The organism is Neotamlana sedimentorum (assembly GCF_000943565.1).
In the GTDB taxonomy this organism is placed as follows: Bacteria; Bacteroidota; Bacteroidia; order Flavobacteriales; family Flavobacteriaceae; genus Neotamlana; species Neotamlana sedimentorum.
The window spans coordinates 346,029-403,699 of sequence record NZ_JTDW01000001.1; the positions used below are offsets into that span (position 1 = coordinate 346,029).

Consider the following 57,671-nt stretch of genomic DNA (forward strand, 5'->3'; position numbering starts at 1 on the left):
TACGGCTAACATGTCGGTTTACGAAAAGTATATGTTCGAAAACTACACTGGTTTAGGGCCAACTGGTTTCGAAGGTAGAAAAATTAATAACGATATAGATTTAATTTTCGATACTTCAGATTATCCAGATGAATATTATGCAGAGGTTATGGATACGATGTATTTGCCTTTAGAAGAATCCTATAACGGACAACGTACTTGGGATGTTAAGAAATTTAAATTTCAATACAGTTATATGGATATTCAAGAAGCTGCAAGAAAACGAGGTATTAAACGTAAAGAAGCAATTAAAAAAGAAGAAATTGAAATTTATCCAGATACTACGGTTTGGATTAGAGATTTTGCATACTCTTATAACGAACCAATGCATAACGATTATTTTTGGCACGACGCTTATGGTGAATATCCTGTAGTTGGTGTAACTTGGATGCAAGCGAAGGCTTTTTGCGAATGGAGAACTATTAACAAAAATTCTTATCAAAAATCAAAAGGTGCTGCTTTTGTAAACTCATTTAGACTACCATCGGAAGCCGAATGGGAATATGCTGCACGTGGTGGCTTGCAAGCGGCAACTTATCCTTGGGGCGGTCCTTACACAAAAAGTGATAGAGGTTGCTTTATGGCAAATTTTAAACCTGTAAGAGGGGATTATGCTGCCGATCAAGCTTTGTATACAGTTGAAGCAAAATCATACGAGCCAAATGATTATAATTTATATAACATGGCAGGTAATGTATCAGAATGGATAAATGCTTCTTATGATGCCTCAGCATACCAGTATACATCAACGATTAACCCGAGTGTAAACGATAAAAATAATAAGCGTAAAATTGTTCGAGGTGGTTCATGGAAAGATGTTGCTTACTTTTTACAAGTTAGCTCTCGAGATTATGAATATCAAGATTCAGCAAGAAGCTATATAGGCTTTAGAACCGTTCAAGATTATATGGGGACAAACGTAACACAGTAACGGTTTATAACAAAAAACTTTTTAATCAATTCAATAATTATTTAACTATTAACCTACTAAGTATTAACCTACTTAAACATTAAAATTCGAAAATTATGGCAAAGTCAAAAGCAAGCAAAAAGTTCATGAATATGGCTTACGGATTGGGAGCAGCAGTTGTAATCCTAGGTGCATTATTCAAAATTACTCACATTGAGTTCGGACCTTTAACAGGGAATGTACTGTTAACTATCGGTTTAGTTTCGGAGGCCATTATCTTTGCCTTATCGGCATTTGAACCGGTTGATGATGAGTTAGATTGGTCTTTAGTTTATCCAGAATTAGCTGGCGGTAAAAAAACTGAAAGCGAAAATAATGATGCTCAAGGTATTTTATCTAAAAAGTTAGACGATTTATTAAAAGAAGCTAAAATTGATGGTGAATTAATTGCTAGTCTTGGAGACAGTATTAAAAATTTTGAAGGAGCAGCTAAAAACATGGGGTCTACTGTAGATTCTGTTGCGGCAACTAAAAAATATGGTGAAGAATTATCATTAGCTGCTGCTCAAATGGAGTCGTTAAATAGTCTTTACAAAGTACAATTAGAAAGCATTAATAAACAAGCTGCAATTAACGAAGAATCTGTTGAAAATGCGGCTAAAGTAAAAGAACAAATGCAATCTTTGGCATCAAACTTATCATCGTTAAACGGTGTTTATGGTGGTATGCTTTCTGCTATGAACAAAAGTTAATTAGGAACGTTAATTTTTTTAATCCCAAATCACTTTATTAATTAACCAAAAAACCTAATTTAAAATGGCAGGAGGAAATTTAACCCCAAGACAGAAAATGATTAACTTGATGTATTTAATCTTCATTGCGATGTTAGCATTAAATATGTCTAAAGAAGTACTTTCAGCTTTCGGATTAATGAACGAAAAGCTAGTAGAATCTAATGAAGCTACCGAGGCCAGAAATGCTAACTTTGTTGCTAGTTTGGAGCAAAAAGCTTCAGAACAACCAGACAAATACCAACCTTTAAAGGCTAAAGCTGATCAGATTGATGAGTTGGCTCATAAATTTGATGGTTATTTAACAGACCTAAAAAGCAAAATGGTTGCCACTGTAGATAATCCAACGGATTACGAAGTAATGGATAAAGGTGATTATTTAGATCAACATTTATTTAAAGGAGATAAACTTACCGAAGAAGGTACAGCATTTTTAAATCATATTAATAACTTTAGAGAAGGAGTTATTGAAGTCTTAAAGTCAGAACCTGGTATGGAATCTGTAATTAAAGATGTTGAAAAGAAATTTAACACCGACCAAGTTACTAATAGAGATAATATTAAAATCGATTGGCTAGATTATCATTATAAAGGTTTTCCACTTGTAGCATCCTTAACTAAGATGACACAATTACAATCTGATATAAAAACTACCGAGAGTGAAGTATTATCTAGTATGTTACAAGGTACTTTAGCTAGTGAGGTTTCTATGACTAACTATACAACTTTAATGGAAACATCGAAATCGGCTTATTTTAATGGAGAGCAGTTTGATGGTCAAATTGTATTAGGTCGTAAAGATGCTTCTACGAAACCGAATAAGGTTGAATTAACTTTAGATGGTAGACCATTAAACGAAAACCAATATGCAATTGAAGATGGTAAAGTAAAATTAAAAATAGGAACTGGAAGTGTTGGAGAACACAAAATTGAAGGTAAACTTATTTTTGGAGAAGGTGGAGAAGAAATAGAAGTTCCTGTAAACTCTTCCTTCGCAACTGTAGCTAAACCTAATGCAGCAACTATTTCAGCTGATAAAATGAATGTGGTTTATCGTGGTGTAAAAAATCCAATGACTATTTCATTCGCTGGTGTTCCAGCTAATAAAGTATCGGTTAATGCACCAGGATTATCCTCGGTTGGTAACGGTAAATATATAATGGATGTAACTAAAGTTAAAGGACGTGAAGTTACTATTAACGTAAACGGTGTTTTACCAGATGGTTCTAAAGTAAATGATAATGCTACGTTTAGAATTAAAAATATTCCAAAACCAACAGGTACATTAATTGGTAAACCTGGAAATACTGGTAGTTTAAAATTACCAAGACGTAATGTTGAAATTGGAGTTGTAGGCGCTTTATTAGAAGATTTTGATTTTGATTTGCCAATTGAAGTAAAATCATTTAGTGTAAAAGTTCCAGGGCAACCAACGGTTACCGTTAGTGGTCAAAAATTTAATGCTGCAGCTAAATCGGCTCTTAAAAAAGCAAAACGAGGAGATGTAGTGCAAATACTTGATATTAAAGCAAGAATTAAGGGGAATTCAACTTATATTTTACCTCCTGTATCATCAGTGGCTGTAGAATTAACCAATTAATTTATATTTAATACCATTTTTTCAGAAATAAAATTTAAAAATAATATGAATTTAAAGAAGATAAATTTTAGCATTTTAGTGACCGTAATAACTGTATCTTCTACCTTTGCGCAGTTTAATTTACTAAATGCTAAATCGCCAGACGAAATTGGTCTTAAAACAGAAGAACAAATTTCTTTAGATAACGACAAGCCTTTAGAATATGGCTATGTTGGAGATCGTGACATATTATTTGGGAAAATGGTATGGGAAAGAGTAGATTTAAATCAAAGAGCAAATTTCCCCTTATTATATCCGGTGGATGAGAATAATATGACACCAGATAGAAAATCTCTATTTACGGTATTAATTGAAGCCATTAAAAATGGAGATATTAAAACTGTTTATGCTGATTCTTACTTTAAAGAAGAACGCTCTATGAATCAAATAGACGATGTTTTACAATTCTCATCTATTACAGCTGAAGGTACCGATTATTTAAATGATAATGGCTATTCTATGGAAGATTATGAAAATGATCCTTCTATTTTGCCAGAAATGTATAAAATAGTTGAAACTATTACAGCTGCAGATATAAAAGAATATATGATTAAAGGGTTTTGGTATTTCGATAAGCGTCAATCTGAAATGAAATACAGAATTTTAGCTATAGCGCCAGCAGCTCCTGAAGCTCGTTTTAAAAACTCGGATGATGAAATTAATAAAAAACCAATTCCTTTATTTTGGGTTTTTTATCCTTCAGCGAGAGAAGTTTTACATAAGGCAAAAGCATTTAATAATGAAAATAGTTCAATGCCTTTCTCTTTCGATCATATTTTAAATGCAAGACGTTTTCATGGATACATTTACAGAGAACAAAATGTTCAAGGTGATCGCGCTATTCACGAATATGTTGCAGAAGATGCTTTAATGCAATTGCTAGAATCTGAAAGAATTAAAGATAAAATTAGAGATTTTGAATTAGATATGTGGACATACTAATTTTAGAATCGATAAATAATAAAAACGCCCGCTTTTAGTGGGCGTTTTTATTTTATAACTATATAAGGTAAAAATTCAATTTCTATATATATTCGCAAGGTGAAACAGGTAGATTATATAATTGTAGGTTCTGGTATTGCAGGAATAAGCTTTTGCGAACAACTTAAGGCAAATAATAAAACTTTTGTGGTTTTTGATGATGCTTCTCAAAAATCGTCGGTAGTTGCTGGCGGATTATATAATCCGGTGGTTTTACGTCGGTTTACTTCGGTTTGGAAAAGTAAAGAACAACTCGATTTGGCTTTGCCAATGTACCAAGCTATTGAAAAACGATTACAGGTAAAGCTCGATTATAAATTACCCGTGTACCGCAAATTTGCATCGACCGAAGAACAAAATAATTGGTTTACAGCTTCCGATAAACCTTTGCTATCTCCATTTTTATCTACAACGTTGGGTAAAAATAATAATGAAGCCATACAAGCTCCTTTTGGTTTTGGTGAAGTGTTGCATTCTGGAAAAGTTGATGTAAAAACCTTAATTAATGCTTATAAAGAAGATTTAGTTAAATCGGATTTATTTTACGAGGAGCGTTTTAATTATGACCATATACATTGTACAGAAAACAATGTAACTTATAAAAACGTTATGGCTAAACATCTTGTTTTTGCCGAAGGTTATGGTTTAAAACAAAATCCCTTTTTTAAGAATTTACCTTTAGTTGGAACAAAAGGAGAACTTATTACAATTGCTGCGCCCGAAATAAATATAGATTTTGTTTTAAAATCCGGAGTGTTTTTAATTCCGTTAGGTGACGATTTATATACGGTTGGTGCCACTTACGAGTGGAAAGACACAACCTATAAGGTAACCGAGAAAGCTAAAACGGAATTAATAGATAAGTTAAAAAAGCTTATTAATTGCGATTTTAAAGTGGTAAATCAAGTTGCAGGAATGCGGCCTACCGTAATTGATAGAAGGCCGTTAGTAGGAACACACCAGAAACATAAAAACTTGCACGTTTTAAATGGTTTAGGAACACGAGGTGTTATGATTGGGCCTTATGCTGCGCAAGAGTTATTTAATTCTATTGAAAATAACATGGCTTTAAACCCAGAGATTAATATTACTAGGTTCTTCGAGCAGAATTAGGGATAGAAACGGCATCCTTTTTTGAAGTATGAGAAAAAGATATAGTGTATAGCCCGACCCCAATAGGTTGGGGTAATTCCCAATTTATTTTTTAATTAAATTTTTATCGTAGTGCATAAAAATGTTAATCCAGATATTTCTTGATAGCCTTAAAATAATTGGCATAAAAACAATTAAAGTGGCTACTATTGCGATAAAAACGCTTATTAAGCTGGCGTTAAACACAAAAAATGAAATAACAAAAGCTGCTACTGCAAACGCAATACCAACACCATAACTAACATACATAGAGCCATAAAAAAACGATGGTTCTATTTTATATTTAGTGCCACAGTGCGAGCATTTTTCGTGCATGCTTAAGGCTTCATTTAGTTGATACGGGTTTTTATTGGTGTACATAGATTCTTGATGGCATTTTGGGCAACTGCCTGTAAAAATGCTATATAGTTTAGAGCCTTTTTTAAACATAATATTTGTGTATTTTTGCTATCAAAATTTAGTAGTACAAAGTTACTTTTTTAAAAATAAACCCACTGTAATAAAAGTTACATTTCTATGATGAATATTCATAACTTATCGATTTCTTTTCAAGGCGAATACCTTTTTGAGGATATAACATTTAAACTTGGAAACGGCGACCGCATTGGGCTTATTGGCAAAAATGGCGCAGGAAAATCTACCATGCTTAAAATTTTATCGAAAGAGTTAGAGCCAGATACTGGACAAATTGCTGCCGATAAAGATTTACAAATTGGCTTCTTAAAACAGGATATTGATTTTGTTTTAGGTAGAACGGTGCTTGAAGAATCGTACGAAGCTTTTACCGAAATAAAGGAATTAGAAGCTAAAATGGATGAAGTGAACACCCAATTGGCCGAACGTACCGATTATGAAAGTGAAGCCTACAACCAGTTAATGATAGATATTAACGAGTTACAACACCAATACGAAATTGCAGGTGGTTACAACTACCAAGGCGATACCGAAAAAATATTACAAGGTTTGGGTTTTAAGCGTGATGATTTTAACAAATTAACCGATACCTTTTCTGGTGGTTGGCGTATGCGTATTGAATTGGCTAAACTACTATTGCAAAATAATGATATTCTGCTTCTGGATGAGCCAACAAACCACTTGGATATTGAATCTATTATTTGGTTAGAAGGATTTTTAAAAGGTTACACCGGCGCTGTGGTAATTGTATCGCATGATAAAATGTTTTTAGATAATGTTACCAACCGAAGTATAGAAATTTCTTTAGGTAGGATTTATGATTACCCAAAACCATATTCACAATATTTAGTGTTGCGTAAAGAGTTGCGCGAACAGCAGTTGGCATCGCAAAAAAATCAGCAAAAGCAAATTGAGCAAACCGAGAAATTAATCGAGAAGTTCCGTGCTAAAGCATCAAAAGCAACCATGGCGCAATCGCTAATTAAAAAGTTAGATAAAATTGAACGTATTGAGGTTGATGAAGATGATAATAGTGTAATGACGCTTAATTTTCCAGTTTCTATAACACCTGGTAAAGTGGTGGTTGAAGCCGAAGCGGTTTCGAAAAATTATGGAGATAAAAAGGTTTTAACCGAGGTAGATTTACTTATCGAGCGCGATAGTAAAACGGCTTTTGTTGGGCAAAACGGACAAGGAAAATCAACCTTAGCCAAAATTATAGTTGGTGACTTAAAGCACAACGGAAATTTAAAATTGGGACATAATGTGCAAATCGGTTATTTTGCCCAAAATCAAGCGGAATATTTAGATGGTAATAAAACCGTTTTAGATATTATGATTGATGCTGCCAACGAAACCAATAGAAGTAAAGTTAGAGATATTTTAGGATCGTTTTTATTTAGAGGCGACGAGGTTGAAAAATACGTACGCGTGCTTTCTGGAGGTGAACGTAACCGTTTGGCTTTAGCAAAATTAATGCTGCAACCATTTAATGTTTTGGTGATGGATGAGCCAACAAACCACCTTGATATAAAGTCTAAAAACGTATTAAAAGACGCCTTAAGTCGTTTTGAAGGTACTTTAATTTTAGTATCACACGACCGTGATTTTCTTCAAGGTTTAACAAATAGTGTTTATGAGTTTAAAGACCATAAATTAAAAGAATATTTGGGCGATATTGATTTTTACTTAGAACAGCGAAACGTTGAAAACTTAAGAGAAGTAGAAAAACGTACCGTTGTTAAAGAAACTCCTAAGGAAAAGAAGAATAGAAGCTACGAAGAACAGAAAAAATTAAAGTCGCTTAATAATAAATTAAGTAATGTTGAAGCTAAAATTAGTGAGCTTGAAAAGAAAATTAAAGCTATTGATGTGGAGTTAGAAATTAATTATGAAGCGGTTACGGCTAAACCTAATTTTTTTGACGATTACCAAAAGCTGAAATCTAACTTAAGTCAGAATATGGAGAAATGGGAAGCATTGCAGTTCGAAATTGAAGCTTTAGACGACTAACTTTTAAGTTTTTTTTAAGATAAAAGCATTAAACTATAAGGTAGTTTTGCAGTCATATACCATCAAACTACCAATCAATGCGAAAAATTATACTTGCCGGAATAGGGATAGTATTAATTGTTGCTTCCATTTTAGGAGCTAAAACAATTATAGATAATAAACACAAACCCAAACCAGTAAAAGAAAAAGTTGTAAAAACTGTAATAACAGATACGGTTTTAAACAGTGATGTTAAAATTGTTGTTCCAGCAAACGGAAGTCTTACAGCAAAACAACGTTTAGAAATTTATGCCGAAGTACAAGGTATTTTTAAAACAGGCAATAAATTATTTAAACCAGGACAAGAATATAGAGCGGGAGAGCCTTTAATTCGAATCGATGCTTCAGAATATTACGCCAGTGTGCAATCGGCAAAAAGTGAATTGTATAATAGCATTGCGGCAATTATGCCCGATTTACGTTTAGATTTTCCCGATGTTTTTCAAAAGTGGCAAAATTATTTAAGCAGTTTCGATTTAAGTAAAACAACACCGAAGTTGCCCGAAATGACTTCCGATAAGGAAAATTACTTCATTACTGGTCGTGGCATTGTAACTAGTTATTATAGTGTAAAGAATTTAGAACAGCGCTTAGCAAAATATACCATTTCTGCTCCTTTTACAGGAATTTTAACCGAAGCTTTAGTTACCGAGGGTTCTTTAATACGCAGTGGCCAAAAATTAGGAGAATTTATAAATCCATCGATTTACGAAATGGAAGTGGCCATAAGTAAAACCTACGCATCTTTATTAAAAGTAGGTGAATCTGTAGTTTTAAATGATTTAGATAACACCGAAACTTATACCGGAAAAATCTCTAGAATAAATGGCAGTATTGATGCTACAACACAAACTATTACCGCCTATATTGAAGTTAAAGATAGCGCATTAAAAGAAGGTATGTATCTGGAAGCTAAACTAGATGCAAAAACCGAAACCAATGCTTACGAAATGGATAGAAATTTATTGCAGGATGGCAATCAAGTTTTTGTAGTAAAAAATAATGTTTTAGAGCTTATTAACGTAACGCCTGTATATTTCTCTGATGCTAAGGTGGTAATAAAAGGTATTCCAAATAATACAGTTGTACTTAAAAAATCTGTGCCAGGAGCTTATTCTGGTATGCGTGTAAAGTATGCTAAATCTTTAGATACAGCTGAGTAATGAAAAAGATAATTCAATATTTTATACGCTACCATGTTGCTGTAAATGTATTTATTTTAGCATTTATTGTATTTGGTGTTTTTGGTGTTTTAGCTTTAAAATCGTCGTTTTTTCCACTTTCAGATTCTAAAATTATAAATATTACGATAAACTATCCAGGAGCTTCGCCACTTGAGATAGAAGAAGGTATTGTTCTTAAAATAGAAGATAATTTAAAAGGTTTAGAAGGTGTAGATCGTGTAACATCGGTTTCAAAAGAAGATAGTGGAACCATAACGGTTGAAATTGAAAAAGGCGAAAATATCGATTTTATGCTGCTGGAAGTTAAAAATGCAGTAGATAGAGTGCCGTCTTTCCCAACGGGAATGGAACCTTTAGTGGTGTCCAAACAGGAAGAAGTTCGAGAAACCATAAACTTTGCTATAAATGGAAAAAATATTCCGCTTGCTACGTTAAAGCTGTTAGCAAGACAAGTTGAAACCGATTTAAGGGCTATTGATGGTATTTCTCAATTAGAAATATCAGGTTTTCCAGACGAAGAAATTGAGATTGCTGTTAACGAAACACAACTATTAGCTTATAACTTTACGTTTACCGAAGTTGCAAGTGCGGTTAGTAAGGCCAATATTTTAGTTACAGGAGGAAATGTAAAAACAGAGGCCGAAGAATTTTTAATTCGTGCAAATAACAAAAATTATTATGGTCGAGAGCTTTCTAATATTGTTGTAAAAGCTTCTGCCGATGGAAAAATAGTTAGGTTAAAAGATGTGGCTATTATTCGCGATCGATTTTCAGAAACTCCAAACGCCACCTATTTTAATCAAGATTTAGCGGTTAATATTTCAATAACAAGTACCAATAGTGAAGATTTAATTTCATCGGCTACAAAAGTTAAAGAATATATTGAAGGTTACAACCAAAAATACGATAATGTAAAAATTGATGTTGTTAGCGACCGTTCTGTGCCATTAAAACAACGTACCATGTTATTGGTTGAAAATGCATGGCAAGGTATTTTGTTGGTGTTAATATTCTTGTCCTTATTTTTAAACACAAGATTAGCCCTTTGGGTAGCCTTTGGTTTACCTATTTCGTTTTTAGGGATGTTTATTTTTGCAGCCCAATTCGATGTAACTATAAATGTACTGTCTCTTTTCGGGATGATTATCGTTATTGGTATTTTGGTAGATGATGGTATTGTAATTGCCGAAAATATTTACCAACATTACGAAAAAGGAAAAAGTCCGGTTCAAGCGGCAATCGATGGCACTTTAGAAGTTATTCCACCGGTAGTTTCAGCTATTATTACCACGCTTTTAGCATTTTCGTTATTCTTCTTTTTAGATAGTAGAATAGGTGAAAACTTTGCCGAAGTGTCTGTAGTTGTTATTTTAACTTTAGTGGTTTCTTTGGTAGAAGCACTAATTATTTTGCCTGCGCATTTAGCACATTCAAAAGCATTAAAACCACCGGTTGAAGATAAAAATCCTTCAAAATTAAAGCAATTCTTTTCTATAATGCGTGGCATTAATAAAATGGGAGATAGAATAATGACGTATTTGCGAGTACGCGTTTACTCACCTATTTTAGGTTTTGTACTTCAATACAAAATGTTGGCTTTAGGTATTTTTGTGGGCTTATTAATTATTACAATAGGCGCTTTAAAAGGAAGTGTAATTGGAGTAACATTATTTCCAAGGGTTGCGAGCGATACGGTAACAGTAGAATTGGTTATGCCTACTGGAACTAACGAGAAAATTACCGATTCAATTATAACAATGATTGAAGAAAAGAGTTTTATTGTAAACCAACAATTAACCGATAAATATTTAAAAGGAATAAATAAAGAACTTTTTGAAAACACTATTGTTAATATTACAAGTAGCTCTAGTGCCTCCTTGCGTATAAACTTATTACCAGGAGAAGAACGTCCAGACGAAATAAAATCGTTTTTAGTAACTAATAAGTTAGAAGAACTTGTTGGACCTGTAATTGGAACCGAACGATTAATTTATGGTTCTGGTGGTAATTTTGGAGGTAACCCAATTTCGGTTTCTTTATTAAGCAATAATATTGAAGAACTTAAAGCCTCGAAAGAAGCGTTGAAATCGTATTTAAAATCGAACCCATTATTAAAAGATATTGGAGATAACGATCCTGCAGGTATTAAAGAAATTCGTTTAGAACTTAAAGAAAGTGCGTATTTATTAGGTTTAGACGTGCAAACCGTAATGGCGCAAGTGCGTTCTGGTTTTTTTGGAAATCAGGCACAGCGTTTTCAACGAGGACAAGACGAAATTAAAGTTTGGGTACGTTACGATCGTACAAATCGTAGTTCTATAAACGATTTAGACCAAATGCGAATTGTAACACCAAATGGAGAGCGTGTTACACTTAAAGATATCGCGTCTTATTCTATTGCACGTGGAGAAGTTGCCATAAATCACTTAGAAGGTGTACGTGAAATTCAGGTGTATGCCGATTTAAAAGACCCAGGAACTAGTGCTACAGATATAATTGATGATATTAAAACAAGCTTTATCCCAGAATTGCAATCAAAATATCCAACCATTAATGCATCCTACGAAGGACAAAATAGAGAGGCTACAAAGCTTATGAAGTCTTTAAATATTGCGGGACCAATTATATTATTACTGATTTACATCACCATTGCATTTACGTTTAGAAGTTACTCCCAACCTTTTTTATTGTTATTGTTAATACCGTTTAGTTTAACAGCAGTAGCTTGGGGACACTGGTTATTAGGATTTCAAGTAAATATTTTGTCGCTTTTAGGAATTATAGCCTTAATAGGAATTATGGTTAACGACGGATTGGTGCTTATTGGTAAGTTTAATGCCAATTTAAAAGAAGGTATGAGCTTTGATTTAGCACTAACTGAAGCTGGAAAATCCAGATTTAGAGCCATATTTTTAACATCCTTAACTACTATGGCTGGTTTAGCACCTCTATTAATTGAAAAAAGTAGACAAGCCCAATTTTTAAAACCTATGGCTATTGCAATCTCATTTGGTATTGGTTATGCGACCGTTTTAACATTATTAGTGTTACCGCTGTTTTTATCGTTTAGTAATAGTATTAAAAAGAATGTAAAGTGGTTATATACTGGAAATGATGTAACTAAAGAAGAAGTAGAACGCGCTATTAAAGAGCAAAATGAAACCCATGAACACTAAGTTTTTATATATTTTACTATTATTTAGTCCATTTTTAAAGGCGCAAGAATTATTAACGCCAAGTAAAGCTGTGAGCTTAGCTTTAGAAAATAATTATGGTATTAAAGTGGCGAACAGTAATGTAGAAATAGCAAATAATAATGCCGATATTTTAAATTCTGGTTACTTGCCAACCCTTACAGGAGTTGCAGGTGGTTCTATAAATAAAGAGAATTCCGAAGGGCAATTGGCTAATGGAGAAATAAGAGTGGCCAATGGAGCAGAAACTAGAAATTACAATGCCTCTGTAAATTTAAATTATACTTTGTTTGATGGGTTAGGGCGTATGTATGATTACAAACAACTAAAACAAACACGCGATTTAACCGAGTTGCAAGCTCGAGAAACTATAGAAAATACCATAATTCAATTGTTTGCGGTTTACTACAGTGTTGCCGAATTAGAAGAAAACACCAATGCGATTAAGGAAACCCTACAAATATCTAAAGAAAGGTTAGTTCGAGCTCAATATCAATTCGATTATGGACAATCAACAAAACTTGAAGTTTTAAATGCCGAAGTAGATATAAATAACGACAGTATTAGTGTTATGAATTCGAATCAAGAATTAATAAACTTTAAGCGCGATTTAAATCTAGTTTTAGGGAATAGCATTACCGAAAATTTTAATGTAGATACCACTATAAATTTTAATAACTTATTAGATAAAGCCGAGTTGTTTAATAAAGCAAAAACGTATAATAATAGTTTATTGCAAATAAATAAAAGCATAGAAATTAATAAGTTAACCGTAAAATCGGAAACATCGGCTTATTTGCCAACCATTGGTTTAACAGGTAGTTATGGTTGGAATGAAACCACAAATAATAGTCCGTTGGCCTTCGCGCTTCAAAATACAAGTACTGGAGTTTCGGGTGGACTTAATTTAACATGGAATTTATTTGATGGCGGAAGCACAATAACGCGTGTAAAGAATGCTAAAATTAATCTTGATATTCAAAATATTCAAAAAGAAGAATTGCTTGTTACGTTACAACGTGATTTTAATAACGCTTGGGACGATTATCAGAATAAACTAAATATTTATCATTTGCAAGAAGCAAATATTATAACTTCGCAAAATAATTTCGATAGAACCCAAGAAAAATTTAAGCTAGGGCAAGCCACATCTATAGAGTTTAGGCAGGCGCAAATAAATTTATTAAACGCCGAATTAACACGAAACAGTGCAAAGTACGATGCTAAAATAGCCGAACTCCAGTTGTTACAGTTAAGTGGAGAGCTCTTAAATGTTAACTTCTAAAAATCAATAAAATACTCGGTAATGTGTTTTTTGTCCATTAAAAATGTATTTCGTCGATGTTAAAATGTTAAAATTTCATGGTGTTTGTCGGAATTAATTACAATTAATCGATAACTCTTGTATATTCGTAGTGTGTTAATCCAAATCTAGCATCTATGAAAACTTTGAACTTAACCTTAGCATTTATTTTTGCGACGTTTTATTCGTTCGCAAATGTATCAACTTTAGAAAAAGAAGCATTAATAGCTATTTATAACGCAACCAATGGTTCAGAATGGAACGTAACGTGGGATTTAAGCGCACCAATTTCCGATTGGTATGGTGTAACCCTTGAGAACGATAAAGTAGTAGAGTTAAATTTACAGTTTAATAATTTGGAAGGCGAATTACCTATGGAGATAGGTAGTTTAGTAAACCTTAAAAAGATTAATTTTGGGTTTAACAAAATATCAGGAACTATTCCTAGTTCATTAAAAAACTTAAAAGAACTAACAGCTTTGGAGTTGTTTATGAATAGATTTGAAGGAGATATTCCTGTAGAATTAGGATCGTTAAAAAAATTAGAATCTTTAAAATTATATAGCAACCAACTAACTGGCGAAATTCCGTTAGATTTAATGGACTTAGTTAATTTGAAAGAATTACTGTTAGGTAGTAACTTTTTAACCGGTGAAATTCCGTTGGAAATTAGTGCATTAACTAAGTTGCAAAAGTTAAGTTTAATGGACAACCAAATGTATGGAGAAATACCAGTTGAGTTATCACAATTAAAGGACTTAGAAGAATTATTATTATCCACGAATCAATTTACTGGTGATTTGCCTATTGAATTTATGAGCCATAAAAATTTAAATACGGTAATGGTAAGCGATAATAATTTAAACGAAGAGTTTATCACTGTATCTGGCAAAAATCCTCCCACGCTTGGCGTTTTACAAATTGAGAGAGCTACCGCAATAATGGATCTTGAAAAAGAATAAATTTATACTAATAACATAAGTTATAGCCATCAATTTTTTGATGGCTATTTTTTTTACCTTTATTTTATGTTAGAACATTTTTTTACCTGCCCTTACTGTTGGGAAACGATATCGATGTTATTAGATTATTCTGTTAACCAACAAAAATATATAGAGGATTGTGAAGTTTGCTGCAACCCAATACAAATTGAAACGAAGTTTTTTAATAAGGAACTTATAGATTTTCAGGTGTATAACATAGAGCAATAATATTTTTTCAAATTTATTATTGTAGAATCTAAAAAGGATTGTATATTTGCAGTCCGAAACAATTAAGTCGGCATTATGAACCGAAAGTTAAAAGCTAAGATAATTGTTAAAGGATTTATATCGCGGGATAGAGCAGTAGGTAGCTCGTCGGGCTCATAACCCGAAGGTCACTGGTTCGAGTCCAGTTCCCGCTACTAGCAATGACAAGGCTTCACAGAAATGTGAAGCCTTTTTTTATGAGCTTGGTACAACATAGGTACAACATTTTACAGTTTTTCTTCAAGAAATTTAATTTGAAGAGAATTGATGTCAATTGTACTTATATCTTATTTTGGTTATAATTTCAGTTCGAAACTTGTTCTGTATTGAGGTTGTATTTCCTAAAAAGCGCCAAATCAAATTTTAACTGTTGCAACCCATACCCTTTCAAATCATAGATTTTCTTCCGGCAACATTTTTTGTATTTAGGCCCGCCACATAATGGACATTCTTTATTGGGGTGATATTTGATACCATTAATGGCCGTTTCCAATAAGGAAATAATATTTTTAAAATCAGATAGTCCAAATTCTTCTTGATAAAATTGCGCGATACCTTCAAAGTGATGTTTGTATTCCCCATTAGCATAATCCTCTGTGTATTCTTTGTAATGATAATTGGCAAAAAAAGGATAAACAACATCTCTGTAAAACTCTTCAAATACAATCCCTCGACGTTTTCTTTTCATAAGCTTATGAGGAATGTCCAAACAACATTCCCCTTTTTTTGAAATATGAAAGTCCCAATCTCTTTTGATAATTTGAGTTTTCTCAATTACTATGGGTACGGTATGTGGGTACTCAGCTTCATTTATAAGAATTAAGATTTTAAAGTGACCCCAGAGCCTATCAATTCTGTCTATAATACTTATTTTGCCTTCGAGAGCTGAATATCCAGTTTTAGGGCTTTCAACTTTCTCAAAGGCAAAATATTTGTCCAGAAAATTTTTAATGTCATTACTGAGGCCTTTTTTACCCATAGTTGAAGTAAGGTTTACTTTTAGAAGCGATTGGATACAAATCACGGCTATTCCTGTTGGGGTCTGGAAAGGTGTTAATTGTCAATACCAAGACACCCATATCATTTTGAACAGCTAGGTTGTTATCTACCAAATAGCGTTCCCAATCAAAGTTGTATTGGTAATATTTTCTTCCATCTTCATAATCGTGAATTTCCTTGCTTCGCTGTGCAAAATACTTGTCCTTTCTAAGTTGTGTTGTCACATTGTGACCTACAACTATGCCTCTATTTTTTGCGTTACTTTGCATTTTAGGTGCAAGACTCGTATGAAGACTACACGTCGTAACTTCGCCTGATTCACCAATGCCCGAATAGAACCAATCCACCTGTTTGGAATGACCCAAATCTAATCCTGCCCTTGTATGGATGTCTTGAATACCATTATCTTCAAAAAATTCTTTTAGGTCATTTTTCACGAAATAGGATATCATTGAAAAGGACTTTAGAGCATCTTCGGCGGCTTTCAACTTTTCTATGTTTTTTCCGCCGAAATAGACCATCAAACCATCACCTTGTATACGATGCACGTAGCCACCACATAGGTTTACGGCAAACATTGAAGCTCGGATGATACTTTCAGTAATCAACCTTACGGTTGCTTTTGTGAAATTATTAAAGAGCTTTGTGCTCTTCTTTACATCGATAAAGCCTGAAATTATCCAATGTTCTTCAACTAAGTCTGTACCCTTTAAGTGTACAAAGTCTGGATGACTTCCCAGCGGCTGATAATCAAAAGTCTCTGGCACACCCATCCCTTTCGCAAATAATTTCATTTCGTGGGATAGCTCTCGACCAGGAAGTTCGTTTCTCAACGATTTAAGGTATTCACGGTTGCTTTCCAATAAAGGTTCGCTTAATCCGTAGATTTTGTTTGATTTTGTAGGGTCATTCTCGACCGCTTTTTTAATTACGTTTTTGTAGTCTTCAAATAGGTTCATTTTATGAGGTTATTTTAATTAATATGTAGGTTAATGGTGCCAATAGCACAAATTGTATGATTAATAGGGTGCAAGCCCACTTTAGTTTTTTAAATTTTGATTTCAAGCCTTGTGAAAGAACAAAAACTTGATTTCTCAAATCTTTTACATCCTCTTTTTTGTCTTGCTTTTTTGAAAGCTCGAAAAATTCTTTTTTGTCTTTCTGCGCGATACTGGCGAAATAGTATAGCGATTCCACATCTGACTTAGGTGAGAAATAAGGCATACTTGCCAATGCCAGCAGTATGAGGCTGCCAACTAGGGTTAGTGGGAATAAAAAGCGAAAAGCTTCCTATCAAAGAATGCAAATGGAACGAATCTATACCTACAATCTCCCTACGATAATAAGAAATGCCCAATCGATTCGGTTTATATATGTCTTACCTAAGTTTGTACTTTCTGAGAAGGAAAAGTTAGAATTGGAAGTGCAGGAGTTAAATGGTAGTAGAAAGGTGCTGTTGGTAACAAGTGTATGAATAAAACCCGTTGTGCATTTATAAAAAGTTGTGCAAACTGCCAAAAGGCAGTAAATTGTAGTAACCACACTATAATTTATATGCACAACTTTCAAGCAAATTACGACAAAATACTCAAGGTTTTAAAAGAATTAGATTTTAAAATGGATTATTTACATCAAATACGCAAACCAAAATTGAGAGATAAAGAACTCATTGCGGTAGATTTAACATCAGAGTATATGGGTGTTGATAGTGAATGCCAGCTTTTTCGAATTCTACCAGCTGGTTTATCCAGAAAAATAGAGCGCAGTGTTTACAACAGAAGAAAGCGTAAGTTGTTTCCATTTAGAGAATCACTCCGAAAGGTATTGGTAAAGAGGCTGAATACATCCGAGTATTGTTTTATTGTTGACAGCATGCCTTTAGAGGTCTGTAAATTATCAAGAAGCTCTAGGAGTAAGATATGTAAAGAACAGGACTACAGTCTGCCCGAAAAAGGATATTGTGCGAGTCAATCAAGCCATTATTATGGGTATAAGCTGCATCCTGCCTGTTCTGCGCGGGGTGTTATAGAAAGCATGGGCATTAGTCCTACTTCTGTGCACGACATCAACTACTTAAAGGATATGAGGCAGCAATTAAGTGATTGTGTATTGCTTGGCGACAGAGGGTGTTTGTCGGCGGAATATCAATTAAATTTGTCTGAATCCCATAATATTAGGCTAGAAATTCCTATGAGAAAAAATCAACATAACTATAAGGAGTAGCCGTATATTTTCAAGAAATCCAGAAAGCGTATTTAAACATTGTTTTCTCAACTTTGTGACCAATTTATGATTCGAAGGAATTATGCTAAATCTTTTGAAGGATTCAAAAACCGAATATTGTCCAAGATTACAGCTATGACGATCATCCAATATATAAACATGTTTGAATTCAACAGAAATATCAATAACATAAAAAAAATATTGCCTAAATGCACAACGGTTAAATGTAATTAAATCTATATAGGTGTTGTTGATAGTGTTTTAATTTACTAATAATTATGTCGTTTATGTTATGGGTATACATCGTCAAATTTTGAATAACTAAAAATATACTTCTTAAGTTAGCATTTTAATAAAAAAACTAAATTGAGACCTATAAAATAGAAAGCACAAAAGAGAGGAATAAGGTTATTATATACGCAGAGACTACAGATCTCGTCAACATTGAAAATCCCTCTCTTTATCTACACAGATTTCGAACAGTTCTATAAGGCTTTTAGACCTCGATTTTAAGTCGTTGAAACTCGCGTAGAGGTCCTTTCAAAAATCATTTTCTTATGAATAAAGATATTAAATATTTTGGAATAGACATTAGCCATTTGGTTTTTGATGTTACAGATTCAGAAGGCCATTATTATCAATTTAAAAACAGTACTACAGGCTTTAAAAAGTTTATTAAGCTTTTGACAATAAACAGTCATTGTGTTATGGAAGCAACAGGTTACTATCATTATCAGTTAGCTTATTATTTACTTGAATCTGGGATTAAAGTTTCTGTTGAAAATCCATTAGCAGTGAAGCGCTTTATCCAAATGAAATTGTCCAAAATTAAGACAGATAAGAGTGATTCTAAACTAATCTGCGAATACGCGAAACAAGTAGAATTAAAGCTTTGGAAGGGTAATTCAAAGCATCAAACAGAATGCCTTCAAATGACTAGACAGACTCCTTGCTGTATATACAAAACAAAGCACGATGTTAAAAAATAAGCTGCATGGAGAGTCTGTCTTAGGGAATCCGAGCAAAGCAGTTGTGAGCTCTCTAAAACGTAGTCTAAAACAGGTTCAAAAAGAAATAAAAACTTTAGAAGATAAACTCATGATACTAGTAAAAGAAGTCCATCAAGATCTATTAACCTAGCTAAAAAGCATACCTGGAATAGGCAGTAAAACCGCATTGATGTTAGTGGTTCTTACAGATGGATTTGAACGATTTACAAGTGGAAGTGAATTGTGTAGTTATGCAGGCTTAACACCTGTTATTAGGAAAAGTGGAAGTAGCATAAATGGACGCAGTAAAATTAGTAAAATAGGAAATCAAAAAACTCCGTAATCTATTATTTATGTGCAGCTTTAATGCATGTAAATATAACAAGGCCTGCAGAGATATTTATGAGCGAATCGTAGGCAAAGGAAAAAGTAAAAAATTAGCTTTAATCGCTGTGTGTAATAAGCTCCTAAAACAAGCTTTTGCTATCGCAAAATCAGGCCTGATTTATGATGATTCTTATCGAAGTGCTTTAGATATAAATTAATCTGGTTTTACTTGTTTTTTACCACAGTACTTTGTTGTGAATATATAGCTGATAGAGATTTTTTATGAAAAAATTAAAAGCCTACCAACTAAATATAACAAATATAGTAGAAATAGTATGTAGCTAATTTATAATGTACTTTTACCCTTAATTTATTAGTAGCCCTTGCACGTTTTCGTTACCAACACAACATATTTTAATATATAACAGTGAGTAAATTTAGTGTTTTCTTTTAAAAAAAACAGATGTTGAAAAACTATATATCTGTGTAATATTTCAACATTACCACTATGTTATTTCTTAAAGGAGACATCTACTACACCTGTCCAAAGAGTAACCTTAAGTAAAAAGATAAAGCCAAGCCTACTTGAAAGTTAGTGTTTCTCTGTTTGCATTGTTGTATGTAAGCCTTGTAAGTTGTTTTCTAGGTATTTGGTGCAAATAGGAAAAGAGGCAGATTTGAGCATAATAAAAGTTGAAATGAGTCGGAGAGTCAGGGATAAATATTTGAAATTTGCACAGTACAAAATTTGATTAAGGATTAATTAAAACACGAGAAAAGCTTTTTTCTGTTATGTGTTTTAATAATGGATTTATTATTAACAATTAAACAAGCTAAATGAGAAAAAAACAATCAAAACAATCAAGCAATCAACTAAACAATTATTAAGCAATTTAATCTAAACTAAATATGAAACAAAAAAAAACTTTTTTGAATAATTTCGAGTATAGACAAACTTTTTTCAATTTAAAAAAAGCGCTAGGTTTAATTCTGGCACTCGTCTATATAAATGTAGCTGCTATCGGTGAAAATTTTGATGCAAGTAGTATCTATCAAGAAAAATCTGTTAGTGGTACAGTGGTGGATGTCAATGAGGTTCCGTTACCTGGTGCCACTATTGTAGTTAAGGGAACTTCAATAGGAACAGTGACTAATTTTGATGGATCTTATAATATAACTGTACCAGATGGTTCAGAGATATTAGTGATTTCTTACGTTGGCTTTGAAACTCAAGAAATTAATATAAGTAATAGGTCAGAAATTAAAATAGTCTTGGTAGAGGATGCTTCATTACTTGATGAGGTAGTAGTAGTTGGGTATGGCTCACAAAAGAAAATAAATCTTACAGGAGCTGTTTCTACCGTTAGTTCTAAAGAAATAACTCAAGCGCCAGTTGTAAGTACTAGTCAAGCACTTGTGGGTCGCGTTCCTGGTCTTGTGTCAACTCAAGAGAGTGGTGAACCTGGTCAAGATGATGCAAATCTAAGTATTCGTGGTTTTGGAACTCCATTAATAATTATAGATGGATTTGAAGCTCCATTAAATAATATTGACCCAAGCGAAATTGAATCTATATCTATATTAAAGGATGCATCTGCAGCTATTTATGGATCACGTGCAGGAAACGGTGTTGTGTTGATAAAAACAAAGCGAGGAAGGATATCAAAACCAACATTTTCAGCTAACAGTTCGTATGCTTTACAAAGCTTAACGATATTTCCAAAGCCACTTAATGCTGCTAAATATGCCGAAATAATACGTGAAGCTGAGATAAATTCAGGAGTTCCTGAATCAAATCAGATTTTTTCAGAGGAAGACGTTAGGCTATACCAAGAAGGAACACAACCAGGTTACGAAGGAACAGATTGGTGGGACACTGTAATGAACGATACATCACCGCTTGTAAAGCATAATATATCTATGTCTGGTGGTAGTGAAGATATAAAGTATTATACATTTTTGGGTTATACTGGGCAAACAGGTATGTTTAAAAGTGGGGATAATAAATTTAATCGTTACAATTTACGATCTAATATTGATGGGAATATAAATGATAATTTAACTGTTAGTTTAGATATATCTTTAGTTTTGTCTGATCTTACAAGCCCTACTAGAAATACATCTACATTATTTTCTGATTTTTTGGGAATGCGTCCAACTTTCCCGGCAAGTCTGCCTGATCCAGATAGAGTTGCTTATGCAGGTACAATAGTATCTCCTGTAGCTAGTACAAACCGTGATATAGGTGGATATAGAGATAGAAATGACAATCAAATATTTTCAAATTTTGGTATAAAGTATGATGTTCCAAATGTAGAAGGACTTTCTTTTAAAGGTGTATTTAACTATATATATAGTACTACTGAAAATAAAAATTGGAATAAGAGCTATGATTTGTATACTTATGATTATACGTCAGAAGAATACACTACGTTTTCTGGGGCAATAGCTACAAGTTTAAGTGAGAGGTTTTCTAAATCAAGAACACTTTCTGGGCAAATGTTTGTAAACTATGACCGTACATTTGCAGAAGATCACGATTTATCCTTACTATTTTTAACAGAGTTCTCCGATTATAAAGACAAATGGTTTTCTGCTGGTCGAGGTAATTATATTTCCAATTCTTTAGATTACCTATTTGCTGGAGGAGAAGACTCCCAATCTTCAAATGGTGCTGCTTCTGAAACTAGTCGTTTAGGTTATATAGGTCGTTTAAATTACGCATACAAAGGAAAATATCTTTTAGAATCAACCATACGTTATGATGGGTCACCAAAATTCGCTGAAGATAAGCGTTGGGGGCTTTTTCCTAGTCTTTCGCTTGGATGGAGAATTTCAGAAGAATCATTTTTTAAAGACAAAGTTGATTGGATAAACAATCTTAAATTAAGAGGAGGATTTAGTAAAACTGGTTTTGATGGTATTGGAGCTTTTCAGTATTTAACAGGGTTTAATTTTGGTGATAGATATATTGTAGATGGCCAAGTAAGAAATGGATTATCTCCTACAGGTTTAGCAAACCCAAATATTACATGGGAGGAAATGACAATTTATAATTTAGGATTAGAGTACAATTTATGGAATAGTAAACTTTATGGTGAGATAGATGTGTTTTATCGTGACAGAGACAAAATATTGACTACAAGAGCACAATCTGTACCTTCTACTTTTGGAGCAACGTTACCTGAAGAAAATATAAATAGGCAAAGCAATCGTGGATTTGAATTTTTAATAGGAACTAAAAATACAATTGGTGATTTTAGTTATGATATTTCTGGGAATCTTTCTTGGACACGCGCTAAGTGGGAAAAATTTGACGAACCAGAATATACAGATGAAGATGATATTCGTGTAAACCAAAGAACTGGAAATTGGGTTAATAGATGGTTTGGATATGAAACGGATGGTTTATTTACTACTCAAGATGAAATAGATAATCATCAGCTTGACCAAGACGAACAGGGAAATGCCACAATAATGACAGGGGATATAAAATATATTGATCAAAATAATGATAATGTACTAGATTGGAGAGATCGAGTTGATATAGGTAGAGGGCATATACCAGAAATAATGTTTGGCACTAATATAAACTTATCTTACAAAAACTTTGATTTCTCAGCTGTTTTCCAAGGGGCAGCCAATTTCAACGCCAGAGTCAATATGCATATTGCTAATGAAAGTAATGTACCAGATATTATATATGATTTGAGATGGACTGAAGAGAACAATGATAAATGGGCAAAAGTACCTCGATTGTATATGGGTAATAAGGTAAACAATAATCATATTTCTGATTATTGGTTAAGAGATGCGAGCTATTTAAGATTGAAAGTACTAAACATTGGTTACAATTTCCCGAAAGATTTAATGGATCGCATATCCTTTAATAGTATAAGACTCTTTGTATCAGGAACTAACCTGTTTACAATTAGTGCCTTAACAGAGTATAGTATGGACCCTGAATCTCCTTCAGGTTGGGATCCTGATAGACCTAATGCTGCCCCTTCAGGAACAAGGACTGGATATTATTATCCTCAACAAAAAGTATATTCATTTGGCATAAACATGTCATTCTAAAATTTAAATAAAATGAAAAAGTTAGAAAAAATTATTTTATTATTAATCTTTGCGCTTAGCTTTACGGCTTGTGAAGATATCTTAGATAAAAGCCCAACCGACATTATTTCAGAAGATGTTGTTTGGAACGATAACAGATTAGCTGAGGCTTATTTAGATCAAATCTTTGCAAGAATGACATTTCTGTATCGAGAAGTCCCTTTCAGTGATGGTCAAGGTACACGTTTATGGTTTGTTCATGACCAGATTACAATTAGTGATGAAGCTAGACATACTAGATCTTGGTATAACACACATAATCGCTTTGGTCGTGGTTTATTGGATCAAAGTGGAGGATTTGATGAAAAATGGTTATACCCGCAAGTTAGAAATCTTAATGAGTTGATTGAAAAAATGGAAACTTCATCACTCTCTGAAGATGAGATACAAGCTTTGGTAGCTAGAGCTCGTTGGGCAAGGGCTATGTGTTATTTTGCTATGGTTAAACGTTATGGAGGAGTACCTTTAATTACTAATGTGCAACAGATTGATGATGATTATGAAACGCTTTTTGTTTCTCGAAATAAAGAAGTTGAAATTTATGATTTTATTATTGATGAAACTGATGCAATTTTCCCTCTTTTAAATGATGTAGAAAGGGCTGGTTACCCAAGTAAATGGGCTGCTATGGCACTTAAAAGTCGTGCTGCTATGTATGCTGCCAGTATTGCTACTTGGGGAACTGTACAAATTGATGGTTTAGTTGGAATACCAAGTAGTGAAGCACAACGTTTTTGGCAAGCATGTTATGATGCGTCAGAATCTATTATTAATGATAGCCCACATAGTTTGTACAATAAGTATCCAGATGATAAAATTACAAACTTCCGAGAAATGTTCATAGATGAATCAAGTAATCCTGAGTCTATTTTTGCATTGCAGTCTGAGGGAGAAAATGCAGTTGGGTTTAATCATGGATGGGATAGTTTTACTGGTCCTAGAGCTTTTGTTGCTTGGGGAGGAAATGCTGCCGCACCATATTTAGAAACGATTGAAGCATTTGAGAATATAGATGGAACTCCTGGGACTTTAGATAGAGATATGTACACAAATGGTTTATGGACTCCAGAAGAAGTATTTGGAAATAGAGAACCTCGCTTTTTTGCTTCTGTTTGGACTCAAGGCACAGAATGGCAAGGTAGTACAATAGAACTATACAAAAGCCTTATTTTACCTGATGGTAGTACTATTTCAAGTAACTCTTATGAAGGTGTAAGAGCACAAGGTACTTCTGGGTCAGGTGGTACTCAAGGTTTTTCTGGTTTTGGTATTAAAAAATATCTTGATGAGAGTAAAATAACGCCATCTAACTGGAGTTCGGAAACCGACTTTATGTATTTCCGTATGGGTGAGATTTATTTAAATCAAGCAGAGGCAGCTATTGAATTAAACCAACCAGATAAGGCCTTAGAATTAATAAATGAAATCCGTGATAGAGCGGGTGTAGCTCTTAGAACCACAATAGATAGAGATCTAGTTCGTCACGAACGTAGAGTAGAGCTTATGTTTGAAAGTCAGCGCTATTTTGATTTAAAACGTTGGAGAATAGCAGAAGATGCTCTAACGAGACCATTTTCTGGTTTAAAGTATTCTTTGGATTATAATAGTTATATTGATGGAAACCCTAGGTTTAAACTTGAAGTTCTTGAGAATCTTGATGGTAATAACCAAAAAGCATTCTTTGAGCGTCATTACTATTACCCTATAACAACAGGTCGTATTTCTTCTAACCCTAATTTGGGGCCAGAAAATCCGGGTTATACTGATTAGAAGTTCATCTTGTTTAACTTAAAAATAGGCTTGTATGTAGTATAAGAAATATAATTTTTTGAATAACAAAAGGAAAGGGTTTGTCAAATCAATGTATTGATTTTAAAATTAAATAATTAATTTTTTTTCATGCAGATATATAAACCCTTCTCCTTTTTCTATTTTGATAACTTTTCTAGTTGTTTTCCTAATTATCAATTATCGATAATTTAGGTTTTAGCTTGGGTTTTATCAATTTATTAATAAATAGTCATACAAAATTGCGATATGCTCTTATTTATAAAATAGAATCTACAGATACTATTATAAGTATAAACTAATTCAGTAAAACTATCAGTCATATGCAATACAGAATGTAAGATATTGATTGTAAATTTCATTATCCTATATTCTTATTTTCTTGCAAATTTTAATTAAAAAAATTAATCATATATTAAAAGTAATTTTGCATAGTAAGAATAGCTGTATTTTGATGTAAATTTTTCTTGATAGTTTAAATTATGTATGGGAAAGAAAAGTATAGTTAAAATCTAAAATTTGCTTTAATCTATGAAACAAAGTTGGAAATTGTGGGGTATAATATTCCTGCTCGAAATTAGTCTATTTGGAATAACAAATACTTGCTCAATACTAGCACAAAATTTCGAAAGATTTTCGAATAAAGAAGGTTTTAACCAAAATTCTATCAATTCCATTGCACAAGACAGGTATGGGTTTTTATGGTACGGAACACCAAATGGCTTAATATTCTATGATGGCTATGAATTTAAAACTTATACAACTCAATCTGATACTAATGGTAATATTATTAGTAATGTTATTACACATCTGCATAATGACTCCGATGGTATTTTATGGATTGGAACAAATAATGGAGTCAGTGTTTATATACCATGGCTTGAAAAATTTCATAATGTACCGTTACCCATTGAAATCTACATTGACAGAATAATTACAGCTTCCGATGGGAGAACCTGGTTTTTAGGTGAAAATACACTATATGTTTGTGAACTGATAGATATTGAAAAAGGAGTTTTTAGTCTATCGGATGATATACTAGAAGCAAAGCTCAAAAACACTAGAATACATGATTTTAACTTCAAAGATGACCATACATTGATTTTAGCAACCTCTGAAGGTATAAGTAAATTGATTTTTGAAAACAATAATAATCATGTTAATTCAATAAAAATAAAATATTTAACAAGTTTTGATAGTTTTAAAGAAGATGTGCTTAAAATATTTATAGATAAAACGAATATGTTTTGGATAGGAACAAGTAACGGTCTGTTTAAGACAACATTAGATGCTAATAAGGTTCACATTCTCGAAACTTTTGGACACTCTAAAAACCCCAATAAATCAGGTTCGTCATTTATCACCACTGCAATTTATGAAGATAATTCTGGTGCTATATGGGTTGGTACCAGAAACAATGGGTTATATAAAATAGGTCAAGACCCCAAAATTTTTGAACATTTCGCTTATAATCCTAAAAACACATCAGGTCTTAGCAGTCATTACATCAAAGACCTGTATCAAGATGATTTTAATGTTTTATGGATTGGAACAGCTCAGGGAGGTCTTAACAAGTTAGATTTGGATCAAAAACCGTTCATTAATTATTCCAACAATCCATATGATTCGCAATCTATTTCAGACAATCTCATTACGTCTATTCTTGAAGATTCAAAAGGGAGGTTATGGCTGTCAGGATATAATAAACCTTTAGTTAGAAGTACTACGGAAATAACTCTTGAAACAGTAAATGAATTAAGGTTTGAAAATCTTGAAAAAGATATTCCAATATCCGATACCGATATTGTACGTATCATCTATGAGGATAAAAAAGGATTCATATGGTTAGGCTCAGATAAGCTAATTGTGGTGTACAATCCACTAAATGATAAGTTTAAGAAGGTAACACTAAAAGAAGAAAGCCGACTTATCAGTAACGCAATACGCAGTATTAGTCAGATAGACGATAACAATATTTTATTGGCAGGAACTGAGATTATTATTATAGAAAATCCTTGGGAGGAAATCAAGAAAAGCAAAGCCCCTCAGTTAGCTGTTAAGTCGGCTATCCATATAGAAAATAGAAGAGTACAGTGTGTGCTTAATGAAAGCAAAAGTTCTTTTTGGTTTGGTACAAGTAAAGGGCTAATACATGGGGTTTTTGATGGTGAAAAAATAATATTAGATCAAAAATATACAGACAATAAAGAAGTAAACTTACATTTAAGTAATAAAAATATTTTTTCTCTGCATAAGGATGGTAATGGTAATATTTGGGTGGGTACCTATGGAGGAGGATTAAATAAGTTATCTAAAGATGATGAAGGATTGCCTTCCAAAATAACATATTTTAGAAAGAATGATGTTTTACCTGACGATGCTATTTATGGTATTTTACAAGAAGGTGATTTATATCTTTGGATGAGTACAGATATGGGGCTGGTAAAATATAATATTGATGATAATACAACTAGTTTATATGACGTAAGAGATGGTTTAGCACAAAATAATTATCGAGAAAATGCTTATTTTAAAGGCAAATCAGGTTTTTTTTATTTTGGAGGTTTAAATGGTTTGACCATTTTTAGACCTGAAAAAATCAAAAAAAATATCCAACCACCAAATGTTTTGATTTCAGACTTATTTATAAATAATAAACCTATTAAAATTGGTGAAAAAAGTAATAATAAGGTTGTTTTAGAGAAGTCTATTTCAGAGACTGGAGGTATAGTCATTAGTCAAAATCAACAAAGTATATCGTTCAATATTGTTGCGGAACATACCTCTACACCCTCAAAAAATAGAATAGCTTATAAATTGGAAGGGTTTGATAATCAATGGATAGAAAATAAGTCTGGAAAAGCTATGATTACCTATACCAACCTTCCTGCAAGAAGTTACGTGTTAAAAATCAAGGCAGCCAATGGTGATGGAGTTTGGAGCTCAAGAATTAAAAGCCTAAATATTGAAGTATTACCACCGTGGTATAATACTTGGTGGAGTTATTTGTTGTTTTTTCTGGCTGCGGTTATATTAGGTATAGGGGTAATAATTTACTTTGTCCAATTAGAAAAATTAAAGCAGCGTCTTAAATATGAAAAATTGGATAGGGAGAGAATTGAAACTGTTAATCAAGGAAAGTTCCGGTATTTCACGAATATTTCTCATGAATTTAGAACGCCTTTAACTTTAATTGCAGGTCCTTTGGAACGAGTAGTCTCACAAAATACTGATCCTAAAAACATAAGATATTTGGCAATAATTCAAAAGAACACTAAGAGGCTTTTAAATTTAATAGACCAACTAATTACATTTCGGCAAGCTGAAGAAGGTCAAATCAAATTAAATCTAGTTGAATATACTTTAGGTGAGTTTCTCTATCCTGTAACAGAAGCTTTTGAAGATTATGCACTCGAAAAAAATATTAATTTCTTTTATAAAGTTAACACTCCCAATGAAAAAATCGGAATAGATATTGAGAAATTCGAAAGAATTATTTTTAATTTACTGTCCAATTCTTTTAAAAACACTCCTTCTCAGGGTAGCATTAGTATAGAAGCAGGTGTTACTTTTGATTCAGGGCAAAAAATAATTAATATTGATGTAGTTGATTCAGGAAAAGGAATACCAAAAGAAAATATAGATAGTATATTCGAGAGATTTTACCAATTAGGAAATAAGGATGGTGAAATTAGCGGAGGAGGTATCGGGCTTGCATTTTGTAAATCGCTCGCTAATTTAATGGATGGCAAAATAAACGCTATAAGTGACCCTGGAGTCGAGACGCGTTTTTCTGTTAAAATACCCTCAAGGGAACTTGATAATAGTAGTTTGAAAAATTCTAACATAACAAAAAAATCTTTTATTAAAAATTGGGTTCCCTTATCAAAAGATATATTTGATGATACAGATGCCGCAAAAAATCTAGAAAAACAAAAAACACATACTCTCCTCATTGTGGAGAATGAAGAAGATGTCCAAAATTTTCTGTTAAATGCACTTTCTGAAAAGTACGTTATAATTATAGCTAATAATGGTGTCGAAGCTTGGGAGCAAATCAAAATCAAGCAACCAGATATGGTAATTAGTGATGTTATGATGCCAGAAATGGATGGGTATGAACTTTGCAATAAAATTAAGCAATCTCCAGAAACTAGCCATTTACCTGTGTTGCTTTTGACTGCACTGGGAGAAAGTGATGATATTATAAAGGGGCTGGAATTTGGTGCCGATGAATATTTAAGTAAACCCTTTTCTTTAAAGCATTTAGAATTACGTATTGAAAAACTAATTCAAAACAATATTTTAATAAAAAAGTATTTTTCCAAAAACAGTTTTCCACCAAAAGATAATGAAGGATTAGAATTATCGAATAGGGATAAAGATTTTCTGAAAAAAATCAGTGATGTTGTTCAAAAAAACATCTCTAACTCTAATTTTGGAGTTGAAGAACTATCCAAGGAAATTGGATTTAGCACCTCTCATTTTTATAGACGTTTAAAGCTGCTAACGGGACAGGTTCCGAGTGTGTATTTAAGAAATTTTAGATTACAGTATGCAGCCGAACTTTTAAAAGGTAACGAAGGATATAATGCCTCTGAAGTAATGTACCTAATAGGAATCGAATCTTATTCTTATTTTTCTAAATCATTCAAAAAACTCCATGGAGTATCACCATCACAATATCAAAAAAAAATCAGGAAATAAGGAAAGAACAATATTTATAGGTGAAGCAAACCGTTTTAATATCACGGATTTCTATATAATCAACATGAATTGATTGAATTAAGCATGAATTTGATTGATATGGACGGCATAGAATCTATTTAATCTACGTCCTTAGCGTTTTATTTATATAATAAATCTTGCATTGACCAAATGTCTAAAGTCAACACAATAAATGTTTTAATCATAACCATTCTTTTTGGTTTTGTATCTAGTGCGCAAAGTATATTGGAAGAAACATTTCCGCCTTTAACAAATATTGAAGCACCCCAATCATATGATGAGCTATGGAAAAGTTTCAATCCCAGAGCAGAACCTTTGGATACGGAAATTTTACACGAATGGGAAGAAGATAATATTGTAATGCAGGTTTTACGTTATCGCGTTGGAGTTTTTAAAGGACATAAAGCTATGATGGCTGCAGTGTATGGCTACCCAAAAGGTGCTGAAAATCTTTCTGGATTGGTGCAGATTCATGGGGGTGGACAGTATGCCAATTATAAGGCTGTTTTACAAAATGCTAAAAGAGGCTATGCCACTATTTCTATTTCATGGGCCGGTAGGATAGAGGCACCTAACTATAAAGTCAATCCAGAAGTTGTTCAACTTTTTTGGGACAATAAAACAGATGATCCGAATTATAAGATTACCACAGATTGGGGGCTCCTTGATGCATATCAAGCACCGCATCGCAATGAAGGCAATAGTTCGGCGTATGTTAAACCGCAGCACTGGACTCTTGATAGTGTTGAATCACCCCGAAATAATCTTTGGTTTTTATGTACGGTGGGAGCTCGTAGAGCACTAACTTTTTTAGAAAAACAACCTCAAGTAAATCCTGAAAAATTAGGGGTTTATGGACATTCCATGGGAGGGAAAATTACGGTTTTAACCTCTACCGATTCCCGTGTAAAAGCAGCAGCACCATCTTGTGGAGGTATTAGTAATAATGATAATGAAAATGCTTTGTATCAAAATACCATTGCCGATAATCTGTATTTAAAAGAAATTAGATGTCCCATCATATTTTTGAGTCCTTCAAACGATTTTCATGGACATTTACAGGATATTCCTAAAGCCGTTGATTTAATCAAAACCGAGCAATGGCGGGTTACATCATCACCCCACCATAATCATCAAGATACACCGGAATTTGAAGTAGCTACACTACTTTGGTTTGACCAATATTTAAAAAACGAATTTCAATGGCCTTCAACTCCACAAACAAAACTTGAATTAGGAACAAAATCCAAAACCCCAAGTTTCACTGTTGTTCCGGATGAGTTAAAACCTATCATTTCTATCGATGTATATTATCTCCAGCCTGATAATGAAGGGGTCGATATTACAAGGGAAGAAAGAGTAAATAGGTTTTGGCATCATGCAGTAGCCGAAAAAAATGGTGATGTTTGGAAGGCTAATTTACCTGTACATACTACTAATAAAGGTCTTTGGGTATTTGCCAATGTATTATATGCTTTGGACGAAGAAGTTTCTGGTACTGGGTATTATTATAGAACGTATACCACTGATAAATTTAATGTGTCTTCCATGATTACCATGGTATCATCACAACAACTACAAGATGCCAAAGTAAAATCTAAAATAAAACATTCGCGAACTATTGAAACTTTTCAAGGTGATTGGGAAAAAGATTGGTTCTCATATTTGTCTGATAATTGGGCACGCAAAACCCATAAACTAAATGATGAATTATGGAAAGCACCTAAAAACGCAAAATTAGTTTTTGAAGTTCGTTCAAAAGAACCAAACAAAATGGTAGTAGGTATAGATAATTACGGTTCGGAAATTCAACTTAAAGGCGAATTAAAGTGGCAACATATTGTATTGTCAGAGGAAAACTTTAAAAATGCTTTGGGCGAAAAATTAGCTAGTTGGAATACGATTAAAGAATTCAGGTTAGGAGATAAAGAAATATTAAAACAAAAAGAAACGAGATTAAAGATTGGTGCAGAATGGGAAGGTGATGCACCAGAGTTTCGAAATCTACATTGGGAAAAAAATAAATCATAATTAATTAAAAGTATTATAAATGAAATTGAGAAAAATAGTATTGGTCGTTACGCTATTGGGAGTATTAAACAATATTGCAGCACAAAAACCTAAAAAGGGTGAGGATGGCATGGATAAAATGTGGGGAGAAACTAAGGTAAAAGTTGATGCGCTAAAGGCCGGAAGAGGAAAACTTTTTGATGAAGGTAATTTTGCCATGTTTGTACACTGGGGATTGTTTTCTCATTTAGGGGGAAAATGGAAGGACACTACCTATTATGGCATTGGCGAGTGGATTAAATTTAGAAAAATGGCAAATATTCCGGATGAAGAATACAAGCAAATAGCCAACGACTTTAATCCTTCTGATTTCAATGCCAAAGCCATTGCCAAATTAGCGAAAGATGCTGGTATGAAATACATCATCATTACCAGTAAACATCATGAAGGTTTTGCAATGTTCCATTCAAAAGTTTCAGATTTTAATATAGTCGATGCCACACCTTTCGCACGCGACCCCATGAAGGAACTATCTGCTGCCTGTCGGGAAATCGGGCTAGGTTTTGGGTTTTATTATTCACACAATCAAGATTGGTTGGCACCAGGAGCCCACAATGGACCAAAAGCCAATCCTGACGGGACTGAGTCCACATTCAAAAAATATTTTTACGAGAAGTGTAAACCTCAGGTTAAGGAAATATGTACCAACTATGGAGATATAGACTTTGTATGGTTTGATACCCCTGGACAAATGCCAAAAGAATACGTGGTTGAGTTAGAAAAGATGGTACGTAAATTACAGCCCAACGCCATGTTGGGAAGCCGAATAGGTTATGGTATGGGCGATTATGCCAGTGTTGGCGATATGGAAGTTCCCCATCGAAATATTGAGGGGCTTTGGGAAACTTGCGACACCAATAATGATTCATGGTCTTATGCTTGGTACGATAATAATTTTAAAAGCCCTAGAATAATCTTAAGTAGGCTTATTGCAACAATTGGTCGTGGCGGCTCCTATCTATTTAATGTTGGGCCAGATGCCAAAGGGAACATACCTACCATTGGAAAAGAGTTTTTATTGGAAACGGGCCAGTGGATAAAAAAATATCCTCAAGTAATTTATGACGCTGGCAGTTCCCCATGGGGTCATGCTTTGTCTTGGGGGGATGTTACCACCAAGGGCAATTCCATGTTTTTATCTATTCTTAAATGGCCACAAGATGGAAAGCTGTATTTGCCAGGTTTACGCACAGAAATTATCTCTGCGGAAATACTTGGAACTACTAAATTTGGAGAAATATCATTTAAGAAGGAAAACGATTGGACAGTTTTTGATTTACCATACCAGCCTGCGGACGATTTAGTATCTGTTATAGAACTAAAGTTAAATGGTGATGCGGAAACAGCTTCGGTCAATAAAAACCATGGTATTTACCCAAATGTAGAAACGGAATTATTATCAGAATTCGCAGAGGTTACAAATGCAGAAAAAAAAGAAGAGAAATGGATGGAGAAATTTGGGGAATGGAAACATGTTAAGCAGGTAAGTAAATGGGAGGATAACAGTAAGGCTGAATGGACTGTAAATGTTTTGGAACCTGGGTATTACTATATCGATTTAAGATATAAAGGTGAGGGACGCTTGGTTTGGAAAACCGTTACAGACGAAGGCATTAAGATACAAAATCAACAAGCGGCCACTAAAAAGTTTGACAACTATCCTATGGGTATCATTGAATTTAAGACTCCTGGACAGCATACGGTATCAGTTTCATTGGTAGAAGGAGACAAAGAAACATCCAGTTTGGAATCGGTAATAATCCGGCCAATTAAATAAAATAAAAAATAACATGTATTACATGAAAAAAATAATTTGTTTATTCATTTTATTTATCGCTGCCATAGGAGTAAATGCTCAAGTAACATCCCTTACCATAAATGGAGATACACCATGGGTAATTGCTGAAGCGGATTATGAAAATATGCCGATTCAAAAAGCAATACGTGATGTAGAAAAGGATTGGTACAAAGTTTTTGGATATCCTCCTGTTATTTTTCATGACAAACCCGCAAGCCATTGGACAGGGCCCGTTATTGTATTTGGAACGACCGAAAACACCAAACATTTAATTGATGCAAAAGTTCCTAAAGGAAAAGAGCAGTTTCATGTTTTTTTAGGGGCATTAAAAAATAACCCAGCAGTCGTTGCTGTGGGCGCGGATACTCGTGGCGCTATATACGGGCTTTACACCTTTAGTGAAGAAATATTGGGAATAGACCCCATGTACATTTTTACGGACCATGTTCCTAAAAAACAAACGGAAATTATAGTTACATCCCAGGATGAAATCATTTCAAAGAAACCGACTTTTGAAAATAGGGGTTGGTTTATTAATGATGAAGAACTACACGATGGCATGCACAGGGACCCTTTGGGAGGCAATGTCATTTCCATGGAATGGATGGATAAAATTCTTGAAACACTTTTAAGATGTAAAGGAAACATGATCATTCCAGAATCTGCCCCCTATCCAGATGCTACTGTTTATGATTTATGTAAGCGTAGAGCGGTAGTGGTCACACACCATCATGTTACGCCTGTTGGACTGAATATGATGGATTGGCCAAAAAATGTCCCCTTTTCATTTATAACCCACAAAGATATTTTAATTGATGCTTGGACCAAAGCTGTTATAGCACAAAAAGATCAAGAAATTGCTTGGGTTATTGGATTTAGGGGAGAGAGCGATGGCGCATTTTGGAATAGTGATCCCGAAGCTCCTAAAACGGATGAAGGCAGAGCGAAAGTGATAGCTGAAGCAATGCAAATGCAAACAGACATCATCAAAAAGTATCAACCCCATGCAACGATTGTTGCTGCGCTTTGGAACGAACAAGGAGCACTGTATAATAAAGGGCTATTAAAAATACCCGATGGTGTATCAAAAATGTTTGCCGATGATGGCCGGGGATTTATGCGGGATGATGGAGGTAAAAATGTAGCAAAGGGAGATGGTCTATATTACCATGTGATGATGCAGATGTTAACGCAGAACCGTACTACCGAGGCTGTGCCTCCAGCACGATTTTATAGTGAATTGAGGCGTTATGTTGAAAAAGGAGCAACAAAGTATGCCATAATAAATGTAAGCGGCATCCGTCCTGCCGCGATGTCGGTTGAAGCTATTACAGACTTTTTGTGGGATGCAGAATCTGCTCTCAATAAAACTCCTAGTAATGCCATGAAAGATTATCTTATAGACTGGTATGCTAAAGAGTTTGGAACTGCGTTGGCTATAAAATTAGCAGATTTAAGATTGCATTATTACAATATACCTTATATGCGTGATAAGATGCCGATTGAAGGCCAATATAGAGGAGCGCGCGGGGAACACTTATTACAATTTTTGACCCAAGGGTTACTTAAACGTTTTGGAGATGGAATTGCCAAGGTGGAAAGCCTTGATAAGATTATTGAAGAAACAAAAGGAGGAAGACGTACTGTAGATGTTAGTGTTGTAAAAGAAGTCCTCACTGAAACGGCAACATTTTTCCCAAAATTGTGGAACTCTACAATGGCACTCGCTAAAGAAATTCCAGAAAATCGCAAGGACTATTATCAGTCTCACTTTATGTATCAAGTAGCGGTACATATGCGTTCGGCAAAAGCATTACAAATTATTGTAGATGCCTGTGATGCATATGCTGAAAATAAAGATCCATTGGATTTTGCCAAAGCTCTGTCCCTAGCATTGGAAGAAACAGAGTTGATCATTAATGAAGCACACAAAGCAGAATATGGTATTTGGGATACCATGTACATGCATGTGCGTTTAATGGATTTTTGGAAAACACGGCTTATGCTAAAAGCTGACATTGCAAAAATAAAGGGGGAGCCGTACACCGCTGAGAGTAGAGGGTACATGGGAGGTTCTTTTTGGGGTTCTGCCCAAGAATATATGAATCATGCTGAAGGTACCTTTCCCTATTTTTATAAACATTCCGGTAAAGGATTGACGGTATTGGAAAATAAAAAACAAAAAAAATGAAAAATTTTATCATAATAACTACTCTTTTATCTTTCGTATTATATGGAAGTGCACAATCAGTTAATTTTAACCAGATTAAATTATCTTCTAAAACAGCTGTTTTTAATGTAAAAACCTATGGCGCCGTTGGTGATAGCATAGCTATGGATACAAAAGCTATACAATTGGCTATTGATGCCTGTAATAAGGCGGGAGGTGGAAAAGTTTGGGTTCCTGCTGGGGAGTACATAATTGGTACTATAAAGTTAAAAAGCAATGTAACGCTTTCGCTCGATTATGGGGCGTATTTATTGGGCAGTGAGAATATTGCCGATTATGATACTGATCTCATCGAAGCGAGAGAAGGTAATGTACATTGTTTAATTTATGCAGAAAATGCGCAAAATGTACGGATTGAAGGACTTGGTGTTATTGACGGTCGTGGCACTCCTCAATCTTTTCCACGGGAGCGAGGTAGACCGCGTCCTCGTTTGATCCGGATGGTTAATATAGATAAGCTTACTTTTTCAGGTGTGACTTATAAACGTCCAGCATTTTGGGGGATTCATATTATTGATAGTAAGAATGTACATTTTAACGGAGTCACTGTTCGTTTTAGAAATAATGGCTATAACAATGATGGTTTGGATATTGACGGCTGTGAGAATGTGCTTATAGAAAATTGTGATATCGAGGCAGGAGATGATGCCATTTGCTTAAAAAGTTCTCTTCACCCATGTCGTAATTTTGTGGTGAAAAACTGTAAAGTAGCAAGCGGAACGGCTGCTCTTAAATTTGGAACTTCTTCATATGGAGGATTTTTAGATGTAAAAGTAACTGATTGTTATTTTTACGATAGCCCCATGGGAGCAATTAAGCTTCAGTTAGTTGATGGAGGAAAATTGGAAAATGTGGATATATCAAGGATTACCATGAAAAATGTTGGAAATCCTATTTTCATAAGATTAGGTAACCGAGGCCGTACATATGAAAAGACCATAGTTCAGAAATTTAAAGCTGATGTTCAGCCAGAAGGAAGGCCCGTTGGAACGCTTAAAAACATTCGTATTAGTGATGTTGTTGCAGAAGTAACATTTGAAGATAGGGAACAAGCAGCAATGGCAGCATATAAAGCATCAGATAAAAAAGATATACTAGAGTTATCAGGGGAGATTACCGATATGGAAAAATCTAAAGCAGGCCCTATAATGATTGCAGGTATTCCAGGACATTATGTGGAGAATGTAGTGTTGGAAAACATTTCGATTTCATATCCTGGTGGGGGAACGGAAAATGATTCAAAAAACTATGTTCCAGAAGATATAGCTCGTTATCCAGAGCAATTTTTCTTTGGGGTTCTGCCCGCTTGGGGGGCTTACATCCGTCATGCTAAAAATGTCCAGTTTACAAATGTAAAAATGGAAGCCCGTTCTGAGGATAAACGTGAAATGATAGTTTTAGATGATGTGGAAGGTTTTATTAATAAATAGAAAACAAACAATTATTATGATGATGAAAAGGAATAGAATTTTAACGATAAATTTTGTAACACTTGCTATATTATTTTTGTTATGTGGATGTAATAATATAAAAAATGAATTTAATATTGTTGATTATGGAGCAGTTAGTGATACTACAATTGTCAATACAAAATTTATTCAAAAAGCCATTGATGAATGTGCTAAAAATGGAGGTAAAGTAATTATTCCCAAAGGAAATTTCGTAACAGGGACCATCAATCTTAAAAGTAATGTAGAACTTCATTTGACCAAAGGGGCAAACCTTTTGGGAAGTTCATCCTTATCCGATTACTCAACCAGTAATATTGGAGCAATTGAAGGTCCGGCGTTCAATAAATGTTTAGTTTATGCCCAAAATGCCAATAATGTAAAAATAACAGGCAAGGGAACCATAAATGGGCGTGGTGACAAGAAGAATTTTCCTGTTAAAATAGGTAACACGTTGGGCGAACGGCCTATGTTGATACGTTTTGTTAATTGTAAAAATATTGATTTTTTAGATGTCACTCTTAAAAATAGTGCGTCATGGTGTACCCACTTGGTTGATTGTGATAATATAGTTGCTCGAAATGTAGTTATAGATAGTCGTGTGAATACCAACAATGATGGTTTTGATATAGATGGTTGCAAAAATGTATTGATTGAAGGCTGTACCATTAATTCTGGTGATGATGCTATTTGTCCAAAAAGTACAACATCTAGATTAACAGAAAATATGGTTGTTAAAAATTGTAGAATTACTAGTCATACATCTGCGTTCAAATGTGGAACATCATCTCGTGGAGGTTTTAAAAACATTACAGTTTCAGATTGTGATTTTTCGGATACACGCATGGGGGCTATTAAGCTTCTTCAAGTTGATGGTGGCATTCTAGAAGATATTACCATTTCAAATATTGTAATGAATAATGTAGAAGGTCCAATTTTTATTAGATTGGGAAACCGTGGAAGAAAATATGATGTACCAACGGAACAAGTATATAATAAAAAAGTAGAAAGTGAAGGTCTGCCACCAGGGACGATTAAAAATATTAAGATCAGTAATATTAAGGCAACAGTGGTAAGTGATATTCCGGAGCGGTGCGGAATTATGATTTCTGGAATTCCGGGGCATTACATAGAGAATGTAGTGTTAGAGGATATTGAGATTTCCTATCCTGGAGGGGGTACAAAAGAAGATGCTAAAATAATAGTGCCAGAAGACGAAGCACGTTATCCCGAGCAGTTTTTCTTTGGGAAATTACCAACTTGGGGAGCATATATTCGTCATGCTCGAAATATTGAATTTAAAAATGTCAATATGTCAACCCGCACACCTGACGAACGTGAAAAAATTGTAATGATTGATACCTTGTGACAGCTTAATATAGCACCTTTAATATCATTTTAAAATTAGAAGAATAGTATAAATACATAAATTTTTATTAGATGAACAAAAAACAATACTTTTTTTGTGGGATATTTTTATTCCTTTTTCAGTTATTACCTTATACTGTTGTAGGACAGGTTTATTTTACTAACGGACTTAAAATTCAAGAGGTAACGGATACAAGTGCTGTTATTTGGACACGATTATGTAAGTTGCCTAATGCCATTCCAATTTACCATAAACAAAAAAAGGCTCCTTTTAAAGCACCGATTGATTTTGACAATAATATGCCAGTAAATAAAATGGATGGTGCTGTAGAAGGTGTTTTTGGTGAGATTAAAATAAATATATTTAATGTGAATGATACTATTTCAGTTGACTGGAAACATGTGTCTCCTTATAAGGATTATACTTTTATGGAAGTCATTAATGGGTTAAATCCCAATACGGAGTATCAAGTTTTATTACAAGGAAGAAAAGATAAGAATGGTTCTATTACTGAAATATTAGGTTCATTTAAAACAGCTCCTTCATCAGAAATGATTGTACCAGTAGGTTTTACATCCTCAACTTGCCAATATTTTTGGGATTACGACGATCCTATTAGAGGTTTTAAAGCCTATGATAATATGCTGAAATTAAATCCAGCTTTTCACTGCCAAACGGGAGATTATATATATTATGATAAGCCTGGTCCAATGTCATATAATGTGGAATTGGCGAGACATAAATGGCATGCAATTAATTCATGGCCATCTTTAGTTGATTTCTACTCAAATGTGCCTTCTTATTTACAAAAGGATGATCATGATATTTTGAGAGATGATGCAACTCCTAACTCTAAACCGTTTGGAGAATTAACTTTTGATGATGCTTTACAGATTTGGAATGAGCAAGTACCTTTAAATGATAAACCTTTTAGAAGTGTTAGGTGGGGTAAAGATTTAGAAGTATGGTTAGTAGAAGCCCGTGAATTTAGGAGCGATAATAGAGATGAAGATGGTGATGAAAAGTCAATTTTTGGAAAAGAACAAAAAGCGTGGTTGAAATCTTCTATTGAATCTTCAAATGCCACTTTTAAAATTTTAATGTCTCCAACTCCAGTTGTTGGACCTGATAGAGCTAAACTTAAAATAGATAATCACTCAAACAAGTCATACGAAACAGAAGGTAAATGGCTTCGTAAATTTCTTGCTTCTCAAAAAAACACATTTGTTGTTAATGGAGATAGACACTGGCAATACGTTTCGAAAGATTTAGAAACAGGTCTTTTAGAGTTTAGCCAAGGGCCAACTAGTGATGATCATGCACAAGGTTGGGACCCAGATGATTATAGACCAGAGCATAAATTTTTAAGAGTAAAAGGCGGGTTTTTGTATGTATATGTTTTTAGGAACAAACATGATGTTCCAACTATAAAATTTATCCATTACGATGTTGAGGGAAAAGCGGTTCACGAAGAAATCATTAAATCAAAAGATTAAACTTTTTGAGGCTATTAGTTATAGTGTTAATAGATATGAGCAGTAAAATAGAGCCCTATTTTTATTAATAAAGACTTTTTATTTCTATAGAAAATAGTTTTCATTAGGCTTTATGGGAAGCGTATTTTGTCATTCAATTATTTTGTTTTTCAAATTTTCAACAACATTGGTATTTTGCTCTTTTAAATCATTAGCTTCATTGCAAAAAACGGGTAATCAAAGTCATATTATAATAAGCCGAAAAGATGCATCAAATTCTGTGAGTCTATCGCCAGGATCTAAATACAAAAGTTCGGAAGTTGAGATGCATGGTAAAATTGTAAAACGTGGGTTTGATAGAGATGCGTTTTTCACAGAAGCAGAAAGCACTTTTGACAAAACTTTTGGCTACAAACGCAACTATGCAAAATCCTATAAATCGAAAAAAGATTTTATTAAGAATCCAAAGCTGTACTTCACAACATTGTTAGGATTACCAGCAAGTGAGAAATCGATTGCTTTTAAATGCCTGCAAAATCTGGAGTGCCTATTGCGAGTATTCCAATTAATCAAGTGCAGTTGGCTCTTAAAAGCTAAGATGTTTAAAACGTGGTGTGGGAATAGTAATTAAATCAGGTTCAATAGGTTTATAAGCTACATTAAGAAGCTATGTGATGTGCTTTTAATTAACTGGTTGGTTTCTATAGGTTAGTTAAGATTTGAGCAATAAGATGGTTGAAATGAGATGTGTTTTATGGTTTTTATGAATTAAGTTTGTCACTAACTCAAAACTCTAAGTTACAATGTTATATAAAATCCGATTATTATATCTGTTTTTTGCTATGGTCTTTTTCTCATGTAAACCAAGTACTAAAAATATTAAATTAATCGGGGACGATGCATTGAAAAAGCCAAATATTATATTCATTTTCGCAGATGATTGGGGTTATAGTGACTTAGGAATTCATGGAAGTTCCTTTTGTAAAACACCAAATCTTGATAAAATGGCAGCAGAGGGTATTGATTTTCAAAATTTTTTGGTAGTTAATCCAGTTTGTTCTCCGAGTAGAGTAGGAGTTATGACGGGACAATACCCAGCGAGACATAGTGTTCATGGTCATTTTGCTACGGTAGAATCTCATATGGAACGTAACATGCCAGATTGGTTGAGCCCTAATGCTCCCTTACTTCCTAAAATGCTTAAAAATGCTGGGTATGCAACAGCTCATTATGGAAAATGGCACCTATCCAATACACATGTAGATGATGCTCCTTCTCCTTTGAAATATGGGTATGATGAATATGGTGCTTTTAATTTACCAAGCAGATTGCATCAAATGCATATAGATTCCACTTTGTACAAAACTATCGATTTTGCCAAACGCTATAAAGACCAGCCATTCTTTATAAATGCGTGGATTCACGCAACTCATACACCACATTATCCTAAACAAGAATATATGCAGCAATTTGCAAATTTAAATGAACAGGAACAGGTCTATGCAGCTGTAGTTGCAGAATATGATGCTCGTATAGGTGAATTGTTTAAAACATTGGAAGATTTAGGTATTGATAATAATACTTTAGTCATTTTTTCTTCTGATAATGGTCCTGAAATAACTGGAAAAGATATGACTACTGATGATAATTCTACAGGTCCAGGTTTGGGGTCATATTATTCCGTAGGGAAACTGGAGAGCTCAAAGGGCGTAAGCGTTCATTGTTCGCAGGTGGTGTACGCATACCACTTATTGTGCGTTGGCCTAGTGAGAGTCCTGCTGGCATAGTAGACAAAACAACTGAATTAGTTACTGTAGATTTGTTGCCTACTTTTTTAGAATTGGCAGGAGTGACTTTCCCAGATAATTATAAACCCGATGGAGTAAGCATTCTATCTGCCATTAAGGGAAAAGCTTTTAAAAGAGATAAACCTATTTACTGGGATTGGCGTTTTTCAAATAACAGAACAGATTTTTGGCCCTCTGCTGGAATTCAGGAAGCTAATTGGAAACTCTTAACCAATTCTGAATTGGGTAGAACCGAACTGTATAATATTAACTCCGATTGGTCTGAGCAAATGGATTTGTCCAATAAACATCCAGAGAAAGTGAAGGAGTTATTGAATAAAATTAAAACTTTTGAAGAAACATTGCCAACAGCCCCTGCGGAAAATTGTTTTTCAAAAGAAAGAGCAAACTTGTTTTTACGTAAGGAATAAAATTAATTAGATATGAAAACAACTTTTAAATATTTTGTAATAACAACGGTGCTAATAATCTTCAAAGGTTGTAAAAATCAAAGTAAAAATGACCACTCGGGAAGAAGATATGAGAGAAATGATAGTGTTGGGTGATGTTTAAGGTTTTGTTAATCAATGAATTAAATAATGAAAAGATTTAGAATTATAGTTCTGATTTGTATTTCGCAAGTACAGTTTTCTCATCTAGAAGCACAGAATATGCGTGCCCCTGTAAATGGTGAACTTGTAAATGATATTGATAGGAACGAAGAGTTTATGAATTGGGGCTTGGGTATGTTTGTGCACTGGTCTTTTGATTCGCAGCTTGGTTCTGTAATAAGTCATTCCATAGTAGGTGCTTCAAAAAAGTATCTTGACCGTTATATTAATGAGCTTCCTAAGACTTTTAACCCAGACCAATATAACCCAGGGTGTTTACAACAAAACATCATAATGGTTTTTGCATGTGGGATACCAAGACGACTGACTTTAATATTATGAATACACCTTATAGGAAAGACATTGTAAAAGACTATGTTTTTTATAATTCGATAGTATTTGGTCGATATGAGTATGGATATGTAAGATATGAGCAACTAAAAAAGCAAATAAAATAGTTAATTTACATATGTTAAAAAAGCAACGGTAGAATTGATAAAATTGTAGAGAAAGCATGTTAATCAAGTTTGCAGTTGGGAAGATAATGTTGCTGTTACCCTGAAAGTAAATGCATAAATACCTGGTTGCTCTTACTTGGAGTTGTTATAATGAAGATGGGCGATTAGTTTAGATAACGGCGAAAGATGAAGATATTGTAGTACGCAACCAATAAGCTAGTACTGAAAAACATGTATTTTATAATATGGAGGTTTTAGAGTTTAAAACTGCGGAAAAACATACTGTTTTAACTTCTTTGGTAGAAGGAGATAGGAAAACATCAAGTTTAAAACCATTAACCTTCAAGCCAATAAACTAGATTTCACTTTTTTTTTAAACTAAATAACTTATTATTTTATGAGAAACTTATTTACTACATTATTCCTTTCAGCAACCATTGCAGCAATAGCACAGGATGTTAATCTTACAGATGTTTTTTCTGATGGAGGACCAACAAGGTTAGATAACACAAGTCTATCTTTTACCCGAAATTTTTCAGCAACACCTTCTACTTTCTCTGTATTTAATTATTACCCTGAGGAGTCTATATATCATGCTAGCATAACATATGACAATGGACAAAATGACGAGGGTTATGTTATGAGAATAGGCAAGGGAGCTCAAATTTATTCATTTAGAAATTCTGTTCATGGTGAAATAGTTCCACCACAACATAGAACCAATATAGCTTCTAATGGGCTTCATCACACGCCATTCGTAGATGATGTCTTTCAAATGGTGGCTGCTTCTTCTCGTCATACTGGTACAGCACCTGATATTATACATCAGGCAGGTTCTTATGTACGTTTACCTGAACAAGTAGATGAAAACAACCATCCTTTTTACTCTCCTTTAATAGCAGAGCATTTTGATGCTGACGATAAATCTTTTACTACGGTAAACTGGGGACAGCAACCGAATACAGACAAGAACTTAACACTTGGATATACTGCAGATCTTATGTTCTATACAAGACATAAAAATATTGGAAATGGAGTTATTCAAGTAGATAACATACTACATAATTTTGGTCAACAAGACTTTACTTTTCTAGATGTACCATGGGGAGGAGTAAGACATTCAAGTATGCCTTATTTATTTGTCTCAAACGAAGACAATTCTTATAGCTTACAAACACCTGCTAGTTTTCCTGTTAAAGAAATAAGTATAGCAAGTACAGGAGGCTGGATTGCTTACTCTTCTAGTCAGGATGGAAATGGTCCTTCTATGGGATTAGTTTTTACTAGGGATCAAAGTGCTGGACCAGGTGTAATAAGATGGGGAGAAGCAATAGCGAATGATAGAGACTTTTATGTATTAGAGTTAATACGATTTCCTCAGGGGAATTTATCTGGTGGAAAATCTATGCAATTCAGAACATTTATGGTGTTAGGGTCTTCTGTAGATGATGTGAAATCAAAAATACTAGATAGTGGCTTAGAAGGTGAGGCTTTTATTACTGCTAATAACAATACTAAAGATCAAACAACAGATATACATTATCAAGTCACCTCATCAGGATCAAAGTTCGAAGTTTCTGAGACAACACAAGCTAATTCAGATCTAACATTAGAAGCAACTCCATTTCAGAACAGTTTACCAGTGTGTCTGATTGAAGGTGCTGATGGAACCAATAGAATCACAACAGATTTATATACATATTCTTCTTTTCCTTATGATAGAACTGCTCTTAGTTGGAAACTTTTAGGGTATTCAGAACAAGCTGTTAATTTTGATGTTTTAGGAATTTCAGAACAAGTTATTAATAAGACTGATTTTAAGGTGTATCCCAATCCAGTAGAATCCATAATAACCATTCAAGGCTTTGCAAACTTAACAGTTGTTGATCTTTATGATATTAATGGAAGAATACTATTAAGCAAAATTATTTCAAATGAAAGCGAAACAATAGATTTAAGCCATTTAAAAAGTGGTACATATTACCTAAAAACTAATTCTGGTGCTAAACAACTTATTGTAAAGAAATAAGAAACCAATATTACGCATGATTTTTGGTGCGGAAGCATCTGAGAACTTAGATTTTTCTGTAGGTGAATTTTCACCTACACTTAAAATAAGATTTAAAAATTTTCCAATCGATTAATTTGGAGCCCAAAAACCAAAACTAAAAAGATGGCAAAAACATCCGAAGTTCCAAAATTAATTGATATTTCGGAGAAAAGTAGTCTGATGGCGGACTGGTTAAACAATAAATTAAAAAGCGTTGATTCTCCTGCGGAGCAGTCGGCATACGGATTAAATACTTCCGAAGGGATAATTGTATTTGAAATTTGGAACCAAAGTCCAGCAGTTCAAAATAAGGTGTAGGAATTTCTCTTTGGACGATATTACCACGCGGAAAAAATTTCTACTTCTTTGTGTTTTAAATGGACAAAAGACTGAAAACTTTATTTATCAGGTTTAAAAAACAAAATAGTAAGTGCTACACTTATTAATGCAAATGACTTATAACACAACTAATAATTGGATAGTAATAATTTAGGTATTATCAATATATAATTTTATAAAAATGAAAAATATCGCTTTTATTTCTTTCAGCAAACTTCCTTTCTTCATTATTTCAAAATTTATAAAAGATTTTTCACCTGTTTTTTGGGGTATAATACTTTTCATATCAGTAATCTTTTTTTCAGTTTCTTCAAATGCACAAACAGTAAAGATGGATGTGAATTTCGCTTCTTTTTTATCACAGCATGATATGAAATGGACTAAAGTACCTAAAAGATGGGAAGTAGCACCTTATAGCGGAAATGGAAATGTAGGTTTTCTTTTTTATCAAACTACTACTACAAACAAGAATATAATGTCAGTTTATACAGGTAGACATGACTATTATGACCATAGAGAGGCTTCAAAAGAAAATCAAATGTTGTGGATTAATAGAGGAAGATTACCGTTAGGTAGATTTGATCTACAGTCTAAAGGACAAATACAATCCGTTGATTTAAGACTTGATTTATGGAATGCACAGCTAACGGGCTGGGTTTACACTACAACAGGTTCATATTTTATCAAAGGGTATACCCATAGTAACCTTGATGTTATTTATTTTGAAACAGAAGCTAAAGATGGTGAATCAATAAAGATTACTTGGATTGCAGATAAACCTATACCACCAGTTTGGGAAACTTTACAAACCGGTAAAGGTCCAAAAGGTAGTGGCTGGGATAAAATGCGGAATGCTCCAATGCCAATGCCTGATAGTGCAACTTTTAGTGAAGATAAGGGAGTGAATTTTTGCTATCAGCCCTTATATCAACACAGAGGAGAAACAACTACAGCTTGGAAAATTATAGGTTCAGCATCTGGCAAACAACAATTAATCGCTAGTGTACACCATAGTTATCCAGAAAAAAACAGTTTGACTGTTGTTAAAAATACTATTAACCAAGCTGAGCAATTACTACAAAACAACACTCTTTTTACAAGTCATCAAAAATGGTGGCATCAATATTACCCCCTCAGTTTTATAACTTTTAACGATATAGAAAAGGAATCTTTTTATTGGATTCAAATGTACAAACTAGCATCAGCTACTAGAGGAAATGGACCCATTATGGATTTAATGGGACCTTGGTATCATAAAACTTTTTGGCCAATGGTATGGGGAGATCTAAATGTAGAGCTCCAATATTGGACCCACTTAACGGCAAATAGAATGGCTGTGGGCGAGTCATTGCCAAACTCTATAGATAAATATAAATTAAATTTAGAAAACAATGTAACCAGCAAATGGAAAGAAAGCATAAACTTAGCTACGCTTTTTCCACAAGATTTTGATGCCTATAACGGAGCCGTTGTGCCTGATATGCTAGTATGGATTTTACACAATTATTGGTTGCATTGTAAATTTGAAGATGATGATGAACGCATACGCATTAAGCTATTTCCTTTATTAAAGAAAGCAGTTAATAGTTATCTTAACTATATAAAAGATAATCCTGTTGATGCCACTGACGGAAAAATTCATATAAAAAATAGCTGGTCTCCAGAATACCCTGGAGGACGCGGACAAGATATCAACTTTACTATAGCACTCATAAAATGGAGTACTAGTACGTTGCTAAGTATAGACGATAAATATCACGTAAACGACCCTTTAAAAAAAGAATGGCAAAATTTATATGATAATCTCGTTGGTTTTCAAATTGATGATAATGGCTTACGTATTGGAAAAGATATTCCGTTTAATACACCTCACCGCCATTATTCACATCTACTTGGGTTCTATCCCTTATCTGTTTTAAGTTTAGAAACAGAATATAATAAAAAACTATTACGTACAACTTTAGACCACTGGCTAAATGTTTCTATAAATAGTGATATAAAAGTTAATGCAATGCCTGTTACTGGGTACACAGCTACTGGTGCAGCCTCTATGTACGCCATGCTTAATGATGCTGATAAAGCATATTATTACCTTAATTTTTTTATCAGTCACAAAAATGTTTCTCCAACAACAATGTATGCAGAAGGGAACCCAGTAATTGAAAGCCCACTATCCTTTGCTACCTGTATACATGATATGTTTTTGCAAAGTTGGGATGGTAAAATCAACGTTTTTCCAGCCATACCAACCTTATGGCCAGATGCTTCTTTTTATCATTTACGCACACAGGGTGCATTCTTAGTTAGCGCAAAAAAAATAGCGGGTATTACCGAGTTTATAGAAATTGAGAGCTTACATGAGAACATAGCAAAAGTTAAGACAGATATTCAACAACCTTATTTTTACAGTAAAAGGAAGTTGGTTTCTTACAAAAAACAGTCGGATGGCTTTTACTATATACCCTTAAAAAAATCGGAAAAGATACTGATTACTTCTAAACTATTAAATAAAACCGACTTATCTATCAAAGAATTAAATAGAAACACTCAAGAGAAAAATCTTTTTGGATACAGTGATAAAACAGAAAGGCTTCCGAGTGATGCTTTTTACACAAAAAAATAATTAACTCCGCAAAACCATCTAGAATTAAACAACAAATAATTAAAAATAATAATCATGAAAAAAACACTTTTAATTACAATTTTAACGATTAGTTCAATAATTATCGGTTATGCACAAACTCAAAAAATTAGAGGCAACGGAACTCCAATATCAGGAACACAGGCAATGGTTTCAGGTACCACGGAATTGCAGTTACCAATTTCTGGCACATTAACATTTGCGGTTTTTAGTAAATTTACAGGAAGTTTTACACTGGAAACATTAGGAACAAAGGATGGAGTTGCCCCCGTATATTTAACTGCATTTAATAATTCAACTAGGTTATTTGCAATCAAAGAAACTGGCGAAACCTTATTCAATACAAATGATGGGTCTTCGTTGCAATCTGTCACAAACGAAACATTGTCTTTCAAATTTTCCAACATCGTTATAAAGCCCAATACAGCTAGCTATGTTTCAGATTTAAAAATAATTTCTGTTGGTGTTGTGGGTTTTGGAGTTATCGGAGAATGTTTTGGGCTTTATAAGAATGGTAATTTAATAGAAAAATTTGTTAGCTCAGATAGTCCTAACAACGAAAAAAAATTAACTCTAACGACTCCAACAGCAATTTCGGATAATGATGTGATTACAAGAACCGAAAGGCCAGATGTAGGAAAAGTGAAGTTTTATAATGGAAATCTAACTGAGTTAGTTCAAAAGTTAAAAAATGATAGCGGTAAAAATATTTATTGTGATGGCGGTGCAGAAATCATAAACGAACTTTTAAAAGATGACTTGATTGACGATCTTATTATTTCTGTCATTCCAATATTATTAGGTAATGGAACAAGATTATTTAAAGACGGAAGACCTGAGCTGTTACTTGAGTTTGTGAGTACAAAAACATTTGATACTGGATTAGCACAGTTGCATTACAAACGGAAAAAATAAACTATTCAGTGAGCTTAAGGACGTTAATTCTCACTGAAAGCTCTTGTTTTCAAAAATTGATTACACTATCCAAAGCATCATCTGCATCTTTATTAATAAAATTAGCTTGATAGTTTATAGTTGTAGTTACAGAGGAGTGCCTATAAAGTTTTTGAAGCATTTGAATTGGGATTTTATCACCTGAAATATTACCAAAACTATGTCTTGCAATGTGCATACTCATTTTTTTGGTTATGTCCAGTTTGGAAGCAACTTTTTTCAAATGTCTATTTAGGTTTCGCGTTATGGTCTGTGTTCGTATAGAAACCCTTTGAGAATCTTTCAGATCTGTATCCTTAAGATAATCGAAAATCAAATCATTATCCAGAGAATAGTTCTGTTGATAAATTTTAATTATTTCGCTAGCCTTTTCAGGTATTTTGAGTGTAACCAATTTACTGTTTTTGTTCATCCGGTACATTAATCTTCCATCATTAAAATCAGACCATTTCAATTTTAAGACATCACCAACCCTGATACCTGCAAAATAAAAGCTAATGAGCCAGACGTGAACTGCTTTTTGTTGAGCATCGGTTAAGTCTGTAGCATTCTCTAATTTTTTAATTTCTTTTTGATTCAGTCCAATCTTTTGTGATTCTGGAATTTTAATCTGGACTTTCCCTTTCCCAAAAGGATATCTCCCTCTGTCAACTAAAGATTCAGATATGGCAAGATTGTAAATAGTTCGTATTAAGATGAGATAATTTACCACTGTTCTTGGCGAACGTTTTTTATTATGAAGCAAATAGGTTTCAAATTTTTTGAGAAGTAAAACACTGAGTTCATTAAACAATAACTCATTTTTTTTGAGAAAACTCTTGAACTTTTTAAGGCGGCCAAGCTCAGTATCGTACTGATGATGTTTTTCTCTGTTTTTGAGATTTTCAAGATGCATATTTGCAACTGCAAAAAAATCAACTTTTTTATTTTGCATAATATTTTTCTTGATCGCTTTGACTGTTTGATAGTCCGAATTGTTTTCAGCTTCCAGAACTTTTTTATTTGCCTCAGCGATTTAGGAAAGTATAAAATTATTAATGATGTTGGCATTGGGATGCGATTTTCTAACGCATCTATTTTTCTCATCCCAGTACTTTTCTTCAATATGTTGACCAGTTCCTAAATAAGAACTTTTTCTATCCTTTGTAATTCTTATAGATATTGGATAATGTCCTTCTGGATTCCTTTTTTTTCGGAGTACTGCCTTAACTGTTGCCATATTGAATGCTTTAGATTATAAAGGTAATAAAAACAGGTACAACATAGGTACAACATAGGTACAACATTTTATGCTTTTAATTGATATTAATTGACATTGAATACTATTATGTTTTTATTAAATCATTGAATATCAGTGTAATTGTGTTTTCTTAATACCATACGGAAAAACACTCATAACCCGAAGGTCACTGGTTCGAGTCCAGTTCCCGCTACTAAGTGAGAGTAATCAGAAATGGTTACTCTTTTTTTATGCTTTTAATTTTCGAAAGAATTTATTAGTGACTCGCCTTAAAGTTGAATAGAGTTATAGTATTAATAAATATGAGAGCATTTCATTGCTCCAAATTTATGGCTTCACTTAAGTTAATCGAATCATTAAAAATTCATTGAATTATGGTATTCAATCCGTTTCAAAAACCTATATTTTGTTTATCACATACAATATATAATTAGTATTATTTTATATTTAATTTTATTGAATAGATTATTTTATTATATTTGGTACACCAAACTGGTGCGCCAATTTAGTTTGAAATAAATTTGTAAATTATCGTACCGTTATTAATCATAAATGAATTAAAGACAATGGGTTTTAATGTTTTTTTACGTGCTTTAAAGTTAGGCTTTATTCTAAGTTTATTAATTCTTTTCTCAGATTGTAAAAATTCTGAGAAAAGAATTCATTTGAAGTTAAAAGAAAAAATGGATCTTGAGACCACCTATCCAAGCGATGTAATTCCTTTTATGGATAAATGGAAGATTTTTCTTGGCGATGGCACAAAGTCTGATTCGTTAATAAATTTTGATAAAGAAGATTTTTTCTATGTAGAAAATGATGGAAAAACAAACTGGGTAGTTTATAAAACACCTAATTCTGGTATAACATCTAGAACTTCAAGTAATACAAGAACTGAATTAGGAGAGAAAAAACATTGGATTCCTGAAACAGGCGGAAAGTTAACAGGAACTTTAAAGGTTATGCATGTATCAACATCTGGTGATGCTCGAGTAGCAGCTTCTTACTCGGTAGTTGTTGGTCAAATTCATAGCGATGAAGGGCATGAAAACGAACCATTAAAAATATTTTATAAAAAGTTTCCAGGGCATAAAAAAGGTTCGGTTTACTGGAACTACGAAATTAATACAGATGGCGATAATTCTAAACGTTGGGATTTTTCTACAGCGGTATGGGGTAACGATATGTCTGTTGTCGGAGAAACACCAGATACCTATCCAGAGGAACCAGAAGAAGGTATTGAATTAGGAGAAACTTTTAGTTACGAGGTAAATGTTCATGAAGGTATAATGTATTTAACTTTTACAAGCGAAGGACATGAAACGGTTAAGTTTACAAAGAATTTATTAAAATCAGATTTTTCAACAAAAGCCGATATACCAGAACAAATTTTAACCTTATATGCTCCAATAGATCGTGATGGTATTGAACGCGATTCGGCTTATGCAGGAGAAATTCAATATTTTAAACAAGGGGCTTACAATCAAACCAATGGAAAAGATCCAGAGAAAAATATAGTTTGGAGTACAGGCTCTGAAACCTATGGCGGCGATATCGCAAAACAATATGAAAACGGTTGTTATGCCGAAGTTTGGTTTAGCAATGCCACAGTTGGACCAGGTGTTGCACCTTAATAAATATAGTTATGAATACTGTGTTTTATGTTATGGGCGTGTCCGGTTCAGGAAAAAGTACTGTAGGTAAATTAATTGCAGAATCTTTGGAGATTCCATTTTTTGATGGTGACGATTTTCACCCTAAAGAAAATATTGTTAAAATGAGTAACGGTATGCCTTTAAATGATGAAGACCGTCAAGGCTGGTTATTAAATTTAAATGATTTAGCCATAAATCAATTAAAACAAAACAGCTGTGTTATTGTTTGTTCGGCCTTAAAAGAAAAATACCGAGAATTATTAAGTGCAACTATTGAAACGCATGTAAAATGGATTCATTTGGTGGGTTCGTACCACCAAATTTTAAATCGAATGAATAAACGAGAAAATCATTTTATGTCGTCTAACATGCTTCAGTCCCAATTCGACACTTTAGAAGCGCCCCAATACGCCATAAATGTAGATATTAATTTAAAGCCAAACGAGATTATAAAACATATCATTAAACACATTTGAAATAAATTTTAAGCCATCATATATAAGTCACCACCTTATTTCGGCTTTAAAATTTAAAAAAAACAACCAACAAACTAAATAAGTATAACATGTCCGAAACTGTTCAAAAAAAATCACTTTTAAAAAAAATAATCGCCCTTGTACTTAGTTTTGGTCCAGGTATTTTTGCAATAGGTTACACCATAGGAACCGGAAGTGTAACAGCAATGATAGTAGCAGGAAGTAAGTACAATATGCAGTTACTTTGGGTGCTATTATTAAGTTGTATTTTCTCTGGAATTTTAATGTTTGTGTATGGTAATTATGCTTTACTTACTGGCGAAACCGCGCTTTTTGGTTTTAAAAAGCATTTAAAGTATGGCAAAGCTTTAGCGATATTAATTATTGTAGGTATTACATTTGGGCAATGGAATTCTTTAATGGGAATTTTAGGGATTTCATCCAACATAATTTACGAAATATTAGCTTTAAATTATCAAGGATTAGAAGGTTTAAAATACGAAACGGTTTTAATTACCGCCATTATAATTATCGTTGTTTTTTATTTACTAATGTTGGTCGGTAAGTACACCTTTTTCGAAAAAATACTAGTTATTTTTGTAACTTTAATGGGGCTGTCATTTGTGTTGTCTTTATGTTTAGTACAACCATTACCGTTAGATGTAGTTAAAGGTATATTGCCTTCTATACCAAATGTGCCCGATGGTAAAATGTTGGTAGCGGCATTTGTAGGAACAACAATGGCAGCGGCTACATTTTTATCACGCCCGTTATTTGTTAAGGGGAAAGGGTGGACAATAAACAATTTAAAAGATCAGAAAAAAGATTCTATTACTGCTGCTATTTTAATATTTGTAATTAGTGGCACTATTATGGCCGTAGCTGCAGGCGCACTATTTTATCAAGGTAAAGAAGTAACTCATGTATTAGATATGGCAAATACCTTGGAGCCAGTTGCAGGAAAATGGGCGGTTACTATTTTCTTTTTTGGGGCACTAAGTGCTGGATTGTCGTCTATATTTCCATGTTTATTAATAGCACCTTTACTTGTTGCCGATTACCAATCTGGTGAGCTTGATACCAATTCAAAACAATTTAAAATAATAACAGCAATAGCATGTTTAGTGGCTTTAATTGGGCCTGCATTTGGTGCTAATCCTATTGAAATTCAAATTCTATCACAGGTTTTTAATGTATTTATTTTGCCATTGGTAGTTTTGGGTATTATTCTGCTTGTTAATAATAAAAAGGTGATGAAAGGGTATAAAACATCAGTGTTTATAAACATATGTTTATTTGCAGCTTTATTTTTCTCTTGCTTAGTGTCTTACACAGGTGTAGTTGGAATTTTAACTAAATATTTTTAAAAAACTAGATGAAAACTAAACTAAATTTTTCGATTTTAATGTTCGCTTTGTTTGTTTTAATGTCCTGCGATAAAAAGGTTGGTAAAGCAAATTCCAATGCATTATTGGTTAAAGATGTAACTGAATTTAACACAGCTGTAAAAAATGCCAATCCTGGAGATACAATAACTTTGGTTAATGGTGTTTGGAAAGATGTAGAACTAGTATTTGAAGGTAAAGGAACAAAAGAAAAACCTATTACTTTAACAGTGGAAACGAAGGGAGAAGTTACCTTAGAAGGAAATTCAAACTTACAACTTGCAGGCGAATATTTAATTGTAGATGGTTTGGTGTTTAAAAACGGATATACACCCACAAACGCTGTGATTTCTTTAAGAAAAAGCCGAGAGGAAATAGCAAACAACAGCCGATTAACAAATTGTGTTATCGATAATTATAATAATCCAGAACGCCAAGTACAAGATTATTGGATTACTATTTATGGTAAAAATAATCGAATAGACCATAATCATATTGTCGGTAAGAAAAACTTAGGTGTAACCATGATAGTTGGTTTAGATACTGAGGAAAGCAGAGCGAATCATCATAGAATAGATCATAATTATTTTGGTCCAAGACCAACTTATGGAAACAACGGAGGCGAAACTTTAAGAATTGGTACGAGTCATCATGCTCTTGAAAATTCTAATACACTAGTAGAATCTAATTATTTTGATAGAACCAATGGCGAGCATGAAATTATTTCAAATAAAGCTTGCCAAAACACCTTTAAATATAATACTTTTTTTGAGTGTACAGGAACTTTAACCATGCGTCACGGAAACGAAACTTTAGTAGATGGTAACGTCTTTATTGGTAACGGAAAACCAAGCACAGGTGGTGTTCGTTTAATAAACGAATCCCAAACCGTTATAAATAACTATCATATTGGATTAACAGGCTACCGTTTTAGAGGCGCTTTTGTAATGATGAATGGCGTGCCTAATTCGCCACCAAACCGTTATGTTCCGGTAATCAATTCTAAAGTTAATAATAACACATTTATAAACTGCGACCACATTCAATTATGTGCAGGTAGCGATGCCGAACGAAGCACTGCTCCAAAAACATCAGAAATTTCTAATAATATTTTTTATCACGAATCTAAGTCCGATTTGTTTACCGTTTACGATGTCATAAGTGGAATAACCTTTAAAAATAATATTCTAGGAAATAATTTAAAACGACTTTTAAAAGACGGATTTACTAATACTGAAATCACTTTAGTAAAAAACGATCAAGGGTTTTTAATACCAACATCCAATGCTATAAAACCTATTTCAATAAGTCCTAAAATTGCAACAAAAGAAAATACAGGAGTTTCATGGTATTCAAAAGATGATGAGGATGTTGCGTTAAATTCGGGAAGTATAATTAAGGTTAAACCCGGCATTAATACCTTATACGATATTGTCAAAACATCTAAACCTGGTGATATTATAGCATTAGAAGAAGGCGGAGAGTATTTAATCACTAAAGCTGTCGCAGTAAATCATCCCTTAACTTTTAAAACCATAGGCGAGAAAAAAGCAACAGTTTTGTTTGAACGTATGATGGCTTTCCAAATTCAAAATGGAGGAAGTTTAGAATTAGAAAACGTGTCGTTCGACGGTTCAAAATCACCCGACTATGCCGGTAATTCGGTAATATGTACCAGTAAAAACTCCATGATTGAAAATTATAAGCTTTTTATAAATAATTGTGAGTTTAAAGATATGGTTGTAAATCACTCGTTCGATGTGCTTCGTGTTTCAAAAGGCACCTTTGCCGATACTATAAGCATTCAAAATTCAATCTTTAAAAATATTTCAGGTCATATCGCTGCTTTAGATAAAGAAACTGATGATATTGGTGCATATAACGTAGAGTATTTTATAATGAAAAACAATATAATTACAGATTTACAAGGAACTGCTTTAAGGTTGTATAGAGGTGGTAAAGATGAAAGTACATTTGGTCCTTTTCTTGAAGTAAACCACAATGTATTTAATAATGTAGGTTTTGGTAAAAAGAATAAATACGAAGCAGCAATGTCACTTTATGGTGTGCAAGTAAATACCATAGAAAACAATATTTTTAATAATACTAAGGCTTTAAATATGCATTTAGTGGTTGGCGAACCTATTGTAAATTTGTTTAATAATAATTTTTATAATTCCGAAGAACTTATTGTAACTGGCGACCAAGCTTATGTTGAAAAAAATACTTGGAATTATAATCCAAAGTTCGTAGAAAATACTTTTAAATTAAGTAAAACATCGCCTTTAACAGGAAAAGCGACTGATGGTTTTAATTTAGGTATTTTGGAAAATGAGTAGATAAAATTTTAGTTTAGTAATAGTTAAAGCCCTAAAGGTTAATCTTTTGATTCTTTAGGGCTTTTTTATATGTTGAAATTTAAGAAACTGAAAAACAATATGTTAAATGTATTCTATTTTTTTTATAAAAAGCTTTGATGATAAAATTTTATATCATATATTTGGTACACCAGTTTGGGGTACCAATTTGGAATACCAGACAAAAACCTATAAAACTAAATTAAATATGAACATTATGAAAAGAACACATCTCTAAAATTCTTCATTGCAAACCAAAGTGTGCAAATCATAATTTAAAAGCATTTTTTACTCTTAAAAGGATGTCAGTAGGTAATAAAATCATAAGCCTATGACAGGTTATCTTATGCCTTTAAATTTAAAAATTGGTTAAAAAATTAACCAATTAAAAAGTAAATACTAACAACTAAATAAATCATTAAATGAAATTAAAAGTGAAACTAAGCTTATGGCTACTTTTGATATTTAATATATCATTATTTGCCCAAGATGGATATCAAATATCCGGAGTTGTAAAAGATGAGTCAGGAATGCCAATTCCTGGTGTAAATGTAATTGTAGAAAATACCACAAAAGGAACCGCAACCGATTTTGATGGCCAATTTCAATTAACGGTCTCAAACGGTGATATTTTGAAATTTTCATACCTCGGTTATATAGGTCAAAGCCTTAATATTACAGGGCAGAAATCAGTGGAAATTATATTAATAGAAGACACTAGTGCTTTAGAAGAAGTTGTTGTTGTTGGTTATGGCGTTAGAAAAAAATCACATTTAACAGGAGCCATTGCTAAAATTGGTGGAGAAGATGTGGCGGCGGTTCAAGTAGCGCGAGTAGATGAAGCCTTGGCAGGTAAATTACCAGGGGTTTTAATACAAAATCAAAGTGGAGAACCTGGTGCCGATTTAAAAATACAAATTAGAGCAGCATCCTCTATATCTGGAGACTCTGGTCCTTTAATTGTTGTTGATGGATATCCTATTTCTGGCAATTTAGCAACAGTTAACCCGAACGACATAGAAAGCATGGAAGTTTTAAAAGATGCTGCATCTGCTGCAATTTATGGGTCTAGAGGTGCCAATGGTGTTATTTTAGTTACAACCAAAAAAGGAAAAACAGGAAAACTTAATTTTAGCTATAATGCTTATACAAGCACATCTAGCAAATATGTAAGAGATATCGAAATGTTAAAAACAGCTTCAGAGTGGGCGGCCGAAATACAAACTGATGCCTACGACCTTTCTGAAAT

The 57,671-nt window shown here is 33.4% G+C and carries 39 protein-coding genes, 1 tRNA gene and 4 pseudogenes (2 of these 44 cut by a window edge); 38 read left to right on the plus strand and 6 right to left on the minus strand.

What is annotated here, in order from left to right; translation table 11 throughout:
* The 5 genes from porK to PW52_RS01590 form a co-directional block, all read left to right on the plus strand.
* Positions 1 to 970, plus strand: the 3' portion of a protein-coding gene (gene porK, locus PW52_RS01570; protein WP_044631288.1) for a T9SS ring complex lipoprotein PorK/GldK. The gene continues 380 nt to the left of window position 1, outside the view; the window shows 970 of its 1,350 coding nt (coding positions 381–1,350); its start codon lies off the left edge, out of view; its stop codon occupies positions 968 to 970.
* 95 nt (positions 971 to 1,065) lie between these two features.
* Positions 1,066 to 1,701: a type IX secretion system motor protein PorL/GldL gene (gene porL / locus PW52_RS01575; protein WP_044631159.1), complete on the plus strand. Its 636-nt coding sequence runs from the start codon at positions 1,066 to 1,068 to the stop codon at positions 1,699 to 1,701.
* A 64-nt stretch (positions 1,702 to 1,765) separates the two neighbouring features.
* Positions 1,766 to 3,340, plus strand: a complete 1,575-nt coding sequence (gene porM / locus PW52_RS01580) for a type IX secretion system motor protein PorM/GldM (protein ID WP_044631160.1) — start codon at positions 1,766 to 1,768, stop codon at positions 3,338 to 3,340.
* Between the two features lie 45 nt (positions 3,341 to 3,385).
* Positions 3,386 to 4,321: a type IX secretion system ring subunit PorN/GldN gene (porN, locus tag PW52_RS01585; protein WP_044631161.1), complete on the plus strand. Its 936-nt coding sequence runs from the start codon at positions 3,386 to 3,388 to the stop codon at positions 4,319 to 4,321.
* A gap of 99 nt (positions 4,322 to 4,420) precedes the next feature.
* Positions 4,421 to 5,473 (plus strand): NAD(P)/FAD-dependent oxidoreductase, encoded by a 1,053-nt coding sequence (locus PW52_RS01590; RefSeq protein ID WP_044631162.1) that lies wholly within the window; start codon positions 4,421 to 4,423, stop codon positions 5,471 to 5,473.
* Positions 5,474 to 5,557: 84 nt separating this feature from the next.
* Here the strand turns inward: PW52_RS01590 and PW52_RS01595 are convergent, their stop codons facing one another.
* Positions 5,558 to 5,941 (minus strand): DUF983 domain-containing protein, encoded by a 384-nt coding sequence (locus PW52_RS01595; protein WP_044631163.1) that lies wholly within the window; start codon positions 5,939 to 5,941, stop codon positions 5,558 to 5,560.
* A gap of 87 nt (positions 5,942 to 6,028) precedes the next feature.
* Here PW52_RS01595 and PW52_RS01600 point away from each other — a divergent pair, with 87 nt between their 5' ends.
* From PW52_RS01600 to PW52_RS01625, 7 genes are all read left to right on the plus strand, one after another.
* On the plus strand, positions 6,029 to 7,939 hold the full coding sequence (locus PW52_RS01600; protein WP_044631164.1) for an ABC-F family ATP-binding cassette domain-containing protein: 1,911 nt from the start codon (positions 6,029 to 6,031) through the stop codon (positions 7,937 to 7,939).
* Positions 7,940 to 8,016: 77 nt separating this feature from the next.
* The gene (locus PW52_RS01605; protein WP_044631165.1) at positions 8,017 to 9,141 is read left to right on the plus strand and encodes an efflux RND transporter periplasmic adaptor subunit; all 1,125 of its coding nucleotides are present in this window, start codon (positions 8,017 to 8,019) and stop codon (positions 9,139 to 9,141) included.
* Positions 9,141 to 12,338, plus strand: coding sequence for an efflux RND transporter permease subunit (locus PW52_RS01610; protein WP_044631166.1), 3,198 nt, complete (start codon positions 9,141 to 9,143; stop codon positions 12,336 to 12,338). The genes PW52_RS01605 and PW52_RS01610 overlap by 1 nt, the downstream gene beginning before the upstream one ends.
* Positions 12,328 to 13,641, plus strand: a complete 1,314-nt coding sequence (locus PW52_RS01615; protein WP_044631167.1) for a TolC family protein — start codon at positions 12,328 to 12,330, stop codon at positions 13,639 to 13,641. The genes PW52_RS01610 and PW52_RS01615 overlap by 11 nt, the downstream gene beginning before the upstream one ends.
* A 155-nt stretch (positions 13,642 to 13,796) precedes the next feature.
* On the plus strand, positions 13,797 to 14,621 hold the full coding sequence (locus PW52_RS01620) for a Two component regulator three Y domain protein (protein WP_044631168.1): 825 nt from the start codon (positions 13,797 to 13,799) through the stop codon (positions 14,619 to 14,621).
* A 66-nt stretch (positions 14,622 to 14,687) separates the two neighbouring features.
* A complete protein-coding gene (locus tag PW52_RS17315) occupies positions 14,688 to 14,870 on the plus strand; it encodes a CPXCG motif-containing cysteine-rich protein (RefSeq protein ID WP_082050796.1) in 183 nt (60 codons plus the stop codon).
* 121 nt (positions 14,871 to 14,991) lie between these two features.
* A tRNA-Met gene (locus PW52_RS01625) sits at positions 14,992 to 15,064 on the plus strand.
* A 149-nt stretch (positions 15,065 to 15,213) separates the two neighbouring features.
* Here PW52_RS01625 and PW52_RS01630 read toward each other — a convergent pair.
* From PW52_RS01630 to PW52_RS17820, 3 genes are read right to left on the minus strand one after another with little or no spacing between them, the layout of a single operon-like run.
* The gene (locus PW52_RS01630; RefSeq protein ID WP_044631169.1) at positions 15,214 to 15,888 is read right to left on the minus strand and encodes a hypothetical protein; all 675 of its coding nucleotides are present in this window, start codon (positions 15,886 to 15,888) and stop codon (positions 15,214 to 15,216) included.
* A complete protein-coding gene (locus PW52_RS01635) occupies positions 15,881 to 16,867 on the minus strand; it encodes a hypothetical protein (RefSeq protein WP_044631170.1) in 987 nt (328 codons plus the stop codon). The genes PW52_RS01630 and PW52_RS01635 overlap by 8 nt, the downstream gene beginning before the upstream one ends.
* A 1-nt stretch (position 16,868) precedes the next feature.
* Complete coding sequence (locus tag PW52_RS17820; protein ID WP_044631171.1) at positions 16,869 to 17,132, minus strand: hypothetical protein; 264 nt, start codon at positions 17,130 to 17,132, stop codon at positions 16,869 to 16,871.
* A gap of 37 nt (positions 17,133 to 17,169) precedes the next feature.
* Between PW52_RS17820 and PW52_RS01645 the strand changes: the two are divergent.
* The 21 genes and pseudogenes from PW52_RS01645 to PW52_RS17320 form a co-directional block, all read left to right on the plus strand.
* Positions 17,170 to 17,382: pseudogene (locus PW52_RS01645) on the plus strand (DUF4138 domain-containing protein); the annotation flags it as partial.
* An 80-nt stretch (positions 17,383 to 17,462) separates the two neighbouring features.
* Positions 17,463 to 18,365, plus strand: a pseudogene (locus PW52_RS01650) (IS982 family transposase).
* 323 nt (positions 18,366 to 18,688) lie between these two features.
* Positions 18,689 to 19,665 (plus strand): annotated as a pseudogene (locus tag PW52_RS01655) (IS110 family transposase).
* Positions 19,666 to 20,356: 691 nt separating this feature from the next.
* Positions 20,357 to 23,527 carry a SusC/RagA family TonB-linked outer membrane protein gene (locus PW52_RS01660; protein ID WP_052823310.1) on the plus strand — a complete coding sequence of 1,057 codons (3,171 nt, stop codon included), beginning with the start codon at positions 20,357 to 20,359 and terminating at the stop codon, positions 23,525 to 23,527.
* Positions 23,528 to 23,539: 12 nt separating this feature from the next.
* A complete protein-coding gene (locus PW52_RS01665; protein ID WP_044631173.1) occupies positions 23,540 to 25,336 on the plus strand; it encodes a RagB/SusD family nutrient uptake outer membrane protein in 1,797 nt (598 codons plus the stop codon).
* Between the two features lie 549 nt (positions 25,337 to 25,885).
* The gene (locus PW52_RS01670; RefSeq protein WP_044631174.1) at positions 25,886 to 30,061 is read left to right on the plus strand and encodes a hybrid sensor histidine kinase/response regulator transcription factor; all 4,176 of its coding nucleotides are present in this window, start codon (positions 25,886 to 25,888) and stop codon (positions 30,059 to 30,061) included.
* A 171-nt stretch (positions 30,062 to 30,232) separates the two neighbouring features.
* Complete coding sequence (locus tag PW52_RS01675) at positions 30,233 to 32,113, plus strand: alpha/beta hydrolase family protein (protein WP_044631175.1); 1,881 nt, start codon at positions 30,233 to 30,235, stop codon at positions 32,111 to 32,113.
* Positions 32,114 to 32,153: 40 nt separating this feature from the next.
* Positions 32,154 to 33,929, plus strand: a complete 1,776-nt coding sequence (locus PW52_RS01680) for an alpha-L-fucosidase (RefSeq protein ID WP_205618105.1) — start codon at positions 32,154 to 32,156, stop codon at positions 33,927 to 33,929.
* A 22-nt stretch (positions 33,930 to 33,951) separates the two neighbouring features.
* On the plus strand, positions 33,952 to 36,141 hold the full coding sequence (locus PW52_RS01685; RefSeq protein ID WP_044631177.1) for a glycosyl hydrolase 115 family protein: 2,190 nt from the start codon (positions 33,952 to 33,954) through the stop codon (positions 36,139 to 36,141).
* Entirely contained in the window at positions 36,138 to 37,610 is a 1,473-nt protein-coding gene (locus PW52_RS01690; protein WP_082050797.1) for a glycoside hydrolase family 28 protein, read from the plus strand. The genes PW52_RS01685 and PW52_RS01690 overlap by 4 nt, the downstream gene beginning before the upstream one ends.
* Positions 37,582 to 38,997 carry a glycoside hydrolase family 28 protein gene (locus PW52_RS01695; RefSeq protein WP_205618106.1) on the plus strand — a complete coding sequence of 472 codons (1,416 nt, stop codon included), beginning with the start codon at positions 37,582 to 37,584 and terminating at the stop codon, positions 38,995 to 38,997. Before PW52_RS01690 ends, PW52_RS01695 begins: the two co-directional genes overlap by 29 nt.
* A gap of 71 nt (positions 38,998 to 39,068) precedes the next feature.
* On the plus strand, positions 39,069 to 40,493 hold the full coding sequence (locus PW52_RS01700) for an alkaline phosphatase D family protein (RefSeq protein WP_044631178.1): 1,425 nt from the start codon (positions 39,069 to 39,071) through the stop codon (positions 40,491 to 40,493).
* A gap of 199 nt (positions 40,494 to 40,692) precedes the next feature.
* Positions 40,693 to 41,125 (plus strand): annotated as a pseudogene (locus PW52_RS01705) (DUF5712 family protein); the annotation flags it as partial.
* Between the two features lie 150 nt (positions 41,126 to 41,275).
* Positions 41,276 to 42,259, plus strand: a complete 984-nt coding sequence (locus PW52_RS17760) for a sulfatase-like hydrolase/transferase (RefSeq protein WP_052823313.1) — start codon at positions 41,276 to 41,278, stop codon at positions 42,257 to 42,259.
* Entirely contained in the window at positions 42,226 to 42,690 is a 465-nt protein-coding gene (locus PW52_RS17765; protein WP_052823314.1) for a sulfatase/phosphatase domain-containing protein, read from the plus strand. The genes PW52_RS17760 and PW52_RS17765 overlap by 34 nt, the downstream gene beginning before the upstream one ends.
* A gap of 240 nt (positions 42,691 to 42,930) precedes the next feature.
* Positions 42,931 to 43,212 (plus strand): hypothetical protein, encoded by a 282-nt coding sequence (locus PW52_RS17620; protein ID WP_205618108.1) that lies wholly within the window; start codon positions 42,931 to 42,933, stop codon positions 43,210 to 43,212.
* Positions 43,176 to 43,328 carry a hypothetical protein gene (locus PW52_RS17825; protein ID WP_205618109.1) on the plus strand — a complete coding sequence of 51 codons (153 nt, stop codon included), beginning with the start codon at positions 43,176 to 43,178 and terminating at the stop codon, positions 43,326 to 43,328. Before PW52_RS17620 ends, PW52_RS17825 begins: the two co-directional genes overlap by 37 nt.
* Before the next feature lie 397 nt (positions 43,329 to 43,725).
* Positions 43,726 to 45,357 (plus strand): T9SS type A sorting domain-containing protein, encoded by a 1,632-nt coding sequence (locus PW52_RS01720; protein ID WP_044631180.1) that lies wholly within the window; start codon positions 43,726 to 43,728, stop codon positions 45,355 to 45,357.
* Positions 45,358 to 45,501: 144 nt separating this feature from the next.
* Positions 45,502 to 45,696 (plus strand): hypothetical protein, encoded by a 195-nt coding sequence (locus PW52_RS01725; protein ID WP_044631181.1) that lies wholly within the window; start codon positions 45,502 to 45,504, stop codon positions 45,694 to 45,696.
* A gap of 559 nt (positions 45,697 to 46,255) precedes the next feature.
* Entirely contained in the window at positions 46,256 to 48,340 is a 2,085-nt protein-coding gene (locus tag PW52_RS01730; protein ID WP_131453961.1) for a glycosyl hydrolase family 95 catalytic domain-containing protein, read from the plus strand.
* 54 nt (positions 48,341 to 48,394) lie between these two features.
* Positions 48,395 to 49,273 (plus strand): dihydrofolate reductase family protein, encoded by an 879-nt coding sequence (locus tag PW52_RS17320; protein ID WP_240475132.1) that lies wholly within the window; start codon positions 48,395 to 48,397, stop codon positions 49,271 to 49,273.
* A 49-nt stretch (positions 49,274 to 49,322) separates the two neighbouring features.
* Here the strand turns inward: PW52_RS17320 and PW52_RS01740 are convergent, their stop codons facing one another.
* Together PW52_RS01740 and PW52_RS17670 are read right to left on the minus strand one after the other, a co-directional pair.
* Positions 49,323 to 50,246, minus strand: coding sequence for a tyrosine-type recombinase/integrase (locus tag PW52_RS01740; protein WP_240475133.1), 924 nt, complete (start codon positions 50,244 to 50,246; stop codon positions 49,323 to 49,325).
* Between the two features lie 81 nt (positions 50,247 to 50,327).
* Positions 50,328 to 50,531, minus strand: a complete 204-nt coding sequence (locus tag PW52_RS17670; protein ID WP_240475134.1) for an Arm DNA-binding domain-containing protein — start codon at positions 50,529 to 50,531, stop codon at positions 50,328 to 50,330.
* Between the two features lie 587 nt (positions 50,532 to 51,118).
* On the opposite strand from PW52_RS17670, the gene PW52_RS01745 reads away from it, so the two are divergent.
* The 5 genes from PW52_RS01745 to PW52_RS01765 form a co-directional block, all read left to right on the plus strand.
* The gene (locus PW52_RS01745) at positions 51,119 to 52,183 is read left to right on the plus strand and encodes a polysaccharide lyase family 7 protein (RefSeq protein ID WP_044631183.1); all 1,065 of its coding nucleotides are present in this window, start codon (positions 51,119 to 51,121) and stop codon (positions 52,181 to 52,183) included.
* 11 nt (positions 52,184 to 52,194) lie between these two features.
* The gene (locus tag PW52_RS01750) at positions 52,195 to 52,680 is read left to right on the plus strand and encodes a gluconokinase (RefSeq protein WP_044631184.1); all 486 of its coding nucleotides are present in this window, start codon (positions 52,195 to 52,197) and stop codon (positions 52,678 to 52,680) included.
* 89 nt (positions 52,681 to 52,769) lie between these two features.
* Entirely contained in the window at positions 52,770 to 54,047 is a 1,278-nt protein-coding gene (locus tag PW52_RS01755; protein WP_044631185.1) for an Nramp family divalent metal transporter, read from the plus strand.
* A gap of 8 nt (positions 54,048 to 54,055) precedes the next feature.
* Positions 54,056 to 56,404: a chondroitinase-B domain-containing protein gene (locus tag PW52_RS01760; protein ID WP_052823315.1), complete on the plus strand. Its 2,349-nt coding sequence runs from the start codon at positions 54,056 to 54,058 to the stop codon at positions 56,402 to 56,404.
* A 440-nt stretch (positions 56,405 to 56,844) separates the two neighbouring features.
* Positions 56,845 to 57,671, plus strand: partial view of a SusC/RagA family TonB-linked outer membrane protein gene (locus PW52_RS01765; RefSeq protein ID WP_044631186.1) — the beginning only. 2,356 nt of this gene lie beyond the right edge of the window; 827 of the gene's 3,183 nt are visible here — the first part of the coding sequence; its start codon is at positions 56,845 to 56,847; the stop codon falls past the right edge of the window.

Coding starts and splice junctions, on each gene's coding strand:
- PW52_RS01660 (WP_052823310.1), top strand. CDS start 20,357: ATGAAACAAAAAAAAACTTTTTTGAATAATTTCGAGTATAGACAAACT.
- PW52_RS01610 (WP_044631166.1), top strand. CDS start 9,141: ATGAAAAAGATAATTCAATATTTTATACGCTACCATGTTGCTGTAAAT.
- PW52_RS01700 (WP_044631178.1), top strand. CDS start 39,069: ATGAACAAAAAACAATACTTTTTTTGTGGGATATTTTTATTCCTTTTT.
- PW52_RS01755 (WP_044631185.1), top strand. CDS start 52,770: ATGTCCGAAACTGTTCAAAAAAAATCACTTTTAAAAAAAATAATCGCC.
- PW52_RS01615 (WP_044631167.1), top strand. CDS start 12,328: ATGAACACTAAGTTTTTATATATTTTACTATTATTTAGTCCATTTTTA.
- PW52_RS17620 (WP_205618108.1), top strand. CDS start 42,931: ATGCGTGCCCCTGTAAATGGTGAACTTGTAAATGATATTGATAGGAAC.
- PW52_RS17760 (WP_052823313.1), top strand. CDS start 41,276: ATGTTATATAAAATCCGATTATTATATCTGTTTTTTGCTATGGTCTTT.
- PW52_RS01685 (WP_044631177.1), top strand. CDS start 33,952: ATGAAAAAAATAATTTGTTTATTCATTTTATTTATCGCTGCCATAGGA.
- PW52_RS17315 (WP_082050796.1), top strand. CDS start 14,688: ATGTTAGAACATTTTTTTACCTGCCCTTACTGTTGGGAAACGATATCG.
- PW52_RS01760 (WP_052823315.1), top strand. CDS start 54,056: ATGAAAACTAAACTAAATTTTTCGATTTTAATGTTCGCTTTGTTTGTT.
- PW52_RS01690 (WP_082050797.1), top strand. CDS start 36,138: ATGAAAAATTTTATCATAATAACTACTCTTTTATCTTTCGTATTATAT.
- PW52_RS17670 (WP_240475134.1), bottom strand. CDS start 50,531: ATGGCAACAGTTAAGGCAGTACTCCGAAAAAAAAGGAATCCAGAAGGA.
- porN (WP_044631161.1), top strand. CDS start 3,386: ATGAATTTAAAGAAGATAAATTTTAGCATTTTAGTGACCGTAATAACT.
- porL (WP_044631159.1), top strand. CDS start 1,066: ATGGCAAAGTCAAAAGCAAGCAAAAAGTTCATGAATATGGCTTACGGA.
- PW52_RS01635 (WP_044631170.1), bottom strand. CDS start 16,867: ATGAACCTATTTGAAGACTACAAAAACGTAATTAAAAAAGCGGTCGAG.
- PW52_RS01620 (WP_044631168.1), top strand. CDS start 13,797: ATGAAAACTTTGAACTTAACCTTAGCATTTATTTTTGCGACGTTTTAT.
- PW52_RS17825 (WP_205618109.1), top strand. CDS start 43,176: ATGTGGGATACCAAGACGACTGACTTTAATATTATGAATACACCTTAT.
- PW52_RS01750 (WP_044631184.1), top strand. CDS start 52,195: ATGAATACTGTGTTTTATGTTATGGGCGTGTCCGGTTCAGGAAAAAGT.
- PW52_RS01745 (WP_044631183.1), top strand. CDS start 51,119: ATGGGTTTTAATGTTTTTTTACGTGCTTTAAAGTTAGGCTTTATTCTA.
- PW52_RS01720 (WP_044631180.1), top strand. CDS start 43,726: ATGAGAAACTTATTTACTACATTATTCCTTTCAGCAACCATTGCAGCA.
- PW52_RS01600 (WP_044631164.1), top strand. CDS start 6,029: ATGATGAATATTCATAACTTATCGATTTCTTTTCAAGGCGAATACCTT.
- porM (WP_044631160.1), top strand. CDS start 1,766: ATGGCAGGAGGAAATTTAACCCCAAGACAGAAAATGATTAACTTGATG.
- PW52_RS17820 (WP_044631171.1), bottom strand. CDS start 17,132: ATGCCTTATTTCTCACCTAAGTCAGATGTGGAATCGCTATACTATTTC.
- PW52_RS01670 (WP_044631174.1), top strand. CDS start 25,886: ATGAAACAAAGTTGGAAATTGTGGGGTATAATATTCCTGCTCGAAATT.
- PW52_RS01605 (WP_044631165.1), top strand. CDS start 8,017: ATGCGAAAAATTATACTTGCCGGAATAGGGATAGTATTAATTGTTGCT.
- PW52_RS01630 (WP_044631169.1), bottom strand. CDS start 15,888: ATGGGTAAAAAAGGCCTCAGTAATGACATTAAAAATTTTCTGGACAAA.
- PW52_RS01740 (WP_240475133.1), bottom strand. CDS start 50,246: ATGCAAAATAAAAAAGTTGATTTTTTTGCAGTTGCAAATATGCATCTT.
- PW52_RS01730 (WP_131453961.1), top strand. CDS start 46,256: ATGTTGTGGATTAATAGAGGAAGATTACCGTTAGGTAGATTTGATCTA.
- PW52_RS01595 (WP_044631163.1), bottom strand. CDS start 5,941: ATGTTTAAAAAAGGCTCTAAACTATATAGCATTTTTACAGGCAGTTGC.
- PW52_RS01675 (WP_044631175.1), top strand. CDS start 30,233: ATGTCTAAAGTCAACACAATAAATGTTTTAATCATAACCATTCTTTTT.
- PW52_RS01725 (WP_044631181.1), top strand. CDS start 45,502: ATGGCAAAAACATCCGAAGTTCCAAAATTAATTGATATTTCGGAGAAA.
- PW52_RS01695 (WP_205618106.1), top strand. CDS start 37,582: ATGATGTGGAAGGTTTTATTAATAAATAGAAAACAAACAATTATTATG.
- PW52_RS17320 (WP_240475132.1), top strand. CDS start 48,395: ATGAAAAAAACACTTTTAATTACAATTTTAACGATTAGTTCAATAATT.
- PW52_RS01665 (WP_044631173.1), top strand. CDS start 23,540: ATGAAAAAGTTAGAAAAAATTATTTTATTATTAATCTTTGCGCTTAGC.